A 50,121-nucleotide genomic window follows, 5' to 3' on the forward strand; every position below is an offset into this window, starting at 1 on the left:
CATCCACCGCAACCACCACCGCCGCAACCGCCACCACCACCGCAACCACCGCGGCCGAGCGGGCCCAGCTGGACTGGTTCACCAGCGCGATCCATGCCGTGCTCGGCCCGCGCAAGCAGACGATCAACGACATCACCGCCGCCGCGAAAACGCCGGTGCGGGAATTGGAAACGTCGCTGGTCGAACGCGGCTACCTCACCGGCGAGGAGGCCAAGCGCGACGCACGCGATGCCGGGATGCCGATCCTGATCGTCGGGGTGCTCGGCGTCGTCCGGTTCGTCGCCGGTGTGCTCGCGGGCAACCCGTCGGGCTTCCTGGTGCCCTGTCTGCTCGTCCTGGCATTCGCCGGGTGGTGGGTGATGACGCCGGAGCGGCTGACCCCACGCGGCGAGGCGGCCAGAGCACATGCGGTGGACGATAATTCGCACCTGCGTCCGTCGAACTCACCCGCGTATGCCACCTACGGCGTCGGCGCGGCCGCTGTGGCCGTCGCGGTATTCGGCGCCGCGGCCCTGACGGCGCTCGATCCGGGGCTGGCCCAAGCCGTCGAACCGCCTTCGGGTGGCGCCGATGGTGGCGGTGACGGCGGGGGCGACGGTGGCGGTGGCTGTAGCGGCTGTGGCGGTTGCGGTGGCTGCGGCGGCTGAGTTCATGAACGGTGTGCTGCCGGATCACGCGCTCGGGATCGGCTGGCGGTCGGAGATCTGCGGCCTGATCGACCAGCTCGACGGGCTGGATTTCTGTGAGGTGATCGCGGAATCGCTGCCCGCCTCGGCTGCTGTGCCGCCGGAGCTGGAGGCGTTGCGTGCGCGGGGGACGCGCGTTGTGCCGCACGGTGTCACGCTCTCACTGGGTGGTGTTGAGCCGGTGGACGACCGGCGGATCGCGCATCTGGCATTGTGCGCCGAGCGGGTCGGCGCACCGCTGGTGAGCGAGCATGTGGCATTCGTGCGGGCCGGCGGATTGGAGGCCGGCCACCTGCTGCCCGTTCCGCGTACCCGCGCGTCGCTGAAAGTGCTGACCCGCAACATCATCCGGACCCAGGACGGGCTGCCCGTACCGCTCGCGGTGGAGAACATCGCCGCCCTGTTCGATTGGCCCGACGACGAATTCACCGAATCGGAGTTCCTCACCGAACTGGTCGAACGCACCGGCGCATACCTGCTGATCGATATCGCCAACGTCTACGCCAACGCCCGCAACCGCGGCCGCGATCCGCTCACCGAGCTGCGTCGCCTGCCGGTGGACCGGCTCGCCTACTGTCATATCGCGGGCGGCACCGAATCCGGCGGCCACTACCACGACACCCACCAGCATCCGGTTCCCGCCGAAGTCCTCACGCTGGTTGCCGAGTTCACCATCGACTGTCCGGCCCCGCTGATGCTCGAACGGGACGGCAATTATCCGCCCGCCGAAGAGCTCCTGGACGAACTCGACGCCATCGCCAATGCCGCCGCCCGCGCGCCGATCACCGCCCGCGCCCGCGCCGCGCGGTCCGTTCGGGGGCGAGTGTGACCGCCGTGGTTCCCGGGAGCTACCGCCGCGGCTCGGGTGAGCAGCCCGAACCGGGACGCGAAACCACGCGCGGTGCGTCGCCCGAGGAACTCCGCGCCCTCGCCGAACGTCAAGCGGCGGTGGTCCGTGCCCTGGTGGCAGGTGAGGCCGCGCCGCCCGGATTCGACGACACCGCACTGCGTGCCGCCGAATCCGCCCTGCTGCGCAAACGTGCGGGCATCCTCGCCCGTCATAATCCACTGCTCGCCCACGCCGCAGGCCCGGATTTCGAGCAGACGTTCGCCGAGTGGGCGCGGGGACGCCCAAAGGTCTCCACCGAAGCGGATATCGCAGGGTTCGCCGCCCATCTCGGGTTCCGATTGCCCTCGAGGAGAGGACGGATCGGAGAGCGTTTGCGTGGCCTTCTGCGATTGCGGTTCTGACGATCGCGGCCTTCGAACACAGCCCTCCGGTCTGCTGGCCCGAAGTACTTCGCCTTCACCGGAATATCGCGATGTTCTCCGCCACCCACTGACGAAACGGCCGCGCAGGTGTTCCGGTGATGCGCTCGACGGTGTCACGCACCGCGAGCAGTTCCTCGTTCACATCGCCGCCGGTCACATCGAGCACCGCGTCGGCGGCGTCCTCGCCGAACACCTCGACCATCCCCGATCTCGCCTGCTCCCGGCTGATCTCCTCGACACGCACTTCCCGGCCGAGCGCGGCGGCGATTTCCGCGACTTGCCGACGCGGGCTGATCAGCTCCGGACCGGTCAATTCATACCTGCGGCCGCGATGCCGGGAATCGAGCAGTGCCGCGCGCGCCACCGCGGCGATATCAGCCGGATGAATCGTCGGCAGCCCCACATCGGCATACGGCACCTCGACAGGCTGATTCGCGTTGATCGCCGGCGCCCACATCGCCGTGTTCGAGGCGAATTGTGTCGGCCGCAGAAATGTCCACTGCATCCCGCCGGCCTCGACCAGTTTCTCCACCGCCGCATTCTCGGCCGCGGGCCCCAGATGCGGATGGGTGATCACAGTGATCGACGAAACCAGCACCACATGCTCGACCCCCGCCCGCCGAGCAGCCTCGACGATCTCCGCATCCGGTCCCATCCGGGACAGGAGGAACAGCGACCGCACCCCCTCGAGCGCCGGCGTCAACGAGTCGACGTCACCCAGGTCCCCCTCGACGACCTCCACCCCTTCGGGAACCCGCGCCCGGCCGGCATCGCGCGTCAACGCCCGCACCTGCGCCGTGCCCGCCAACTGCGTCAACAACGCACTGCCGATATTTCCCGTGGCTCCCGTTACGAGAATCATGTGGGTTCTCCTGCTCGCTCAGATCAACTGGGACCCACGCTAAAACCTCAACAACCATCGAGGTCAACCTGATCGACGCGCCTTGTCGGGTATGCGGGCCGGCAGCGCTACGCGCGAACTCGCAGCCGCCGTGAATACCCGGACCGCACTACTGCGGTCTCCGCGCCGAGCCGGAACCCCCCTCGGTCTCCGGAAGGGTTGTGCTCGCCCTACTGAGCGATGCGGGCGCCGAAATCGCAAGCCGCGCCACAGAGCGGCTCGCCGGAAGCCCGCGCGGGCATACTGATCCGGTGCCGGGTACGCGGGATTTCGATCTCGTCATGGCGGTGGTGCGCCGTGACGTCGAGGAAGTGCGGCGCGCGCACGAAGCCGGCGTCGATCTGGCGAGGGCTACGACTCCCGTTGGCGCGGTCCTCAATTGGGCCGCCGAGTGGGGCCGGACCGAGATCATCGCCTACCTGCTGGCGCAGGGTATCGAGGCCGAGCCGATGGCTCTGTCGATGGCCGCGTACAAAGGGCACGTCGAGGCAGTGCGCCTGCTACTCGAGCATGGCCTGAACCCGGATCTGCCGACCGAGTGGCCACCGTTGTGCGCGGCGGCGTACCGTGGCTCGCCCGAGTGCGTCCAAGCCCTCCTACGCGCCGGCGCGCGGGTCGATGCCCGTATGGGGCCGCAAGCGGGCGACCTGGCCGGCAAGACACCCCGGGAACTCGCCGAGGTCCATCGAACGGATGGCACCACGGAAATCCTCCGGCTACTCACCCGGTCCGACCCACCGGCCTAGCGGATTCGAGACCGAGTACGGCTGGTCACCGTCATCGCAGCGGGCATCTGGCTCAGCGAGATCCGGCCCGTGACAGGGCACGAACTGCTTCCAGGACGGCACGGCCGGCTTCCGCATCGCCCACGGCGATTCGTGCGCTTCCATCCGGGTACGCCTTGGCGGCGATACGCGCGCGGCGGAGGGCGGTCGCGACTCCGGGGCCGGGGAGGTAGAGGAAGTTGGCGTAGCTGGGGGGTACGGGTATGCCGGTGCGGCGCAGTGCTTCGCGGAGGGAATCGCGTTCCTCGGTGATGCGGGCGACGCGGACGGCGAGTTCTGGTTCGGCGGCGTAGGAGGCGGTGACGGCGGTGAGGGTGAGGGTGGGGGTGCCGAAGGGGAGTTGGAGGCGGCGGACGCGGGTGATCAGGTCGGGGTGGCCGAGGGCGTAGCCGATGCGCAGGCCCGCCAGGCCGTAGGCCTTGGAAAAGGTGCGCAGGATCAGCAGATTCGGGTGGCGGGAGAGGAGGGGAAGTGGATCGAGGCGCTCGGCGACGGGCAGGAATTCGGCGTACGCCTCGTCGAGGATGATCGGGATGTGGGTGGGGATGGTGCGGAGAAAGCGGCGTAGATCGCGTTGGGGGACAAGGGTTCCGGTCGGATTGTGCGGGCGGCACAGCACCACCAGCCGCGTCCGGGAAGTGACGGCGCGGGCGATGGCGGGCAGGTCTTGTTCGCCCGCGGGATCGAGGGGTAGGCCGATGACCTCCACCCCGGCCATCCCGGCCATGATCGGATAGCCGTCGAAGGTCGGCACGCCGAGCACCATGTCGGAGCCGGGTTCGGTGAGGGTCTGCAGGATCTGCATGGCGACGCCGGTGGCGCCGGAGCCGACCACCACCTGGTCCGGGCGCACACCGAGACGGCCGGCGATGACGGCCGGTAATCGCGTCGGCAGGAACTCGGGATACCTGTTGGCTTGCCCGATCTCGCGCTGGATCGCCCCGCGCACCGAAGGTAGTGGCGGGAACGGGTTTTCGCTCAAACTCAGGTCGAAACGGATGGGTGCGGGCGCGACCGCGAACCGACGCGACGGGCGGCTCCGATCGGCCAGGTGAACGCTCATCGCGCCGCACCCCACCGCACCGCGGCAGCGGCCGCGAAATCACCCGCGTGCGCGAACGCTGACATCAGAACCACCGAGCCATTGCGTAATCGCCCGGCCCGGTTCTCCACATCCAAGGTCACCGGAATGCCGGCGGCGAAGAGGTTTCCGCAGGTGTCGAACGTATCCGGGTGACGTTCGGCGGGCAGCTCCAGCGCATCGTGCCAGTTGCGCAGGAACAAGCGGTTCGGCTGATTGGTGACGAAGGTGTCGATATCGCGCCCCTGCACCCCGATCCGATCGCACACCGCCAGCGCCACCTCCGGCACCAGCCGATTACCGCGCGCGAACACCTTGGTGATCTTCGATTCGGTGAAACTCACGCAGCCCTGTCCCTCGCCCGGCTCCCAGTATTTGCGGTCGCCATTGGTGGAGAAGTCCATATCGCCGGCGAATTCGGGGTAGGTGCGGCATTCGATGTCGAGGATCGGGGCGCTGTCGTCGCGGACCAGCAGGCCGACGCCGCAGCCGTCGCCGGGAACGGGTGCCTGGGCGAGTTTGCGGATATCGGGCTGGGTGAATACCGGGCCCGCGCAGTTCTGGGTGGCGGCGATGAGGGCGGTTCTGGCGTCGGTGGTGCGCAGAATGGTCTGGGCCAGCGCCATCATGTGCACGAACGCCGCGCAGCCGCCGTTGTGCAGGTCGAAGACCCAGCCGGGCTTGGCGTTCAGTCGCCGTGCCACTTCGGGACCGCAACCCATCACGGGGTTGTCCGGCAGCTGTGTGTGGGTGATCAACACGTCTATGCCGGCCAGGAAATCCGCGCCGTGCCGGGCGATGAGCGGCGCCACCGCCTGCTCGACCATATCGACGGCAGTTTCGTCTCGTCCCACGTGGTAGCGCGTTTTCGGCGAACGGAACATGACGTTCTTCGCCATCCGATCCGACCGGGAGAACTGAGTGAAATATTCCGTGCCGACCGGTTCGCCGGGCAGATAGCTGGCTACGTCGACCAGGCTGACCTGCGGTTCACGCGTCGCTTCGGTCATCGGCTCATCCACTCCGGCTTGATCGGCAGGCCATTCGACGCCCGGTATTCGCAGATCGCCTTGAGGTTGTCCATCTCCAATTGGTGCCCGGCGGAGAACATCTCCCAGAAATCCCCCACCCACACCGGACGTTTCGGCGGCGCGGTGTCCGGATAGGGATTCTCGTCGTAGAACGGATGCTTGCAATTGACCCACAGCACAACCGATCCCGGCTTGTTCAACACGACCTGCGCGTCCACGACCCGCATCAGGTACACCATCCACAGGTGATCGCCCTGATCCCAGGCGCAGTGATAATCGACGGTCATGGCATGCGGATCGGTGACGGTGCGGGTGTAGATCTCGGTCGCATCGCCGAGCCGGTCGTAGGCCAGCCACAGGCCGGGTTCTTCGGTTTCGGTGAATCCGCGCAGGCTGTAGGTCCATTCCTCCAGCGATCTGGTGTCGGACAGGTATTCGAAGACCTCCCGTGGCGGCGCCGCGATGTAGGCCTGGACGGGGCAGAAGTCACCGTAGATCTGGTCGTGCGGATACACCGACCGCAGCATGTCCATGATGATCGGCGTGGTGGCCTCCTTATCGGAATTCTCGATCCGCAGAATTCCGGGAATCACGTCGTCCCCGATGTCGCTGAGGGCGGGCAGGGCACTTGTGGTCACGGTGTACTCCTCAGGAATGGCAGGAAGGGTGGGATTTCGTCGGGGTCGCAATCGATGGAGACGAAGGAGGGGCCCGGGCAGCCGAGGCATTCGGTGAGAGCGGCGGGCAACTGGTCCATCGTGTGCACCGCGCGCACCTGCAGCGTCGGGAACATGGCCGCCACCCCCTCGCCCAGGAGTGCGGGATGGAAACGGTTGAAGCTGTAGCGGTCCCGATACAGCAGCTGTTCGCGCGTGACGCACATGGCGTGGGCGTTGTTGTTGAACACGATGAAGGTGATCGGCAGCGCGTACTCGACGGCGGTGTGCAGCTCCAAGCCGTGCATGTAGAACGAGCCGTCCCCGGCGATCACCACGGAGCGGTGCCCGTCGGGCGAGCGGGCGAACGCCGATCCGATGCCCGCGCCGAACGCATACCCCATTCCGCCCATCCCGAGCGCGACGACGAACCGGCCGCTACGCGGCACCCGCAGTTGATGCACCACGGCCGCGCCGGTATTGCCCGCGTCGGCGAAGATGTCCGCGCCACCGGGCAGCGCGGCCTGGATGGCGTCGACGATCTGGCGGTAGTGCAGGCCCGGACCGTGTGATTCGGGCACCGGCATCGGCGTCAGGGTGCGGGCCGGGGCGACGCGGGTGACCGCGGTGGTGCGGACCGCGGTGGCTACCGGCGATGGCGCGGCGGTGCCGGTGGAATCGGCGAGCCCGGTATCGGCGTGCCCGTCGTGTCCGCCGCGTAGCCGCGTGAGGATCATCCGCAACGCGACCCCGACGTCGGTACAGGTCGCGTGGATCGCGGGCAGGTGCGGCATGGCCATTCCGATGCTGGCGATGGCGGTCCGGCCCAGCAGCTCGTCGAGCCCGGTGCGCGCGGTGATCGGCATCGGGGTGCCGACCAGCAGGCACAGTGTGGCCTCGTCCAGGGCATCGGCCAGCTCACGGTGCCCCATGGCGCCCGCGACACCGCAGAACGCCGGCGCGAAATTGTCGTAGGTGTCCTTGGCATCGGGCGCGACGCCGATCAGCGCGTCGAGTTCGTCCACCACCTCGGCCAGTGCCGTACGTGCATCGTCGCGCGCCACCTGGTCGCCCGCGATCACCACGATCTTGCCGAGCCTGCGTGCGGTTTCCAGCGTGGTCAGCACCCGCTCGAGTTCGTCGTCGTCGAGCCAGGTCGCGCGCGGATCGGGACGGAACGGGGCGATGGCGCCCATATCGGCCTGCTGGACATCCTTGGGCAGCAGCAACACCGACGGCCCTCCGCGCCGGGCGGCCCGCAGCGCCCGCGCCAGCCGTTCGGGCAGGTCGGCGGCGTGAGTGACGCGTGCGCAGTAGCGGCTGATCGAACTGAACAGCCGCACCGCGTCGATCGCGCCGGCCTGTCCGCTCGAATCCTGGAAGGCGCCGTGACCTTCCAGCGTGGTCGGCGGCTGCCCGATCAACGCCAGCACCGGTACCCGCGAGGCATACGATTCGGCGAGTCCGGCAACGAGATTCATCGCGCCGCCGCCGGAGGTCGCGGCCACCACGCCGAGCCCGCCGGTGCAGCGGGCATATCCGTCGGCCATGGTCGCCGCGGAGAATTCGTGCTTGGCGACCACGCCGGTCACCGCGCCGCCCGCATCGAAGATGGCGTCGTAGAGATCTTCGATATTGGCGCCGTCGACGCCGAAGATATGCCGCACATCGAGGTCCGGCATGGCGCGCACCAGATAGTCCACAACTCTGTCGGGCATCGCACCTCCTTCCAGCGCCGAGTGGGCGGTGCCGCGCGCCGCCTGGAAGGAGATACGGACCCGCTCACGTCCGGGTTCAGCCTGCTCGGCGCGGGTTTTCCGGAAGGTCTTGCGTGTACGTATACATCTACGTATAGTCACTGTCATGCCCAACAAGACGATCTACGTTGCCGATGACGATCTCCCCCTGTTCCAGCGGGCGCAGGAGCTCGTCGGCGGCAATCTGTCGGGGGCCGTGGTCACCGCGCTGCGCCGGTTCATCGAACTGGAGGAGGGCAGGCAGGAAGGGTACGACGAAATCGTGCTCCGAGTCGGCCACAACGGTGTCCGGCAGGTGCGATTCGAGGGCTCGCTGCTCGGTGAGCTGCGGGATATGAACGACACCCGCATCGAACACATTCGGGTCTTCCGTAGCCGCAAGGGCAAGTTCGTCCTGCATACCCAGCTGTCCAACTGGGATGAACTACCCGACGTGGCCATGAAGGACTGGACGAGTTGGAAGAGCTGGCGGCGTATGCTCGCCGGCCCCAGCGATACGGATTGGGGTGATTTCACTCTGGAGATCGTCGACACCCTCGCGGAATTGAAGGGCAAGATGCCCGACAAGCTCTTCCAGCGGGTCGCCGATATCGCCGACCGTCCGCCCATCGAAGAGCTGGACATCTGACGTGATCCCGCCCGGTCGGCGCCGTCGGCGTCGGCCGGCCAACTGAACACACTCACATCCGACACCTCCGCTCCCCAGGGGAGCGGTGCGGAGAACTCATGCTGTCATTCGCATTGTTTTATGAAAAATTCCAGGAAGGAAAGGCCATGTCCACAGGTGGACGCGCACCGGCGATCTGGGTCTCCGGACTCCGAAAGTCCTACGGCGACACGGTTGTTCTCGACGGCATCGATCTGAACGTGCCCGAGGGCACGATCTTCTCGTTGCTCGGCCCCAACGGGGCGGGCAAGACGACGACCGTGCAGATCCTCACCACCCTGATCGGCTCCGACGGCGGCGAAATCCAGGTGGGCGGCCACGATCTGGACACCGAACGCGACGCCGTGAAGGCGGCGATCGGCGTCACCGGCCAGTTCTCCGCGGTCGACGAACTGCTCACCGGCCGGGAGAACCTGATGCTGATGGCCGACCTGCATCACCTGCCCCGGCGCGTGGGCCGATCCCTCGCCGCCGACCTGCTCGAACGCTTCGACCTCATCGAGGCCGCGGACAAGCCGGCCGCCACCTACTCCGGCGGCATGACCAGACGCCTGGATCTGGCGATGACGCTGGTGGGCGACCCGCGCATCATCTTCCTCGACGAGCCGACCACCGGCCTCGACCCGCGCAGCAGGCGCTCGATGTGGGAGATCATCCGCGAACTCGTCGACAGCTACAGCGTTACCGTCTTCCTCACCACCCAGTACCTCGAGGAAGCCGATCAGCTCGCCGATCGCATCGCGGTACTCGACCGCGGCACCATCGTCGCCGAAGGCACCGCGGCGGAGCTGAAGCGGCTCGTGCCCGGCGGCCATATCCGGCTGCAATTCGCCGAACGCGGCGCCCTGGACGCGGCGACCACGGCCTTCGGTTCCAGCGCCCGCCCCATCGAGGACGAACTCACCCTCGCGGTGCCGAGCGACGGCGGAATCGGTTCGGTGCGCGCGGTGCTCGACCGGCTCGACGAGTTCCACATTCCCGCCGAGGGACTGTCGGTCCACACCCCCAACCTGGACGACGTCTTCCTCACCCTCACCGGAACCCCCGTCGCAGACAAGGAGCCCGTGCGATGACCACCGCGACCATGCAGGACCCGTCCCCGTCCGTCTTCGCCGATTCGCTGACCATGCTGCGGCGCAACCTGCTGCACGTGCGGCGCTATCCGAGCATGGCGTTCAGCATCCTGATCATGCCGACCGTGCTGCTGCTGGTGTTCAACTACGTCTTCGGCGGGGCGCTGGAAGCCGGGCTCGAACCCGGAACGAAGTACATCAACTATCTGGCGCCCGGCATGTTGCTGTTGCTGCCCGCGTATCTGACGGTGTCGGTGGCGGTCATGCTGGCCACCGACATCACCAAGGGCATCGTCAACCGGTTCCGGGTGATGGCGATCGCGCAGTCGGCCGTGCTCACCGGGCACGTGGTCGGCACGCTGATCCAGGGCACCCTCGCGATGGCCGGCATGCTCGGGGTGGCGATGCTGATGGGCTTCCGGCCCGACGCCACGCCGGTGGAGTGGGTGGCCGTCATCGGCCTGCTGATGCTGGTGGTGTTCGCCTTCACCTGGCTGGCCGTCGGGTTCGGGCTCGCCGCGCCGAACCCGGAAAGCGCGAGCAATATGCCCTTCCCGATCGTGATGATGCCGTTCCTCGGCAGCGGCCTCGTCCCCACCGACACCATGCCGACGGTGCTGCGCTGGTTCGCCGAATACCAGCCGTTCACCCCGATCACCGAAACCATCCGCGGCCTGCTGATGGGCACCGAGATCGGCGTCAACGGCGTCGTATCGCTGGCCTGGTGCGCGGGCATCGCCGGCGTCGGCTACCTCTGGTCGATGTCGCTGTTCAAGAAGCAGGCCCGCTGAGCCCCGCCCCTTCGATCCCCTGCTGCGGCGGGGGATCGTCGGCGTGTGCGGGTCAGTTGCGCTCCAGCTCGATGGGATGAGTCGCCAGCAGCGAGAGCGGCAGCGGCTGTCTGCGCAGGACGTGCGCCCACAGGTCGGTGCGGCGGGTGGTGATGGGATCACTCGGCAGCGCCGAGAGCACGATCCAGTCGTCCTGCTCCAGCTCGCCCTCGAGTTGACCGAAGGTCCAGCCCGCGTACCCGGCGAAGATGCGAACACCCTCCACCAGCGGGGCGATCTGGGTGGGATCGCTGTCCAGATCGATCAACACCACCCGGCCGTCGATGCGACGCAGACCCGCGACACCCTCGATGGACGCGCCCACGCGCAGGGTGCCGAGGCACAGCGCGGCATCGCGCTTGACCGGCCCGCCGACGAACAGGGTGCGCGGTGCGGCGGCCACTTCGGCCCACTGCGGCAGCACATCGTGCACGGCGGTATCGCTGGGACGGTTGATCACCACGCCGAGGCTGCCCGCGTCGTTGTGTTCGATGATGTAGATGACGGTGCGCCGGAAGGTGGGCTCCACCAGTTCCGTGGAGGACACCAGCAGGGTGCCCGCGCGAACCACCTGCTCGCCGCGATGAGAACTTCGCCTGCCGTGCTCACCGCCACCGCCGCGAGTTTTCCGATCATCCGGGTCTTCTGCGCGTGCCACACCGTCATCATCGCAGCTATCGCGCCGTCGCGCCGCTTGTCTTCGCGTTCCGTGTCGTGCCGGATGCGCGCGAGTCCGGTGACAAGATCAACATGGGCGTTGACCGGGCCGGACGGCGTCGTAGAGTCGGCGGCATGCAACCGCCCGAGGTCGTCCTCGAAAACAGCGATGCCGTGTACGACTACTACCGCGCCCATCAGCAGCGGCGGTTCCAGGCGCGTGCGGCATACGCCCTGCTCGGGCGCCGTTTCCGGCCGCGGATCAGCTATGCGGCCGGCGCCAGGGCGCGGATCGCGGAGCTGATCCGTTCCCGCAAACCGCTGCTGATCGCGATCAATCATCTGTCCCAGCTCGACCCCTACACCGTCGCCGCGGCCGCCTGGCGCAGCGAGCTGCGGCCCATCATCGGCCGGGTGCGGGTGCTGGCCAAGGACGAGCTGTTCCTGGAACGCGAGCAACGCCGCAAGATCGACATGATGGGCGGCATCCCGGTCTTCCGCGGCCGCGATCACGGTCTGCGCGCGGTGAACGCGGCCGGGCAGCGAATGATGGACGTCTGCGCCGAACGCATGCACGACGGCGATTGTCTCGCGGTCTTCCCGGAAGGCACCTGCAACGACATCGACCCGGCCAAGGTGCAGCCCATCGGCAGCGGTATCGGGCATATCGCCTTCCGCACGATGAAACTCGGCACCGATCCCGCACTGCTCAGCATCGGACTCAGCTACGGTCCGCGCCCCGATCCGGCGGTCGAGCCGACCAAAGAGGAAGCGAAGTCGGCCAGCTTCTACTTCGGGGTGCCGATCGTGGATCTGCCCGCCCGGCCCGCCGAGATCGCGCGGCTGGTGAAGACGGATCTTCAGCAGGCGCTGGACGGGGCCGTTTCGGCGTACTGAGTCGTATCGAGACGGCTGCACCGCGGCTGCGTTCGCGTCCGGGCGGCACCGGCCGCGGGGCGTTCGCGGCGGCCATCGACCGCGCCGGGGCGACCGGGGCGCGCGGCGAACCGTTCGCCTGCGCGAGCCGACTCCTACTGCGGAAGTCCGAGCCGTCCGCGCGCCCAGTGCGGGACCATCGGCAAGTATTCCGGGCGGGTCTCCACGAAATGGCGCACCATCGGGCACATCGGCAGCGCGCCGAGATGATCGGCGCGGGTCTGGTTCAGCGCGGTCTCGACGAGCATGCGGCCGTAGCCCTGGCCCTCGTACTGGGAGTAGATCTCGGTGTGCACGAAAGCCCGTTCGGCATTGGTGTCCTGGTACTCCGCGTACCCGGCGATCGCGCCGTCGACGTAGATCTCGAAGCGTTCCAGTGCGGTGTTGTTGCGGACCTCTGTCGACATGGCTCGAAGCTACTCCACCGGCGCGCCGTGGACACATCGCAACGCGTCGCCGTATCGGTGGCCGGGGCCCGTCGTCCGGCGCCGGGGTGCGGCGGGCGGCGCGGCGGTGGACAATCTCAGGATGGAGCCGGTGCCGACCGTCGTACTCGCCCCGGACAAGTTCAAGGGGTCGCTGTCGGCTGCCGCGGTGGCATCGGCGCTGGCCACGGGCATCGCGCGGGCGCGGCCGGATGCGCGGGTGGTGCGCGCGCCGGTGGCCGACGGCGGGGACGGGACGGTCGACGCGTTCGTCTCGGCCGGGTGGACGCGAGTCACCATGCCTGCGCCGGGGCCGACCGGCGAAACGGTGGAAGCCTCCTACGCGGTGCGTGGCGATACCGCGGTGATCGAACTCGCCGCGGTGGTCGGCCTGGCACGGCTTCCCGATGGGCTACCGGACCCGTTGAAGGCCAGCACTTTCGGGCTCGGCGTCGTCATCGCGCACGCGCTATCGGTGGGCGCCGAGCGGATCGTGCTCGGGCTCGGCGGCAGCGCGTCCACCGACGGTGGGGCGGGCATGCTGACGGCGCTGGGGGCGCGCGTCTATGGGCCGGACGGACACGAAGTGCCAAGGGGCGGTGCGGCTTTGCGTGATGCGAAGCGGTTGGATCTGCGGGGTCTGCATCCGGGCCTGGCGGACGTGCAGTTCATCGTCGCCGGCGATGTGAACAATCCGCTGCTCGGGCCGTCGGGCGCGGTCGCGGTGTATGCCGCGCAGAAGGGTGCCGGGCCAGCGGAGCAGGCGGTTCTCGAAGCGGCACTACAGAATTGGGCCATGCTGGTCGGCGCGGCACATGCCGACCGGCCGGGCGCGGGCGCGGCGGGCGGGACCGGCTTCGGCGCCATGGCCGTGCTCGGGGCGGACATGCGCAGTGGGATAGCGGTGGTGCTCGAACTGCTCGATTTCGCGGCCGTGCTGGAATCGGCGACGCTGGTCGTCACCGGCGAAGGCTGCCTCGACCGGCAGACCTTGCACGGGAAGGCGCCGATGGGTGTGTGCGCCGCCGCGCGAACCGCGGGCGTCCCCGTCATCGCCGTCGCCGGACGGATCGACCTCGGCCCGGACGAGCTCGCCGCGGCCGGCTTCGACGCCGGCTATGCCCTGGCCGACATGGAACCCGATGCGAGCCGCTCGATGGCCGAGGCCGCGGTGCTGCTCGAACAGCTCGGCGGCCGGATCGCCGACGAGCGGTTGGGTGAGCCGAAGCCGTCATAGCCGCGTCGATCCGACAGCCGGCCATCACGTCGATCAGCTCAGGGCGACCATCAGACACAACGCTTGGCACGCGATCGCGAGCAACGGCCAAACGAACAGCGGCAGCCTCCGTGACGCCGGCCCGCGCCGCGCGAATGCCCGATTCGCGAACGCGACGACGACGTTCACGACCAGTGCGACACCCGGGATCACCACAACCGCGAGCAACAACACACCGCTCGCGGTCTCGCTTTCTCGTTCCGCTTCGGCACACGTATCGGGCTGCCCGGTGCAGGACGGCGAGGAGAACGTTCCGGCCATGGCGACGTGCCAGAAGAACCAGAACGCGCTGATCAGCGCCAGCGCGAAGACGACGGCCCACAGGACGAGGCAGGCGATCACGTCCACCACTCGGCGATCTCGGTAGCCGTGCGGTACGGGTACCGCGAACCCGGTCGGTTCCGGCGGCATCGGCGCGAAGTGCTCGCTCATCGGTACGCCGTCGCGGTCGAAGCCGGGGGCCGGAAGCGTCAGCTCGCCGACATCAGCTTCGTGACCAGCTCACCGCGATGCCGGTCGCCCCACTCCTCCAGCGGCCGTAGCGCTGCCGCGAGTTCGGCGCCGAGCGGGGTGAGCGAGTATTCGACGCGGGGCGGGATCTCGGGGTAGATCTCCCGGTGCACGACGCCGGAGGTCTCCAGATGGCGCAGGTTCTCGGTGAGCACCTTCTCGCTGACGCCGCCGAGCAGGCGCCGGATCTCGCCGAAACGGCGTGGGCCGTCGCCGAGCACCCACATCAGGTGCAGCCGCCACTTCCCGCCGACGACGTCGATCGCCACGCTCATACCGCACGCATCGTGATCCGCGTCACTGCCGACCGTCACTGGATCCTCCTGACCTCGATACGGACCTCGACGTAAGCAACCGTACCTGCATGTGCGGTCTTGTCGCGCCTACCTGCGCAGATGAACCATGAGTACCGGCGCCGACAGCAACCGTATCGACTTTCGAAGGATCAGCACATGTCTCAGCAGAGCAGCACCGCCTCGGTTTCGGTCATCGGTCTCGGGCCGATGGGGCAGGCCATGGTGCGGGCGTTCTTGAAGGCGGGCACCGAGGTCACGGTGTGGAACCGTAGCAGCGCCAAGGTCGACGCCATGGTCGAGCTGGGTGCCAAGCGCGCGAACACCGTCGCCGAGGCACTCGAGGCCAACGAGGTGACCGTGGTGAGCTTGACCCACTACGACGCCATGTACGACGTGCTCGGTCAGGCCACCGACCATCTCGCGGGCAAGGTGATCGCGAACCTGTCCTCGGATTCGCCCGAGAAGGCGCGCAAGGGTGCGCAGTGGGTGCGTTCGCACGGCGCCGAATTCCTCTCCGGCGGTGTCATGTCGGCCGGCGACAATATCGAGCACCCGGCCTCGTACATCTTCTACAGCGGCCCGCGCGAGGTGTTCGACGCGCACGCCGAGCTGCTGCGCCCGCTCAGCCCGCCGGAGTACCTCGGCACCGACGACGGTCTCGCGCAGGTCTTCTACCAGGCGCTGCTCATCGTCTTCCATCCCTGGATGCTCGCCTACGATCAGGCGTTGGCCGTGATCGCCCGCTCCGGCCAGGACATCGACCAGTTCCTGCCCTTCGCCCAGCGTGCCGCCGGCGCCTACCCCTTCTTCATGGAGGAGTACGCCAAGGCGGCCAAGGAAGGTGGCTGGGGCGATCTGTCGGCGTTCAAGATGATGGACGCCGGTGCGCAGCACATCATCGATGCCAGCGAGGAGGTCGGCGTCGACGCGACCATCTCGCATACCGCCCAGGGCATCTGGCGCAAGGCGATCGTGGCAACGGAGGAAGCCGGGAAGCCGGTGTCGGTGTTCGAGCTGTTCGGCGGGGCGAAGTCCTGAGCAGGTCGCCCGCCCGTTGCCAGTGGCGTTCGGGCGGGCGAGGGTATGCTGGCATACCATGAAGCGGACGACGGTGAAACTGCCCGACGAACTCGACGAGCGTATGCGACACGAGGCGCAACGACGCGGAATCACGGTTTCCGAGTTGACTCGTGCGGCAGTCGCGCAGTTTCTCTCCATGCCCCCCGAAGGCCGGCGACAGTTCGGTGCAGCAGGCGCCGGACGAAGCGGGCAGTCGGATGTATCGAGCCGGATCGATGAGATCCTGAGCGCGGAGTGGGGCCGATAAGCGCCTTGGTCGTCGACGCGGGCCCGTTGTATGCCTACGTCGACGCCGACGACGCCCACCACGAAGCGTCCTTGGACCTGCTGCAAACCCATCGCGGCCCGCTCGTCGTGCCGACGCTGGTCATCACCGAGGCGGTGTACCTGATCAGCACCAGACTCGGCACTGAGGCCGAGGTGCGTTTCCTCGGAGATCTGGCACAGGGCCTGTTCGCGGTCGAACCCGTCCACGCCGTCGACTGGCTTCGGATCGCCGAACTGGTTGCCAAGTACCGCGACCTTCCACTTGGTACGGCCGACGCCTCGGTTATCGCCGCGGCGGAGCGTCGGAATCTGACGCAGATAGCCACCACGGATCGGCGCCATTTCACCGTCGTACGCCCTCGCCATGCCGCAGGGTTCACTCTGGTTCCGTAGTCCGCGGCGTGAATCAGGCCGATTCCGAGTCCGACCCGAGTCTGGGGAAGGGGGTGGTGGAGAAGACGACCTCCACCGCCACCTCGAAATACTGTGCGATCCGCAAGGCCAGATGCAGGCTCGGGCTGTACTCGCCGCGCTCCAGATATCCGATGGTCTGGTAGTGCACGCCGAGCGCTTCCGCGAGCTCGCGCCGGGAGATGCCGCGCTCGGCGCGCAGCATCGCGATCCGGTTGTAGATGACCTCAGTAGGCACGCTGCAACGCCTTCTCCCGCCGTTCGGCCATGGCCGCGCCGGACTCCCGGCGGGCCATCCGGCGCATCACCGCCGGCGCGATCACCAGCGCGGCCACCGACCAGATGCCGAGTACCGCAGCGGTTTCCAGATGGCGCCAGGAACCGTCGAGCTCGACCACCCGAGCACTATCGGGCAGCATCGCCGAGCGCATACCGAGACCGAGCCAATACATCGGAAATACCTGTCCCACCACTTGCAACCAGCCGGGCAACCCGGTGATCGGATAGAAGATGCCGGAGATGGCGACCAGGCCCATCAGCGGCATGGTGAAGAAGAACAGGCCACGAGGATCGTCGAAGAGCGAGCCGAGGATCGCGCCGAGTGCGGATATCGCGAGCAGACCGAGGGCCAGCACCCACGCCAACGTGAGCCACGACGTGACGCTGTCGAGCGACACACCTCCCACGATCACCGTTCCCACGCCCAGCAGGATAGCCACCTGCGCGAGCACCGAACCGGCGTTGGCGCCGAGCTTGCCGATGAGATAGCCGATCATGCCGTTCGGCGTGGCCTTGGCGCGCAACAGCGTGCCGTCCTCCCGGTCCAGCACCAGGTACTGGGCGATGCCGTACAAGCCGTTGAAGGCGACCACCGCGCCGATCACCCCGGGCAACGCCAATGCGCCCATTCTCAGGTCGGTGTCCTGGAAGGTGCTGTTGCGCATGAAGAACAGCGCGGTGAGCAGCAGGATCGGGGTGAGCAGGATCCCGCCGAGATCCTCGCCATGGGTGAACAGCATCCGCAGTTCGATGCCGGCCCGGCGGAATCCGGCCCGGATCGCGACGGTAGTCGGGTTCATCGCACGACCTCCTCGATGGCGTGGATCTCGGCATCGCCGGTGCCGCTCTCGTAGTGGCGGACCAGCGACATGTAGGTCTCCTCGAGTGAGGCGCGGCGCACCTCCAGTTCGCCGATGTCCGCGCCGAATTGCTGGAACAGCTCGTAGACGAACTTGGTCGACTCGGTGGTGGTGTGCACGAAACGCTGGCCGTCTCTGGTCCAGCGCACCTCGGCCTCGACCGACACCCGGCGCGAGAGTTCGTCGGCCGAGCCGTCGGCGATGATCCGGCCACCGGCCAGGATCAGGATGCGGTCGGCCAATTTCTCGGCCTCGTCCAGATCGTGGGTGGTGAGCAGGATGGTGGTCTGCTGCTCGTCGGCCAAACGGTGGATCAGATCGTGGAATTCGCGCCTGGCTTCCGGATCGAATCCGGCGGTCGGCTCGTCGAGGAACAGCACCTCGGGCTTGCCGACCACGCCGATCGCGACGTCGAGCCTGCGGCGTTGCCCGCCGGACAGGGTGGAGATCTTGGCGCCGGCATGTTCGGTGAGGCCGACCAGCTCGATGAGTTCATCGGTGTCCCAGGGCTTTCGGACGCCATCGGTGCTATAGGGGCCGTAGAACGTGCCCAGATAGGACAGCAGTTCGCGGAGACGCCATTTCTTGTGGTCGCGCCACGATTGCAGCACCACCCCTATCCGGGCCCGCCAGGCCTCGTCGCCGTGCGCCGGATTCGCGCCGAGCACGTCGACCCTGCCCGCCGAGGGCACCCGGAATCCCTCGAGAATTTCGATGGTGGTGGTCTTGCCCGCCCCGTTGGGGCCGAGCATGACCAGCACTTCGCCGTGTCGCGCCCGGAATGAAACGCCATCGAGGACGTCCTTGGATCCGTAGCGCATGCGCAGCTGCTCCACGTCGAGCACCACGCCGTCACCCACAGTCATGGTTTCCCTCCCTGTCGTGGGTTGGTGATGGTTTGTAGCATACGTACTATATTTCGACGTGGCAATGCTCGCTGCTCGACCGTTGACATGCAGCTGTTTGGTTGCCTATTCTGGCTTGGGCAGCCAAACGGCTGCATATCACGAGAGAACGGCGATGGACGAGGTATTCAAAGCGCTGGCCGACCCCAGCCGCAGGCGACTGCTCGACAGCCTCCAGGCTCGCAATGGCCAGAGCCTGCGGGAGCTGTGCGCCGGACTGGACATGGCTCGCCAATCGGTGAGCAAACACCTGGCGGTGCTCGAGGCCGCCAACTTGGTCACCACCCGGCGCAGTGGCCGCGAAAAGCTGCACTACCTGAACGCCGAACCCATCAACGCCATCGCCGACCGCTGGATCAACCGCTACCACCGCGCGCGGGTCACCGCCCTCGCCGACCTGAAATCCGCATTGGAGACCAGTCCGATGAGTGACACCGAATTCGTTTACACCACCTACATCAAGACCACGCCGGAAAAGCTCTGGCAGGCCCTCACCGATCCGGCATTCACCAGCCGCTACTGGGGCGCCACCTTCGACACCGATTGGCGGCAGGGCTCGGAAATGGTGTGGAAGCAGGGTGGCTGGGTCGGCAAGGACCCTGAGCAAGTGGTGGTGGAGGTTGAGCCGTACCGCCGACTGTCGTACACCTGGCACACCATCGACGCGGCCTTCGCCGCAGAGTTCGGAATGAACTCTGATGAGCTGGCGGAGTGGGCGGCCGAGCCGCGCTCGAAGGTCACTTTTGAGATCGAGCCTCAGGGGGAGACGGTGAAGTTGACCGTCGTCCACGATGGCTTCGCGCCGGGAAGTCGAGTGCTGGAGGGGGTTCGGGGCGGCTGGCCGAGCATCTTGTCCAGCCTGAAGAGTCTCCTGGAGACCGGGCAAGCCCTGCCTGAGCCAGAGCGGTCTGAGGCGGAGTAACGACGGCCTTGTATCGGCTGCTGGTGGAGGGTGCGCTGGACCAGCCAAAAAGGTATCAGGCCAGCGCTCCGCTGAGATGGGGTCCGCGATGCTTGAGCAGGACCCTGCGCAGGATATGCCGTGTGTCGGAGTGCAATCGGGTGGCAAGCCCCGGCGGGGCGCGGGCAGTCTCATCGACGGCGCGCGTCGCGGTCCTGTGTGGGGAACCCTCGGTAACACCTGGGGGCTCGCGAGATATGTCATGGGGGCCCGGCCTTTCTGGTCGGGCGTACCCTCCGACCAGAAGGCGCCAGATGACCCTTCCGAAGAACGTAATTAGTTTGATGTGGTCGAACCTTGTTCTGTCCGAGCTCAACGAGGACGGTGGTATCGAAAGGCAGTTCGACTACGTTATCGTTCCCGATGCCGAAGCGGACGATGCCGAGTCAAAGTTCGCGGCGAGTTCGCCTGCGAGCCAGGCGCTTCTTGGGCATGTTGTTGGAGACATCGTGGAAACTGAGATCGATGGCAGGGAACTGCGGGTGCGGGTACAAGCGGTGGGTAACGGCTGACGTCTACGCCTCCAACCGAGGGTTGAAAGGGTGGGCGCATGTCAGACTCACCCCCGTATAGCGGCTGATTGGCGATCGAACCAATGAGGATCTGACTAGTGGTCGTGGGAACTCGAGCCCAGCGAGGCCGATCGTCGCGCCGTCGGTCACGTTTGCTCGATATCCGATACGTGACTGGCGCGCTCGCGTTACCGTGGCGCTGTCGTCGTTGGCTGGCTCACGTGGGACTATAGGTTCATAGCGCCTGAGTTGGAGGAAGGGAGGTCTTAACATGTCGTTCCCGTCAGACATCACTTCAGCTCTGTCTGGGGCCACGCTGAGTCAGCTGCGATCATGGCGTGCTGGCGCGTCGCCGCTGCTTGCACCCGAGTATGGCGTGAAGCCCAAGGCGCTGTACTCCTTCCGGGATGTTGTCGCACTGCGGACTGTCGTACGACTGCGTAGCCAGGTGTCATTGCAGAAGGTGCGTAAGGCGTTCCGTTCGATGAAGGACATGGATCTGACTGAGCACCCGTCGAGGTACACCCTGGTCGCCGACAGTAGTTCGGTATTCCTGGTCGACAACGAAGGTGCGACAGATTTGGTAAAGAATCCCAAGCAGCGCGTCCTAATCGACCTGTACGACGTGTTCGCTCCTTTTACGAATTTCAGGGATGAAGAAGTCGTTGACTTTCTTCACCCCCGTAAGAGTCTGGAAGTACGTGAAGCGCGAGTTGGCGGTTGGCCAACTATTGCCGATACCCGCGTTCCATTTGATACAGTTGCTCTTTTGGTAGCCGACGGTGATGTGCCGCCTGAGGATGTGGAGATGTATTTTCCAGGCGTCGATCAAAATGCAGTGGCCGACGCGGTTAGTTTCCATGATCAGATCGCGAGGATTGGCCGCAGCGCGTGAACTTCTTTCTCGATGAGAATATTAATCAGCAGTTGACCCGTCACCTTGGTTCAATTTTCTCGCGCGGCCATCGGTTTCTTGGGGTTAGGGACCTAAACTCGCAGGGCGTTGACGATAACGATCTGTTCAAGATGGTCGCCGGTGCTGGGGTGGACGCGTTCATTACCAGTGATCTGAATCAAATCAAGCGACAACACGAGCGCGCCGCGTGCCGGGAAGCTGGGTTGCATTGGATAGGTGTGCATCAGGCACACGCAAAGGGCTATCACGTACTTGCTGCACCCGCAGCTGCCCTGATTCATTCGCTTCCGTTTATCCTCGATCGACTGGAGCAGTCGACGCAGCCGCAACTCTTTCTATTGAAGAAGACGGAACGGAACTACACCCGAGTTTTTGATCGCTGTAGCGACTTGTAGTTGGATTCCGATTCTTCGGGGTAGTCTTCGTCGACTACCAACTCGGGGGGACGAACCGGACTGGATTCGGTTCTTCACCGACCGGCAGCTATCCGCAGAGTTCATGTACGCCGCTCACGACGCTGGACAGACACGGGAGGTTCAGCAATGGGCGCCGGCGGTGCTGGCCGATTCGGTCGGCATGGAACGTCGTCATGTGCTGGTGGCGTCGACGCTGGCGGACTCGTTCGTGCCTGACGTGCGCGATGGCTCGGACGGCGCACCGGTCGATGTCGAACAGGCGTGCCGAGTACTCGGGGACATCATGGTCGCGGCCCGTGGGCTGACCAGTGCCCGGGGGATCGAGGCGATCAATGCCGTTCGACGAAAGCTCGCGCCCTACGCTGAAATGGCCGTAGTCAAGGAAATCGAACACGAGTTTCGATCGACCGTCGCATTGATTGGGTAGGGCAGGCATGTCATCGAGAGCACGCGGCACTCAGCCAAGCGTGTGGTTTGCGGGGCTTGGACATGGCGGGCGCCGAACTGATCCATCATTCGAGTAACGCCGTGTACGTACTTCCTCGGCATTCGGCTGTCGCTCGCGTCAGTGCCGACGAAGCAGATCTCGATCGGCACACCCGGACCTATGAGATAGCTCGGTGGTTGACTGCACAAGGCTTCGGTGCGACTGCTCCCCTGCGGGATGTGAAGCCCGTGCATGCGAGGGGCTACACGGTTGGCTTCTGGCAGTTCTACCCGCAGGCAGCCGAGCTTGATGAGCCGACCTCACGAGACCTGGGCAGGTTACTGCGCACACTGCACGACCTTCCAGCGCCGACGATCGATCTGCATCGGTGGGTTCCACTCGAATCGCTACACGCAGCGCTGCACGACGACGAGAACCAGGCGGCGATCACGGCAGAAGAACGGGACTGGCTGGTTCAGCGGGTCGAGGAAATCCGCAAAGAGCTGAGTGAACTGGACTGGCCATTGGGGACCGGATTGATACACGGGGATGCATGGGCGGGAAACTTGCTGTGGGGCAGCAGCGCAAGTCCACCTGAGCCACTGCTGGGTGATTGGGACTAGGTGAGTATCGGGCCACGTGAAGTAGATCTGATACCTACCTGGCATGCCACCGTGCGTTATGGCCGAGATGAATCGTGAATCTCGGACTTCGTCGCTGAGTACGGTTACGACCTCCGCGAATGGGCGGGCTACCCAGTTCTGCTCGATATGCGTGACCTTGTACAAGTGAGCGGACCGCTCCGCCGAGCAGCCGCATCGCCCGAACATGCCTCGAGGTTGCGACAACGGATCGACGACATCCGCTCAGGAAACCGAACAACGTCGTGGAGTCAGTACCGGCGAGGCGGTAGCTAACTCGTGCAGCTCTGCTGGACACGGACAGGGCACACGATTCCGGGGTGCCAGGCGTGGTTGGCGCTGAACCCGTCACCGCGGACTCGGTCCATGAGCCCCCTGCTCCGCAACGGCGGAACCCACCCGTTGCAGGTAGCTGATGTCGCCGGCCAAGCCGCTGGGGGACGGGCGCGTCGAACTGGTTGCGACATTGATTGCCATTCCACCGATTACGCCGAGAATCCAGGCCTCACCGGGAAAGAGCTTCTGCCCGGCATACGCGGCACCGAGCGCGATCGACACCGTCACCGTCCGCCGCGCCCAACTGAAGCCAGCGCTGCGACCGGCCTGCTCCAGATCGGCCAACGCCTGCTCGACTTCCCGCCGCACCGCGTGCAGCACGTCGCGCGGATCCTCGTAGTCACCATGCAATCCGGACACGAGGCGGTCGATAGCTATCATCAGGCGACGCCGTTCGTCGCTGTACCGCTCACGGAAATCGATCAGATCTCCTGTGCTGATATCCCCGGCGGGAACCGGTAGCAGCCTGCCGATCTCGACATCCAAGCACGGTCCTGTGCGGTGGTGACGGCCGCGTGGGCCCTGCCGCAAGAGTTCACGTGGCCCGTAATTTTCGGCCTCGGGTGTCGGATGGTGGAATGTGATGGGGGAGTGCGCGAAACGATGCGCTGCAAGACTGTCGGTGTAGGGGTACATGCGATCGATGTGGTGGTAGCCGTCGCTGACGTCACGGTAGTCGGCGTCTCGATACGCCGCCGCGATATCTCGCGCCGCGACACTGACAAGGCACAACTGAGTCGCGGCAGATACCGAGAACCCCAATCCGTCGGCCGGTCGGGCCAAACCCCGGCGGCACAACTCCGAAATGAGTTCGGGCGCGAACTTTCCGCTGTGCAGGTAGGTGTCCGGTCCCGCGTCAGGGACCAGGTCGGCTGCGGGAATTCTGTTCATGAGGCGAGACAGCGCCCAGAGTGCCGGCGCCACTCCACCGGTGAACCTCGGCCAGTGGTTGGCGGGTAGTCGCAGGTACAGGCCCGCGTCGTGAACCTGGTGCATCCGCGGGCTGAGAAAGTCCTCCAACGGCCCGGGCGGTGTGAGGGTGACGAGGCGGTCCCAATACAGCAACGCCTGATAGATCACCGCCTGTGGGGCGTTGATCTTCGGGTAATAGAACAGGTCGGGCACGGTTGCCTCCGGGATGATATGGCCGGTATCGGTGGGAGTTGTGGGCTGGTTCATTGCGCGCGGCGCGGCAGGCTCTCCGGGAGGGTCCATCCGCGCCAGTGCGCGAGCAGGCACAGGCCCGCGCCGACGGTGGTCGCGCAGATCATGCCCGCGGTGGTCTGGCCTGCGGCGGCGAGGGCGACCATGACGATGCTCGCCGCCAGCGCGGCGGTGGCGTAGAGGGTGTTGCCGCCGAAGATGCGTGGGGTGCGGCGCAGCACGATGTCGCGGACCATGCCGCCGCCGACCGCGGTGATGGTGCCCAGCAGGATGGCTGGCAACCAGCCCAGGCCGACGGCCAGGGTCTTCTGGGCGCCGGTGGCGGCCCAGCAGCCGAGGGCGGCTGCGTCGACGAAGAGGAAAGTGCGGTCCCAGATTTTGCCCTCGATGAGCAGGACGAACGCGATCAACGCCCCGGCGAGTGCGGTCACCAGGTAGGCGTAGTTGGTGAGCGCGATGGGGGTGCCGCGCTGGAGCAGGGTGTCGCGGATCAGGCCGCCGCCGAGCCCGGACAGGATCGCCAGGGTCACGAACCCGATCGGATCGAACCGTTCGGCTCTGGCCAGTACTCCGCCCAGCACCGCGTTCGCGAGTACGCCGCTCAGGTCGAGCACGAAAAACAGATCGGTGAGATCAGCCGCCGCCACTCGACCATCGTCCATCAGCGCAGCCGAATGCGGCCGCAGCGCCACAGATAGAGAGCACTGCTCTTGACTTGTGTCGCCGCGCGTGAGACTGTTGTTCTCAACAGAGAGCGGCGCTCACAAAGGAGATGGACATGACCGGCACGAACGCGGCGACCCGATACATCGGCCCGGCACGAGGCGAGGCGACGATGAATCGGTTCATGAACACCCTGCCCAAGCTGGGCATCAGCATCATGGGCTCGCGACTGCTGGCCGTGCGCGGCCGCAAGAGCGGGCAGTGGCGCACCACGCTGGTCAACGTCATGGACATCGACGGCGCGCGCTACCTGGTCGCGCCGCGCGGACACACTCAGTGGGTGCGGAATCTGCGCGCCGCCGGAGAGGGCGAGCTGCGGCTCGGTCGCAAGGTGGAGGCGTTCACCGCGCACGAGATCGACGACGCCGACAAGGTGCCGCTGCTGCGCGCCTACCTGAAGCGCTGGGGCTGGGAGGTGGGCCGGTTCTTCGAGGGCGTCACCAAGGATGCGACCGATGCGGAGCTGGCCGCGATCGCGCCGGGGTTCCCGGTATTCCGCATCGCTTGATCGGCGCCGCCACTCGATCGGCGGTCGATCAGTGGCCGCTCGGTCGGCGCCGCACCAGGAATTCGATCGCCGCCGCGTATCCGAACACGCCCATCCCGGCGATCACCGCGGTGGCGATGGGCGAGATGAAGGAGTGGTGGCGGAACTCCTCGCGGGCGTGCACATTGCTGACGTGCACCTCAACGATCGGCACCTCCGGAATCACGAGCGCGTCGCGTAGGGCGACCGAGGTATGGGTGAGCCCGCCGGGATTGATGACGATGCCCGAGACCGTCCCGCGGGCCTCGTGGATCCGATCGATCAGGGCGCCCTCGGAATTCGACTGGAACGCCTTCACCTCGCGGCCGAGCCCGGCCGCCGTGCGCGTGCACAATTCCACGACGTCGGCGAGGGTCTCGGAGCCGTAGATCTCCGGCTGGCGTACGCCGAGCATGTTCAGATTGGGACCGTTGAGCACCAGGATCGGCAGGCTCGGCGCGGCGGTGTCGGACATGCCGGCAACCTTACCGATTCACCCGGTGCGTACCTGCGCGATTGGTCGCGGATCGGATCGGGTATCTAATGTGAAACGCCGAGTTCGGTGGTATCTGCACGCGGCGTCGGCTCGGTCGGTACGGTAGCTGCGCCGGTTGTCTTCGGGCCATCGGACGACGTTGGTGATCGGCTTCGGAGACGGGAGGGTTCGGGCACAATTGACACCGTTGTGTACGGGTTGCTCTCCCGGCTCGGGGGGCGCCGCAAACAGGGATTTTTCAGGTACGGTGGTCTTGTTACTGGAGTGACAAGAGTGAAGAGTGGGCGACATGGATGTGTGGGGATCCCGCCGCTTTCGCTTCCGGGGCGCACTGGCCCTCACGGGGGTGGCGGCTCTGGTATTCGCGATGGGATCGTGTGGTCTGGGTGAGCAGCCGAACGAAGCCGAGGCTGTCGTCGAACGGTTCACCGAGCTGCTCGACGAGCACGACTACGCGGCCGCCGCGGAGCTGACGTCCTACCCCACCGCGGCCTCGGCAACCTTGAAGCAAATGTTCGAGGGCCTGGAATCCGGCGAAGTCGATTACGAGAAAACCCAATTCATCGAGCTCGACCCCGCCTCCGGTCTGTTCAGCATGGACGTCGACTGGAGCTTCGGCGAAAAGAAGAACTGGTCCTACAGCATCGAAGGTTCGGTCCGTAAGCTCGCCATCGGCTGGCGCATCTCCTGGGACCCCGCGATCGTGATGCCGCAGCTGAGCCACACCCGCGAGGTCAAGCTGGTGCGCACCACTCCGAAACCGCCACCGCGCGTGGTCGATATCGTCGGCGAACCGCTGATGGCCGAGCAGAACATCAACGTGATCAAACTGGATCCTGCGCTCATGCCCGATCCGGTCGCCTCGACGAATGCGCTCGCCGACGCCATCGAACCGGTCGCCTCGCTGATCACCGGGCCGTATCTGATGCAGCAGCTGGCCTCCTCCGGGGGCAAGCCGATCGTCGCGGTCAGCCTGCGCGACGGCGATTTCAACATCCTCGAACCGCGGATGGCGCCCATTCCCGGTGTGGTGATGGAGAAGCAGCCGCGGGTGATCTCCGTCGACCGGCGGGTGCGTTCCCCGATGCTGGACGGGCTGGCCGAGGTCTGGGAGGACAGCCAGCAGGCGCATTCCGGTTGGGCCGTCCAATTGTTCGAGAAGGACGGCCGATTCATCACCCAGCTGGCCGGTGAACAGGGCCCCGCAGGGCCCGATATCGCCGCGACCATGGACCAGAAATTGCAGCGTGCTGCCTTGGATGCCGTGGTCAGCGTGGCGAGCCCGGCGTCGCTGGTGGCGATCCAGCCCTCCACCGGTGCGGTGGTCGCGGTCGCCCAGAACGGCTATGCCAGCGAGCACGGGCCGGTGGCGTTCACCGGCCTGTACCCGATCGGCGCGAACATCGAGCTGTTCCGCAATATCGTGGCCGTCGAAAAAGGTAAGGCGCCGGCCGACGTCTCGGTGCAGGAGGCCGCGGAGGCGGCCGCCAAACTCGGCATCGGCGTCGATTTCCGGGTACCGGGTCTGGACGAGGTCACCGGACGGCTGGCCATCTCCGGACGCAGCGCCGAGCAGGTCCGGCAGGGCGCGGGCGCCGATGCGGTCCTGGCCAGCCCCTTCGGTATGGCCATCGCCGCCGCGACCATCGCGCGCGGCTCGGTGCCGCCGCCCATGATCGAGCGTGGACGGCCCAGCGAAACCGATGCTCAGCTGGAACCGCTGCCTGCCCCGGTCACCGATCGGCTGCGCACCATGATGCGCGACGGCATGAACGATCCGAGGATGGAAGAGCTTCGGATGTACGGCGGGGTCACCGGCTTCGTCGCCGAAGCGGGCGAAGACGGCTGGTTGATCGCCACGATGGGGGATCTGGCCTTCGCGGTCCACATCGACAATATCGATGGCGGCGACGCAGCGGTGCGGATGGCGGCCCGGATGTTCCGCTCGTTCACCAAGCCCGAGCCCTGAACCGCTCTCGTATCAGAACACCGGAGCCTGGAACCCGATCAGTTGATCGCGTTCCAGGCGGCTCGCCAGCCGAGCAGGAACAACGCCAGCACGGCCGAGGCCACCAGCACGAAGCTGAACGCGGTGCCCTGGCCGCTGATCGAACGCAGCACCATGCCGCCGGCGAGGGTGCCGAGCCAGACCAGCACCCCGGTGGGCCAGAGCGAACTGCCATCGAAACGGGCGCCCTCGCCGTACATCCGGCCGGCCGCGATCACCGCCACCGCCCAGCCGACCGCCAACCCGATCGCGAACGGCCAGACCGTCCGCAACAATCCGGCGAGCACCGCCTCGTCGTGACTTTGCCGTCCGATCGCGCAGAACAGCACCACCAGCAGGGCATCGACCACCAACGGCAGGAAAATCCTCACCCGGCCAGCTTAGTGTTCGTTTCAATCAATCCCCGGCCACGCCACGGCTACACGGTGCGGCGCTGCTCGAATTCCTTTTCGTATTCCACCTCGTCGGCCTGTTTGGTGCGGAAACCGAACGCGAAAACGATCCAGCCGATGATCGCCACCAGAATGAAACTCACCAGCCGGTAGACGAATGCCGCCGCCACCGCCTGCGCGGCAGGCAATCCCGCGGCGGCGGTGAGACCGTAGATCAAGGTCGCGTCCACATAGACGATGCCGCCGGGCGCGAACGGAATCGAACCGACGGCTTTACCCGCGGCGAAAGCGATCAGCAGGCCTGCCCATTTCGGGTCGCCGCCGATGGCGTAACAGGCGGCGCCGAGACAGGCGACGTCGGCGATGCGGTGCACCACCGCCCATCCGGCCACCCAGGCACCGTCACGGGTACCGAGGTCGACCGATTCCAGCTGCGCCAGCATGTCGGTGACTTTGGACATTCCATGGTCGGGCGGCTGTTTGCGCACCCGATTCACCAGCGCGAGCACTCGGCGCACGACGGTTTCGAGCGCACCGGGATTGCTGGAGATGTAATTGCCCGCCCACACCAGGGCGACAATGGCCAGCACGGTGACGATCAGTTTCACCGGCCCCACCCGATTGCCGACCAGCAGTGCACCGCCGACGCCGAGCAACGCCAGGCCCGCCGCGGCGACCACACCGGAGAACACCAGCTGCCAGGAGGCGACCACCGGACTCGCACCCCAGCGCCGGGTCTGCCGGTAGGTGAACGCGGTGGAGAAAACCTGGCCGGCGGGCAGCGTCACCGACATCGCCGTCGCGCCATAGACGACGGCTACCGATTTGCGTTGACTGACCCGCACACCACCGGCGCCGAGCAACTGTTTCTGCACGCGACCGAATCCGCTCATCGACATCGCCTGGAATGCGATGCACAGCGCTACCCAGCCCCAATGGATTTCGGTGAGAGTGCGCCACGATTCGTGCAGACGCGGCCAGAGATAGATGGCCTCGCCGATCAATAATGCGAGCAACGCCACACCGGCGACCCATTTCAGCCACCGGAAATTGCGCCGAACCGGCGCGGCAGCAGCCGCAGGCGAGACAGAATCGCCTGCTGGAGCGCCGTTGGCCGTCACGCGGTCAGCCTAACGAACGCACCTGTTCTTCGTCTGCATCGTCGGTGGCCTCGGCGCCGTTCTTGGGCCAGGCCAATCTGGTTTTTCTGCGCCGTCCACGCAGCTGTACCTCGTCGCCGGTCACCCAAAACTCTTGCTCGCTTTCATCGGCGAAATACAGCGCGGAGCCGGATGCGAGCACCCGCCCGGGTTGGTCTTTGGCCAGCTCGGTCAGCCGCGAGGCCTCGTTGACCGGATCTCCGATGACGGTGTATTCGAATCGATTGGCCGCACCGATATTTCCCGCGACGGCCAATCCGGCCGAAACGCCGATACCGATATCCAGGCCGTGCACCTCACGCAGGGCCTCACGCAATTCCCTGGCCGCGGCCAGGGCGGCGGCGGGTGCGTCCGGCCGGTCCAATGGCGCGCCGAAGATCGCCAGGGCCGCGTCACCGACGAACTTGTTGACGAAGCCGTGGTGGCGATCGATGACGTCGACCACCACCCGGAAGAACTCGTTGAGCAGGCTCACCACCTCGGTGGGCGGGCGCTCGGCGGCGGTGGCGGTCGAGCCGACCATGTCCACGAACAGCACCGCGACGAACCTGGTCTCACCGCCGAGTTCGGTGCCGTAGTCCAGCGCGCGCTGGGCCACCTCGGCGCCGACGTGCTGGCCGAACAGCTCCTGGAGCTGCTGACGTTTGGCGGCCTCCTCCATCATCCGGTTGAAGCCCACCTGCAACAGCCCGATCTCGCTGCCGTCGAACACCTCGACCTGCACATCCCGCGCGCCGGCCTGCACCCGGTCGATGGCCTGGCTGAGCTGGCGCACCGGGTCGGAGATGCTGGAGGCGGTGAGCATCGACAACGCCAGCGCCTGCATGATCACCACACCGCACAGCAGCAGAATCGACACCGCCAGCGACTGCGCCGAGAATTTGATGTCGGAGGAGATCTGGGTGACGCACAGCAGCACGATCGCGATGGTCGGCGCGAAGGTGCCCATGCCCCAGGTCATGGCCATGCGGGTACCGACACCGGGGGTCAAGGTGTGGTCGAAGGTGCCGGCGGTGAGTGCTTCGGCGGCCACCGGGCGCAGGATGCGTTCACCGAGCATGTAGGTGAAGCCGAAGACGATGGTCGCGGCCATACATTCGGTGACGATCACCGCACCGGCGAGTTCGGGCGTGTCGACGATGATCAGCGAGGCCAGCACCGCGCCACCGACGATCCACAGCGCCAGGTGCAGGATCGACTGCCGCAGCGGCGCGTGCAGCGCGGCCATCTGCTCTTGCCTGCTCGGCGGGCCTCCGCGCACCTGCCACCGCATCACCGGCCGCAGCATCCACGCCGAGGCGACCACGCTGAGCAGGCCGCCGATCACGAAGACCAGCGCCGGGATCAGCAGGCCCACCTGGCGCGGTCCGGCGGCCTCACCTTCGGGTATGGGCAATCCGTACTGGATGAACGCCCAGACCAGCACCGCGCCGAAGGCATTGGCCAACAGCATCGACGTCAGGTACAGCGGCCAGCGCGTATGCATGGTCTGTTTGACCGCTTCCAAGGGCGCTGACACGATCACCAATCTAGCGTTTCGAACATCTATCCTCTGCGTGGCGGTGTTGCGCCGATAAGCTCTCCAGGGTGACCGAGCCGAAGTCAGGTTCCGCGGGATCGACGCCGAAGACGGCGGCACAGCGGGAGGGGAGAGCGTCGGCGGCGGCCGACGCGGTGCATCCGATCGTGCGGGTGAGCGCGGAGTGGGCGTGGCGATTGCTCGTCATCTTCGCGCTGGTCGCCGTGCTGGCCATGGTCGTGCAGCGGCTGGCGACGGTGGTGATTCCGCTGGCCATCGCGTTGTTGGCGGCCGCGCTGCTGGCGCCGCTGGTGGACTGGATGCAACGGCTGGGGATAGCGCGCTCGGTCGGCGTGTTCGTGGTGCTGGTCGGTTCGCTCGGGCTGGTCGCCGGGATTCTCACCTTCGTGGTCGAGCAGTTCGTCGAGGGCGTGCCCCAGCTGACCGATCAGTTCACCAACAGCATCAAAGAGGTGCAGGACTGGCTGATCAACGGGCCGATCCACCTCAGTGAAGATCAGATCCGCAGCGCGGGCGACACCGCGGTCAAGGCCATCCAGTCCAATCAGGACGAGCTCACCAGCGGGGCGCTCACCACCGCGACGGTGATCGGCCACATCCTTACCGGCACCTTCCTCACCCTGTTCATCCTCATCTTCTTCCTCTACAGCGGCGATCAGATCTGGCATTTCATCACCAGGATCGTGCCGACGCCGCATCGGCAGCGGGTGCGGACGGCCGGCGAGCTCGGCTTCGGATCGCTGGTCGGGTTCGTGCGTGCGACGGTGGCGGTGGCCGCTGTCGACGCCATCGGTATCGGCGCCGGGCTCGCCATCCTCGGGGTGCCACTGGCGTTGCCGTTGGCTTCACTGGTGTTCGTCGGCGCCTTCATCCCGATCATCGGCGCGTTCCTGGCCGGGTTCGTGGCGGTGTTCATCGCCCTGGTCACCAAGGGCCTGGTGACGGCGCTGATCGTGCTCGGCATCATCATCGCGGTGATGCAGCTCGAGGGGCATGTGTTGCAGCCACTGTTGCTGGGGCGGGCGGTGAGCATCCATCCGCTGGCGGTGGTGCTGGCCATCACCGCGGGCGTGGTGCTCGGCGGGATCGCCGGCGGTCTGCTCGCGGTGCCGTTCGTCGCGGTGATGAACACCGCGATCCGATCGTTGCTGGCCGAGGATCCGGAGGAGCTGTTCGAGGAGCTGCGCACCGACGAGGACGGCAGGTTGTATTCGGCGGAGCCGGATGTGCCCGAGCCGGGGCGCTTCGATGTCGGGGCCATCCTGGCCGAGGCGCAGCGCAAACTCGGCGGGAAATCCGGTGGGGACAAACCGGGCCGCACCGACGACACCGGGACCCGCGATGACGCCACCCCGGACGACTGAACCGAGCTCCGCAGACACCGCCACCGCCCCGCTGTGGCGGGCGGCGCAGGCCTTCCGGCTGGTGACGCTGCTGTACGCGGTGGGCCAGCAGATCGCCTCGGTGCCCTACTACCAGAACCAGCGGTTGAGCTGGGTGCTGATCGCGAGCATGGCGGTGTGGTCGGGCGTCTCGGCGATCATGTTGTCGCAGTGGCATTTCCCCGACGCCCTCCGGCTGCGCGGCTGGGTGGTGTTCGGCGACCATGCGGTGGTGATCGCGCTGATGGCCTCGACCCGGCTGGTCGCCGATTACGACTGGTATCACGGCCACCAGACCCTGCCGACCACGCTGTGGGCGACCAATGCCGTGATCTCGGCGGCGATCCTGCGCGGGCCGGTGTTCGGCGTGTGTTCGGGCATGCTCATCGCCGCCGCCAGCATCACCGTGCGCGACCAGTGGGGTCAGGATGTGTGGACCGATGCGACCGCGCCGGTGCTGGTATCGGTGGGGCTGGCGCTCGGACTCGCCGCCAACACCGCGCGTACCGCGCAACGTCAGCTCGAGCGGGCGGTTCGGCTGAACGCGGCGACCGAAGAACGCGAACGGCTCGCCCGTCAGGTACACGACGGCGTGCTGCAGGTGCTCAGCTACATCACACGTCGCGGTACCGAAATCGGCGGACCCACCGCGGAACTCGCGCAGCGGGCCGGTGAACAGGAAGTGGCGCTGCGGGTGCTGATCTCCGAGCAGGGTGCACGTGCCGACGAGGGCGGGGCGGAGGTCGATCTGCGGCCGCTGCTCACCGAACACGCCACGCCGGACGTCTTCGTGTCCACGCCAGGTGATCCGGTACCGGTGCGGCGCTGGGTCGCCACCGAGATCGCGGCCGCGGTCGCGACCGCGCTGTCGAATGTCGGTCTGCACGCCGGGCCGGACGCGAAAGCCTATGTGCTGCTGGAAGACACCGGCGACGAGGTGATCGTCAGCGTCCGCGACGACGGCGTCGGCATCGCACCCGGCCGGCTGGCCGAGGCCGAACAGGAGGGGCGGATGGGCGTGTCACGCTCTATCGTCGGCCGGATCGGAGCACTCGGCGGGACGGCGGAACTGCTGACCGAAGAGACCGGCGGCGTCGGCTTCGGCACCGAATGGGAATTCCGGGTGCCACGTGGCCGATCGAGAGGGAGGTAGCCGATGAGCGAGGACGCGATCACCGTGATGGTGGTGGACGACCACCCGATGTGGCGCGACGGCGTCTCCCGTGACCTGACCGAATCCGGGTTCCAGGTCGTGGCCACCGCGGACGGTGTGGGCGCGGCGACCAGACGCGCCGCCGCCGTGCGACCCGATGTGGTGCTGATGGATATGCAACTACCCGACGGCAATGGCGCGCAGGCCACCGCCGAGGTGCTGCGGGTCTCGCCGGACAGCCGGGTGCTGGTGCTGTCGGCGTCGGCCGAACGCGACGATGTGCTGGACGCGATCAAGGCGGGCGCCACCGGCTATCTGGTCAAGAGCGCGTCGTCGGCGGAACTGCGCGATGCCGTGCGCGCCACCGCCGCCGGTCAAGCGGTGTTCACACCCGGACTCGCCGGGCTGGTGCTCGGTGAGTACCGCCGCATCGCCACCGCGCCCGCCGACCCGGCCACGCCGCCGCGGCCCGCGCTCACCGAACGCGAAACCGAGGTGCTGCGGATGGTGGCGAAAGGGTTGTCGGCCAAGCAGATCGCGTCCAGGCTCGGATTGTCGCACCGCACCGTGGAGAACCATGTGCAGGCGACCCTGCGGAAGCTGCAGTTGGCGAACAGGGTCGAGTTGACCAGGTATGCCATCGAGCAAGGGCTCGAGTAGGGCGTCGCGCTCGGCCTATCGGGGTCGGTGTCGGGAGTTCGCCCAGCTGATCGTTGCGGTCGTATCGTTGCCGGTCGGCAGTTCGGTGCTGTGTCGTGCGGCGGGTCGCCAACGCTGTGGGCGGCGATCGTACGACTTCCGGAGGATGCCGGGGGTGCCGGAATCGGGGATCGCCCCGATGCCGGAACGGGCGGTTTCTCGGTAACCTCGGACCCATGGGCGGCCCCGATTCGGTTTCATCAGGTATCGGCTCCGGCGGGCCGGTAGGCGATCGTGACCTGCGGGTCTCCGATGCCGAACGGGAACACGTCGGCGAGCTGCTGCAACGTGCCGTCGGGCTGGGAATGCTGTCGCTGGGCGAGTTCACCGAGCGGATGGATACGGCGCTGGCCGCCAAGACCCGCGGCGAGCTGAACTCCGTGCTCATCGATCTGCCCGGCGTCCGACTGGTCGGGCAGCCCGCAGCACCGTCCACCGCCTTTGTGAACGCGCCACGGCCGCTGACAGGGCCGTCGACGCCGCACCTCGCGCCCATGCCGCAGCATCCTGGCAACGTCATCCGCGGCAGGCTCGCCACACTCAGCCGGCGCGGCCCCTGGCAGGTAGCGCCTGTGCTGCACACCAATAACGTGCTCTCCTCGGTCACTCTGGATTTCACCGAGGCGATCATGTCCACCCAGGTGGTGGAACTGCACGTCGACGACTACGCCACCGGCCTGACCCTGATCGTGCCCAGCGAGGCCACCGTCGACCTCAACGGCCTCGATCTGGTGGGTTCCAGCGCCAACAACAAGGTCCGCACCGGCCCACCCATCGGCCGCCTGCACCTGATCGTGCACGGCCGCACCCGCTTCGGCTCCGTCACCGCCAAGCACCCGTTCATGTCGAACTGGCGCAAGCTCATGGGGTTCTGAGGGCCCGCCGCGCTCCTGAACAGCCCCGCGCACGGCCTGAATGCGATTGCCGGCGCGGTGCTCGGCCCTGCGAACGAGGCGGGCGGAGACAGCGTCCTATGACGTAGACCTACCGCCGGCCGGGGCCACGCGGCTGATGCTGCGGGACGCCTGGGACAGTCGAACGCGACAGCTGGCCGGTCCGTAGCCCCGGTGGGTCGGCCATCGAACGCCCGCAGTGCCTTTACCAGCGGATTCGCGTAGATATTCGTCTGTTGCCGGGTGTTTCTACTCATGTGTTCCATGCCTGTCGAACTCAGCATTGGAAGCATGAGTACAGCTATTGATCCGGTGCTGATCTCGCGGTTGTCGGGAGAGTTCGAGGCGCTCGGCGATCAGATGTGGGCGTTGGGGCGTGACCTGGAACTGCTGCGGTGTCAGGTCGCGTCGGAGCGGGCGGACAGTGCGGCCGGGGAGCCCGCCACCGGCTCATCCGTGCCTGACGCCGGGCTCTCCGCAAAGCACCCGGTGGCCGGCACGCCACAGCCGGGTGTCGGCCGGCGGCAGTCGGGTGCCGGTCAGGTGTCGCCGGGTGTCGTGGAGCCGTCGGCGGGCGTCGGGCGCGCACGGTCGACCGCCGATGAGGCAGGATCGGACGCCGTCGAACATGCCCGGCCGGGCGTTGACCAGGCGCGATCGGGTGACGTCGAGCCGTCGGCGGGCGTCGAGGGCGCTAGGCCGGGCGTTGCCGAGACACAGTCGGGCGTTGCCGAGACACAGTCCGGCGTAGACGAGGCGCGGGCGGGCGTCGAGGAGGCGGAGGCGGGCGCTGGCCGGGAACGGTCGAATGCCGACCGGCCGTCATCTGGCCGCGACCACGCTCAGCCGGGCGCCGACCGGACGCCTACTGCTTCGGGTACTTCACAACCGGCGACCGAGCCATCGCGCGCGCCCGGGTCGCCGGGTGCGCCCGTACCCCCGGACGCGCCCGCGGTCCCCGGACCGGGCGCCTCCCAGCCGCAGGCGGGCTCCGCGGCGCACCAGGGTGCGGTGCCGGGGCGCGGCACCTTTGCGACTCCCGGCCCTTATGGGCCGCAGGCGGGCGGGTTTCCGCCACCGGCCGGGCGTTTCGCGCAGCCGGGTTGGGCGCCGCGTGGCACCGGGATTCCGTATGGGGTTCCGCCGGGAGGGCGGGGCTGGGGCGTGCCGGCGGGGCAGGCGTGGCGTCCTCCGCAGGCGCCGAAGCGGACGCCGTGGTGGCAGCAGGAGGGCGTGATCAGCCGGGTGCTTGCGGTGGCCGGGGTCGGAGTGACCCTCATCGGGGTGGTGATGCTGCTGGTGCTGGCGGCGCAGGCCGGGTTCTTCGGGCCGGTGCCCCGGGTGGCGGCCGGAGTGGCGTTCTCGGCGGCGCTGGTGGGGGCTGGGGTGCGGGTGTACGCGCGCAGTGGCGGGCAGGTCGGCGGAATCGCCTTGGCGGCCACCGGTATTGCGGGCGGCTATCTGAATGTGGTCGGGGTGACCACGGTGTACGAGTGGTTGCCGCCGGTGGTGGGGCTGGCACTGGCGTCGGCTGTCGCGGCGGGCGGGGTGTGGCTGGCGGTGCGGTGGAATTCGCAGACTCTCGCGGTGCTTGTGGTGGCCGGCGCGGCGGTGTTGTCGCCAGTGCTGACCGTGGAACTGGCCTTGCTCGGATTCCTGATCGTGTTGCAAGCCGCGTGTGTGCCGGTGCAATTGGCGCGCAACTGGCCGATTCTGCACGTCATCCGGACCGCGCCCGCGGTGCTGGCCACGCTGGCCGCGATCGCCGTCGCCACCTTCGACAACCCGGAGCGGGCCCGGCTGTACTGGCTGCTCACGGCGGCGGTCGCGATCGCCGCCGTCGGGTTGGTCGGCACCGTACTCGCGGTGCGCGAGCGCTCCGGCGACATCACCGCGACGGTCACCCTCGCCATCGCGGCGATTCCGCTGCTGGCAGCGCCGGTGATGTTCGAACGCCGCACCTCGGTGTTCGCTGCCGCGGTGTTCGCCGCGGTACTGCTCGGTCTGGCGGCAACCGCGATTGCGCCGAATCAGCGGCTGCGCCGGTTCATTCCGCCGCATACCGCGATCGCTGCGGCCGTCGCCGGATCGTTCGCTCTGCTCGAGGCGTGCCTGGGGGTGACCGATGTGCAGACCCTGCCGGTCGCGCTGTTGCTGGTCGCGCTCGGCTTCCTCGCCGTGGCCGGGCAACTGCGGAACCCGGTGGCCGCCGGAATCGGTGTGATGTTCGCGGCGCTCGGTGCGCTGGTCTTCCTGGACAGCGCCTCCCCGGAAACCCTTGCCGTGCAACGTTTCGCCGAACAGCAGCTGGACAGCGCGACGCTACTGGCGGCCCTGCTCGCCCTAGCCGTCGTGCCGGCGGGCGTGTGGGCGGTGCGCAGACTGCCCGGTATCGGCGGTGATATCGCCGACGTGGTCCTCTGGGTCGCCGCGAGCCTGTGCGGGCTGTACGCGGTGACGGTGGCGACGGTGTCGATCGGTGTGGCCTCCGGCGCGTCCGACGGCTTCCTCATCGGCCACAGCGCCGCCACCATCGCCTGGATGGTCGCCGCCACCGCCGCGCTGCTGTACGGCCTGCGCAAACTGGCGGGCTCGCCTGCGGTGGCCAAGCTGGCCCTCGGCTCCGGCCTGCTGGTCACCGCTGCCGCCCTGGCCAAACTGTTCCTGTTCGACCTTGCCACGCTCGACGGCCTGGTGCGGGTGGCCGCCTTCCTCATCGTCGGGGTGCTGCTCCTGCTGGCAGGCACCCGCTACGCTCGCGCCTTCGCCGACGCGAGCAGCGAGAACCCGCCGACGTCGTAGGGCAGGTAGACGGGAGCCCGGCAGCCGCACGGCCGCGGGTCTGCGACTACTCGCTCTCGCGCCGCCGCAGCAGCTCGTTCACGCTGACCGTGCGCCCATCACCGGAATGGTGCCGCCCCTGGTCCGGCGGCGGAGTGCGGCGACGGGAGGAGCGGAGTTCCGCCATCCAGTTCTCGATGCTGCTACGGCTGTCGTCGCCGGGTTCGGCTTCGGCCGCCTGCGTCGAATCCGATGGCTGCGCAGGCACTTCCGTCGTCTCGGACTCATCGGGCGCCGGTGCCGGACCCGCGGAAGCACCCGGCGTGGAGACACGGGGCAGCAGCGGACGCGGTGTCGCATGCGGTTGCGGTGCGGGCGCGGATTCGCCCTCCGGCGCGGAACCGGGCAGCGGAGGCAGCCGGTCGGGTGCGGGCTGTCCGGGTGCCGGCACCCGGTAGAACGCGGTTGCCGTCGCGTCCCCCGGCGCCTGCTCCGCGCGATGGGAGGGCGCGGGGTCGGCCTGCCTGCCGGTCGGTTCGGCAGTTCCGTTGGACGTGGCGCGACCCTGTTCGGCACCGAACGGATCGTGGTGCGGCCGAGCGGATTCCGTCGCGGCGGGAGTCTCGCCGAATGGCGCGAACGGCTGCTCGGGCGGATGTGGACGCGGCCGAGTCGGATCGGCGGGGCCGAAGTGCCCGCCGAAAGCGGATGGGCCCGCAGCGGATTCGGGCGAATGGTTCGGGCCCGCATCGGCGGACCGGCCCGGCGCCGGTTCCGGGGAGCTCGGCGTGCCCGAACCTCCGATGACACCGGATTCCGACACCGAAGCGACGTCACCGGCTGCCCCGGGGGCAACCCCGCGCGGCGGCCGGACGCGCTCGGACCCGCGCGGCTGCGGGGAATCCGGCGCCAACCGCAAGGTCGAACCGCCGGCCTCGCCCGCATCGGACTCCGGCTCCGGCGGCGTCGCGTGCGCCGCCCGCGGCCTGGTCGGATCCGGCGGCACCGGCATCGGAATGTGCTGGGTCGACGACGCGCCCCGCGGCCGGTTCGGATCCGGCGGAAGGGCATCCAGGCGCTGGGTCGGCGCCTCGGCCTCGATCTCCTCCACCGTGCGCGGACGCCGCGGCGTCTTACGCTGCTGGCTTTCCGGCATGGCGGGCATCTGCATGGTCACCGGGTCGGTGATCGGCGTGGTCTTCACCAGGTCGACGACCTCGCCGCGGGTGGGCCGTTCGTCGTCGAGGATCGGTTCACCGAGCCCGATCTTCTGCTGAATGCGCTTCATCCAGGCCGGTGCCCACCAGCAGTCGTCGCCGAGCAGCTTCATGGTGGCAGGCACCAGCAGCATGCGCAGGATGGTGGCGTCGATGAACAGCGCCGCGATCATGCCGTAGGCGATGTACTGCATCATCACCAGATCGGAGAACGCGAACGCGCCGGTCACCACCAGCAGGATCAACGCGGCCGCGGTGATGATGCGGCCGGTGTGCGCGGTGCCGATGCGCACCGCCTCGGTGGTGGAGGCGCCCTGTGCGCGCGCTTCCACCATGCGAGATATCAGGAACACCTCGTAGTCGGTGGACAAGCCGTAGACCACGGCGATGATCAGCACCAGCACCGGCGACATGATCGGCTGCGGCGTGAAATTCAGCAGATCGGCGCCGTGGCCGTCGACGAAGATCCAGGTCAGGATGCCGAGCGTGGAGCCGAGGCCGAGCGCGCTCATCAATGCCGCCTTGATCGGCAGCACCAGTGAGCCGAAGGTCAAGAACATCAGCACCGTGGTCACGAACAGCACCAACGCGATCATCAGCGGCATGCGATCGATCAGCGCATCGATACTGTCCATGGTGAACGCGGGTTGCCCGCCGACCAGCAGCCGGACGTCGTCGGGAACCTCCATCGCCCGCAGGTATTCGATGGTCGGCCGGTAGTCCTCGGAGTCGATCAGCGTCGCCGTGGTCCGGTAGACGTCGGTGCGCTCGGTGGAGCGCGACGGCACCTCGAACTTGCCCGCCAGGCCCGGCGCCTCGCTGGCCTGCTTCCAGACCTTGCCGACCGAAGTGCTGTTGTCGGAGACCATGATCAGCTGCACCGGATCGGATTTGCGCAGCGGGAAGATCTCGTCGAAGTTCTGCTGCGCCATCCGGGTGGGGTTGTCCGGCGGCAGATACCGCTCGTTGATGCCGCCGAACTGCAGGTTCTTCACCGGGATGATCAGCAGCAGCAACAGGATGGTGATCGGGATGGCGATCTTGAGCGGATGCTTCATCACCCAGCGGGTGGAGCGACCCCAGAAACCGTTCTCGACTTCCTCGGCGGTCTTGGTCTTGCGGAACCACTTGAGCCCGAACTTGTCCACCCGCGGCCCGAGAATGCCGAGCATGGCGGGCAACAGCGTGATCGAGGTGAGTGCGGCCAGCGAAACCGTGGCGATGGTGCCGTAGGCCACCGATTTCAGGAAGCCCTGCGGGAACAGCAGCATGCCGCCGAGGCTGGCGATGATCATGGTCGCGGAGAACACCACGGTGCGCCCGGCCGTCATCACCGAACGCCGGACCGCGGCCGGGGTGTCGTAACCCTCGGCGAGTTCTTCCCGGAACCGGCTGACGATGAACAGGCCGTAGTCGATCGCGAGACCGAGGCCGATCATCGACACGACGTTGGAGACGAAGGAGTTGACGTCGGTGAAGTTCGTCAACGCCATCACGATGCCGTTGGCGCCGATCACCGTCAGACCGCCGACGATCAACGGCAGCGAGGCGGCCACCACGCCGCCGAAGATGAAGAACAGCAGGATCGCCACGGCCGGAATGGCCAGGACCTCCATGCGTTTGGAGTCGCTGGCGATGGTGTCGTTGAGGGTGCCCGCCACCGCCTGCAGGCCGGCGACCTGCACGTCGACGCCGTCGATATAGAAGGCGTCCTTCACCGCACGGAAGTTGCGCACCATATCGGTGTCGTTGTCGCCGACGATGGCGATGGAGGCGAAGGTGTGTTTACCGTCTTTGGAGCCGAACAGACTCGGTTGCGCCGGACCGGTTTCGGTGGCCCAGTAGGCGCCGTTGACCTTGGCGATCTGCTCGGGATGTTCGCGCGGCAGCCGGTTCAGGCTGTCGATGATCTTGCTGCTGAACTCCGGGTCCTGGATGGTTGTGCCCTCGGGCGCGGTGTACAGCACGATCACGTCGCTGGTGTGATCGCGGCCGTAGGCCGAGTCGGAAATCCGCGCCGCCTCGGCCGATTCCGAGGTGGGGTCGTCCCATCCGCTGTTGCTCAAATGGTCGCCGAGCCCGAGACCGTAGCCGCCGAGAGCCAGCAATGCGGCCACGACGACGCCGATGACGGCGAAACGTAGTCGGTAGACCAGATCGCCCCAGCGGGTGAACACTAAGCGACTCCTTGTGCGGGGCGAGAGGTGAGCAGCGCCGACAGCGGCCGGAACGGCTGCAGCCAGGCACCCTCGTCGGGCAGCGAGTCGAGGCTAACCCGTGGCAGCGGTTCACGGAACACGCCGGGAATGTCCTCGAGATCGACGAACTCGAGGGTATCGGATGTGACCGCCCAGCTCGCGTGCTCGCGGAAGCCGAGTACCTGAACGGGCACGCCGTCGGCGGCGATCTGTTCGAGCGGCTCACGGAAGGCCTGCCCGTCGGCCGAGGCGACCATGATGCCGGCCAGCCCTGCACCGCGGCGGCGCATCGCGATATGGGCGAGCATATCGGCGTCGACATCGGAATCTTCGTCGATCTTGGGTTTGGCGAAGACGGCGTAACCGACGTTGCGCAGCGCCTCCACCCACGGCCGCACCACATCCGCGGTGCCCGGCGCGATATTGGTGAACACCGTCGCCTCGGGTTCCACCCGCTGTCCGGCGCCGACCGACAGTTCCGCGGTGCGCGAGAGCAGCCAGCGGCCGAGGGCGTCGAAACGCGGACGGTAGGCGGCGGTGGGCCTGCCGCCGAGGATGGCGCCGAGACCCATGTCCAGATTGGGGGCGTCCCAGACCAACAGCACTCGGCGGATATCGGCGGTGTCGGCGCCGCGCACCTCGCCGGCAACCTCGTCCGCGGCCGCTGCCATCTCACTGACGCTCATCATTCGATCTTCCCCCATATGAACTCGGTGATGGCGCTACCGGCGCGATGGGCCTTGCCCTCGAACTTGGTGACCGGGCGTTCGAAACCGATCGGCGCGCTGTCGCGATGCTCGGCGCTGACCCCGCCGGTGGTCTCGTTCAAGCCGGTCAGCAGGGGTTCGGCGGCGCCGACCTCGGCGATGTGCTCGGCGTAACCCGCGTGATCGGTCGCGACGTGCAGCACACCGCCCGGCTTCAACCGATTGGCGATGAGCGCGAGCGTGGCGGGCTGCAACAGCCTGCGCTTGTGATGGCGGGCCTTGGGCCATGGATCGGGGAAGAACACGCGCACGCCGGTCAGCGACTCTTCGGCAATCATGTTCTCCAGCACATCAACGGCATCGCCGCGCAGCAGCCGGATGTTTCCGATCTGCTCGCGTTCGATGGCCTGCACCAGCTGGGCCAGGCCCGGCTGGTAGACCTCGATGCCGATCAGATTCAGGTGCGGTTCGGCCTGCGCCATCGCGGCGGTCGCGGTGCCGGTGCCACAGCCGATCTCGATGACCAGCGGGGCCGAGCGGCCGAACCAGGCGTCGGCATCCAGCGGTTCGTCGGCCACGTCGCGACCGATCAGCGGCCAGGTGCGATCCCAGGATTTCTGCTGGTTGGGAGTGAGAGCACCGCGGCGGGACCGGAAACTGGTCACCCGTGGATACAGGCGGGACCCGGTCTTCGACCGCCGGCCTGCCTCAGCCGGAGCCGATGCTGTGGACGGTGGGACCGGAACTGACTCGTCTGTATGGTTCGCGGCGTCGTTCACACCTCCATTGTCCAGCATCGGGTGTTCTACGGCGCAGGCGACCGCGTGGTTATCGGGTCGCGCGCCCGGTAAACCCGCGTTGACCGGCTCGGGCGGGCCGGGCCGAATCGGCCGGGCCCGGCTCAACCGCCTGCGGCCATCGGCCCGGATTCAGGCCGCTTTCGCCTGTGCGACCTCGGTCACCGGCGGCTGCGGCGCGCGCAGCGGACGCCCGAACGCGACCAGCACCGCTGTGCGCGCCATTTCCAGCAGCCCGCGCACACCCACCGGCGAGGCCAGCACCGACCAGACCGTGGCGTCGCGCGCCTCGGTGACGGGCTTGCCCGCCAGCCGCGCGTCGAGCCAGTCCAGGGTGATCGGGGTGGCCAGCGGCAGCAGCGAGAAATGCTCGCTGAGCCGGTCGCGCACATAGGTGACGTCGGCGCCGCCCTTGCGGTAGCGGTGCACCTGGCCGTCGATGCCGTCCATGTGGATCACCTGGTCGTGCACCGGCTGCACCACCAGCACCGGGCATTTCGGCGCCGTGTTGCCCAGCCGCAGATCGTCGAGCATGGCCTGCATCTCCGGCGCGGCCAGGATCTCGTCGAGCGGACGCGGCAGGTAGTCGTCCATCTTCTTGTTGGCGAGGCCGAGCACGGCCGCGAGCGTGGTCGAGCGTTCGGCGCGGGCGACCAGCTTGTGGCCGTCCGGGGTGAGTTCGTTCTGGATGATCGCGCCGAGCGCCGGATATATCCGGCGCAATGCCGCGATCACGATGGCGGGCAGGCCCGCGAAGTAGCCGCCGTTGAGCCGTTGGAAAACCTGACCGGGATCGCCCACCGGGGCGCCGAGCACCGCACCGGCGATATCGAGTTCGGGTGCGTAGGTCGGCGCCATCTCCACCAGCCAGGAACTGGCCATACCGCCCCCGGAATAGCCCCACGCCGCGATTCGGGTGTCCGGGCCGAGGCCGAGCGGCGCGAAGGCGAGGGCGGCGCGGATGCCGTCGAGGGCGCGGTAGCCGGGTTCGCGGGGCGCGCCGAAATTGCCGCGCGGCCCCTCGTGGTCGGCGATGCTGACCGCCCAGCCGCGCCGCAGCGCGTTCGCCACCAGCAGCCATTCCAGCTGGGTGATCGATCCGAGCGCATGTGCGCCACGGCGCAGGGCATAGGACGGCGAACACCGTTCCGAGACCGCGTCCATTGCGGACTGAAAGGCCAGCAACGGGCGGGATTCGGCCGGTTCGGCGCCGTGTGGCAACAGCACGGTGGTGACCGCGGCCTCGGGAGTGCCGTGCAGATCGCAGCTGCGGTAGAGCAGCTGCCAGGCCGAAACCTTTTGCGGCACCACGCCGAACAGCGCCACCTCGACCTCGCGGCTGCGCAGAATGGTGCCCGCGGGCTGGTCGGCGAATCCGGGCGGCGGGCGGTGGAACGGGTCACGGCTCGGCAGCAGCGCCGGCTTGTCCGCGGCACCGATGGTCGTCGTGGGGGCGGCCTGCGGCCGCTTCGCCCTGTCGCGAGTCATCGCAACCTCCTCGTCGAGGCCCGATGCACGATCTCGGGCGCTTCCAGCGGCGTCTCGCCGCCGCGCGGTCCGGCGCCGCGCGTGTGCCGCCCGCTCGTCGTGAACGAAAAGTCAAGCTACGCACCGACTGTGGTGCCGACCGTCCGGTCAGGGTAAGTTACCCGGCATTCGCCGGGCCAGCCCCCGGCGGATCGTACGGCACAGTGTGGCCGAGCCCATTACGCTTCCTGCCATGGGTGGTCCGACCGTTTTCATCACTGGCGCTGCCGCGGGCATCGGCCGCGCCACGGCGCTGCTTTTCGCTGCCCAGGGCTATCGCGTCGGCGCCTACGACGTCGACGAGGTCGGGCTGACGCGGCTCGCGGCCGATATCGGCCAAGCGGGCGGCAGCGTGCGCACCGGACTCCTCGATGTGACAGACACCACAGCATGGTCCGAGCGGCTCGCCGAGTTCTGGGACGACGCCGGACGACTGGACATCCTGATCAACAACGCAGGCATTCTGCGCGCCGGGCCGTTCGAATCGATCGACCTCGCCCAGCATCAGACCATCGTCGATGTGAATCTCGGCGGCGTCATCAACGGCACCCACCTGGCGTTCCGCTATCTGCGCGACACTCCGGGCGCCCAGGTGGTGAACCTCTGCTCGGCTTCGGCGATCTACGGCCAGCCCGAACTCGCCAGCTACGGCGCCACCAAATCCGCGGTCAAAAGCCTGACCGAGGCGCTGGATCTGGAATGGGCACACCACGACATCCGGGTGATCGCGATCTGGCCGCTGTTCGTGGCCACCGCGATGGTCGAGGGCGTCACCACCAAATCCACTCGCTCCCTCGGCGTGCGGCTGACCGCCGACGACGTCGCCGCAGGCATCTGGTCGGCCACCAGGAAGCAGGGCAGGCTGCCGCGGGTGCACTACGAGATCGGCGCGCAGGCGAAACTGCTCGCCACCGCGGCGAAATACGCACCCAATTGGGCGGTGCGCACGGTGAACAAATACGTCAGCGGTTCGTGAACCGGCCCGCACCGGCCCCGGCCCCGACTTCTGAGACAATGCCCGCAGAACTCGACAGGGGGGTGCGCACCGATGCCGAACGCCGCCGGACCGGATGGAACCATGCTCGACCGACGTGAGCGCACGCGTGAGCGCGATCAACTCGACGAACTGCTCGACGCCCTGCGCCAAGGCCAGGGCAACGACCCGCAGATCGGCTACCACGCCGGGCTCGCGGTGGAGCGCTGGCGGATGCCGCCGCGCATCCAGGTCACCGGCCGGGCGCACACCGGCCGCACTACCGTGCTGCACGCGCTGGCGCTGATGTCGGCGGTGGAGACCGGCCCGGTGGATGAACCCGGCCTGCCGGATCCGGTGCTCGACGGCGACATCATCGTCTACGTGCTCGCCGCCGCGCCAGGCCCGGCCGATGCGCGCATCATCGGCTCGCTGCCGCCGGACCGGACCATCGTCGTGCTCAACAAGGCCGACGCGGTCGGCGCTCGATGGGCCGATGCCGTCCTCGCCGCCGAACAGTACGGCCGCGAGCTCGGCCGCCAGGTGTTGCCCGTTGTCGCCTCGCTCGCGGTGCGCACCAGGGCCGGCGCCGTCACCGAGGCCGATCTGGCGACGCTGCGCAGGCATGCGGGCAATACCGATCCGGCCTTCACGCTCTCGCCGGACCTGTTCACCGCGCCCAGTGCCGGCCCCGACGTCGCCGAGCGGACCCAGTTGTTGCAGCGCTGGGATCTGTACGGCGTCAACTGCGCGCTCACCGTGGTCCGGCATCAGCCGGAGATCACCGGCCAGGCGCTGTTGCAGATCTTGCACGCCGCCAGCGCCGTCGATCCACTGCACAAGCTGCTGCACCGCCGCTACGAGCAGGTCTCGGCCCAGCGCGGCGGCGAGCTGCTCGACGAACTCACCCGGCTGGCCGCGCGCGCCGTCCCCGGTGACGGCGGCCGCGCACGTGACGTCCTCGAGGACTACCTCTACGGCGACGATGCCCTGTGGACCGGTCTGTGTGCGGGCCTTGCCCATCCGTCGGTCGCGCATCTGGCCGCCGGCTATCCCTCGCCCGCGCCCGCCGACGCCGACGACGCCCTCGACCGGGCCGCGCGCTGGCGTTCGCTGGTCTCCAGCGATATGCCGCCGGCGGCCCGCCGCGCCGCGGTGCGGGTGCACAACGGCTACGTCCGGCTATGGGAGCGAATGAGCAGTGCCGGTCTCTGATCCCCCGGAACACCCCTCGCGCACCGATTCCGCCGCGTCGATCGCCGCGTTGCCCGCGGCGCTGGAAGCGGTGGTGCAGCGATGGAATCCGCAGGGGATGGCGTTGCTGCGTGCCGTCAGCGGCAACGGCAACGCCTCCGGTGTGGTGCTGATCGGGCCCGATGACGCCAACACCACACTGCTCAGGACCGAACTGGCCCGCTTCGAACCGCATGTCGATCTGACCGATCCGGTCGCCGACGCCCGCGCCGCTGTCGAGACCACCTCACCGTCGGGTGACGCGCCCGCCGCGGTGGCGCTGATCCTGCTCGACGCGGGCACCACCCTCGGCGCCGGCGTCCTCGACATGGTGCGCGGGCTCCGCGCCGGCGGCACCAGGGTGCTGCTGGCCATGAACGGCATCCACGCTCATCAGGATTGGCGCGCGGTGCGCGAACGCGATCTGGCGCTGCTGGCGGGCGAGGGCATCACCGATATCGATATCGTCCCGGTCTCGGCCCGCCTCGCGGTGGCCGCGCGCTCCTCCGGCGATACCGCCCTGCTGGATCGTTCCGGGCTGGCCGCGCTGCACGCGGAGCTCACCGCGGCCACCCTCGGCGCCGCCGGCGACGGCGCGGACCGGCTGGCCGCCGTGCGCACCAGGGTGCTCACCGACACCAGGGCCCGCATCGTCGAACAGGTCGCCGCGCTGCGCGCGGGTACCGCGGCGATGCGGTTGCGGGAAGAACGTGCCACCTTGCTCGCCGGCCGCGACGGCGGCAGGGCCGCGGCCATGTCCAACCTGCGCAGCCAGCTGCACCTGGCCCGGCTGGATCTGATGACCGAGGTGGGCGCCAGGGTGCGGGCCCTGCACACCGCGGCGCGGGCCGAACTCGACCGGCTCGGCCGCTCCGATATCGGCGACTATCCGGACCGGCTGCAACAGGCGGTGACCGAACTGGCCGCCGCCGTCGACGTCGATATCGAGCACCGGCTCGCGGAACTGGCCTCGCGCGTCGGCGGCCCCGATCCGGGCCCGGCGCGTCGCGATCTGCCGCCGCGAGTGGGCCCGGATCCCGAGCCGCGGCAGCGGGGTGTCGAAGATCACCTCATGATCGCGCTCGGCGCGTCGGCCGGTGTCGGCCTCGGCCGACTGGTGGTCTCGCCGTTCAGTCTGGTGCCCGCGCTGGATGTGGCGAGCGTTCCGGTGACGCTGCTGCTCGGCGCAGGCGTGGCCGCCTGGGTGGTGCGAGCGCGCGGCCAGCTCGCCGATCGCAATCACCTCCGGCAGTGGGTCGCCGATGCCCTCGTGAATGTAAAAGCCCAGCTCGAGCAGCGGGTCGGCACGGCAATGGTGGAGGCCGAATCGCAGTTGTCGGAGCGGGTGGTGCGGGCGAGCACCGAACGCATGGTGGAGGTGGACCGTAAGGCCGCCGAGCTGGAGGCCCGGCTGCGCCGCTACATCGCCGAACAACCCGGTCAGCTCGCGGCCTGTGAACGCGATATCGAGAGCATCGATCACTGGATGGCGTCGGCCGGACGTGGGACGAATGATCGGCAATGATCGGGGGTACCTATGAGGAACCCGATTCCGTACGGTTCGTCATATCGCGTTAACCTCTAGACAGGAACCTGGGCGTCCGCTTCGCCCTGTGCGCTGTCCAGCCGGCCGGCGCGATCGACGGGCTGTAGCGGGTGCCATCCAGCCAATGGTGGCGCTCGGTGGTTCGGGGCTGGTCACGCGCCGATTGGGCCAGGATCGAAACACCGCAGAACCGCCCATCTCAGGAGAGTTTTCATGACCTCAGCGACCATTCCTGGTCTTCGTGGATCCGACGGCAAAGCGCCGACCGAACACAGCGAACTGCTCACCTGGGTACAGGAAGTCGCCGAGCTGACTCAGCCTGATCGGGTGGTCTGGGCCGACGGTTCCGACGCCGAATGGGACCGTCTGACCACCCAGCTGGTCGAGGCGGGCACGTTCAAGAAGCTCGACGAGAAGAAGAAGCCCAACTCCTTCCTCGCGCTGTCCGACCCCTCCGACGTCGCGCGCGTGGAATCGCGCACCTACATCTGTTCCAAGACCGAGGCCGACGCGGGCCCGACCAACAACTGGGTCGACCCCACCGAGATGCGCGCCACCATGACCGAGCTGTACCGCGGCTCGATGAAGGGCCGCACCATGTACGTGGTGCCGTTCTGCATGGGCCCGCTCGGTGCCGAGGACCCCAAGCTGGGTGTGGAGATCACCGACTCGGAGTACGTGGTCGTCTCCATGCGGGTGATGACCCGGATGGGTGCCGCCGCGCTGGAGAAGCTCGGTACCGACCGCCCGTTCGTCAAGGCGCTGCACAGCGTCGGCGCGCCGCTGGCCGAGGGCCAGCAAGACGTGCCGTGGCCGTGCAACGACACCAAATACATCACCCACTTCCCCGAGGACCGCGAGATCTGGTCCTACGGCTCCGGCTACGGCGGCAACGCACTGCTCGGCAAGAAGTGCTACTCGCTGCGCATCGCCTCGGCGATGGCGCACGACGAGGGCTGGCTGGCCGAGCACATGCTGATCCTCAAGCTGATCTCCCCGGAGAACAAGGCCTACTACATCGCCGCCGCGTTCCCCAGCGCCTGCGGTAAGACCAACCTCGCGATGATCCAGCCGACCATCCCCGGCTGGCGCGCGGAGACCCTCGGCGACGACATCGCCTGGATGCGTTTCGGCAAGGACGGCCGCCTCTACGCGGTGAACCCGGAGTTCGGTTTCTTCGGCGTCGCGCCCGGCACCAACCACAGCTCCAACCCCAACGCCATGGCCACCATGGACGCGGGCAACACCGTCTACACCAACGTCGCGCTGACCGACGACAACGACGTGTGGTGGGAAGGCCTGGAGGGCGAGCCCGATCACCTGATCGACTGGAAGGGCAACGACTGGTACCTGCGGGAGACCGAAACCCTCGCCGCCCACCCGAACTCGCGCTACTGCACCCCGATGTCGCAGTGCCCGATCCTGGCGCCCGAATGGGACGACCCGCAGGGTGTGCCGATCTCGGCGATCCTGTTCGGCGGCCGCCGCAAGACCACCGTCCCGCTGGTGACCGAGTCCTTCGACTGGCAGCACGGCGTTTTCATGGGCGCCACCCTGTCCTCGGAGCAGACCGCCGCCGCCGAGGGCAAGGTCGGCACCGTGCGCCGCGACCCGATGGCCATGCTGCCGTTCATGGGCTACCACGTCGGTGACTACCTGAACCACTGGATCAACGTCGGCAAGAACGCCGACGCGGCCAAGCTGCCGAAGATCTTCTACGTCAACTGGTTCCGTCGCGGCGACGACGGCCGCTTCCTGTGGCCCGGATTCGGCGAGAACTCCCGTGTGCTGGAGTGGATCGTCAACCGGATCGAGGGCAAGGCCGAGGCCGAGGGCACCGCGATCGGCAACGTCCCGACCGCCGCCCAGATGGATCTGGAGGGCCTCGACGTCGATCCCGCCGACGTCGACGAGGCGCTGAAGGTCGACGCCGAGGAGTGGAAGAAGGAGATCCCGCTCATCGAAGAGTGGTTCGAATTCATCGGCGACAAGCTGCCGTCCGGTGTCCGCGACGAGTTCGAGGCCCTCAAGCAGCGCCTGGGCTGAAACTTGCGGCGCCGCCTGCGGCGTCGCGTATTCACGGCTCCCGGATGTCTCGCGTCCGCGCCACCGCTGCTTGCCTTCGGCGTACGCAGCGGCGGCGCAGACGCGAGACG

At 67.6% G+C, this 50,121-nt stretch carries 51 protein-coding genes; 29 read left to right on the plus strand and 22 right to left on the minus strand.

The window, feature by feature from the left end:
• The 3 genes from GV790_RS17725 to GV790_RS30575 all read left to right on the plus strand — a co-directional run.
• Positions 1-647: TIGR04222 domain-containing membrane protein (locus GV790_RS17725; protein ID WP_163814447.1), on the plus strand; the 647-nt coding region annotated here is incomplete at its 5' end.
• Positions 648-651: 4 nt separating this feature from the next.
• Entirely contained in the window at positions 652-1,515 is an 864-nt protein-coding gene (locus GV790_RS17730; RefSeq protein WP_175585935.1) for a DUF692 domain-containing protein, read from the plus strand.
• 5 nt (positions 1,516-1,520) lie between these two features.
• The gene (locus tag GV790_RS30575) at positions 1,521-1,937 is read left to right on the plus strand and encodes a hypothetical protein (RefSeq protein WP_175585933.1); all 417 of its coding nucleotides are present in this window, start codon (positions 1,521-1,523) and stop codon (positions 1,935-1,937) included.
• 55 nt (positions 1,938-1,992) lie between these two features.
• Here GV790_RS30575 and GV790_RS17740 read toward each other — a convergent pair whose 3' ends face one another.
• A complete protein-coding gene (locus GV790_RS17740; RefSeq protein WP_163814448.1) occupies positions 1,993-2,820 on the minus strand; it encodes an NAD(P)H-binding protein in 828 nt (275 codons plus the stop codon).
• Between the two features lie 200 nt (positions 2,821-3,020).
• Between GV790_RS17740 and GV790_RS17745 the strand changes: the two genes are divergently transcribed.
• Positions 3,021-3,605, plus strand: coding sequence for an ankyrin repeat domain-containing protein (locus GV790_RS17745; RefSeq protein WP_163814449.1), 585 nt, complete (start codon positions 3,021-3,023; stop codon positions 3,603-3,605).
• A 52-nt stretch (positions 3,606-3,657) separates the two neighbouring features.
• Here GV790_RS17745 and GV790_RS17750 read toward each other — a convergent pair whose 3' ends face one another.
• From GV790_RS17750 to GV790_RS17765, 4 genes are read right to left on the minus strand one after another with little or no spacing between them, the layout of a single operon-like run.
• A complete protein-coding gene (locus GV790_RS17750; protein ID WP_163814450.1) occupies positions 3,658-4,707 on the minus strand; it encodes a pyridoxal phosphate-dependent aminotransferase in 1,050 nt (349 codons plus the stop codon).
• Entirely contained in the window at positions 4,704-5,735 is a 1,032-nt protein-coding gene (locus tag GV790_RS17755) for a 3-oxoacyl-ACP synthase III family protein (RefSeq protein WP_163814451.1), read from the minus strand. Before GV790_RS17755 ends, GV790_RS17750 begins: the two co-directional genes overlap by 4 nt.
• Entirely contained in the window at positions 5,732-6,394 is a 663-nt protein-coding gene (locus GV790_RS17760) for an SRPBCC family protein (RefSeq protein WP_163814452.1), read from the minus strand. Before GV790_RS17760 ends, GV790_RS17755 begins: the two co-directional genes overlap by 4 nt.
• Positions 6,391-8,130, minus strand: coding sequence for a thiamine pyrophosphate-binding protein (locus GV790_RS17765; protein ID WP_163814453.1), 1,740 nt, complete (start codon positions 8,128-8,130; stop codon positions 6,391-6,393). The genes GV790_RS17760 and GV790_RS17765 overlap by 4 nt, the downstream gene beginning before the upstream one ends.
• A 145-nt stretch (positions 8,131-8,275) precedes the next feature.
• Here GV790_RS17765 and GV790_RS17770 point away from each other — a divergent pair, with 145 nt between their 5' ends.
• The 3 genes from GV790_RS17770 (at position 8,276) to GV790_RS17780 (ending at position 10,700) form a co-directional block, all read left to right on the plus strand.
• Positions 8,276-8,797 (plus strand): EXLDI protein, encoded by a 522-nt coding sequence (locus tag GV790_RS17770; RefSeq protein ID WP_163814454.1) that lies wholly within the window; start codon positions 8,276-8,278, stop codon positions 8,795-8,797.
• Positions 8,798-8,943: 146 nt separating this feature from the next.
• Entirely contained in the window at positions 8,944-9,909 is a 966-nt protein-coding gene (locus GV790_RS17775; RefSeq protein ID WP_163814455.1) for an ATP-binding cassette domain-containing protein, read from the plus strand.
• A complete protein-coding gene (locus GV790_RS17780) occupies positions 9,906-10,700 on the plus strand; it encodes an ABC transporter permease (protein WP_163814456.1) in 795 nt (264 codons plus the stop codon). The genes GV790_RS17775 and GV790_RS17780 overlap by 4 nt, the downstream gene beginning before the upstream one ends.
• A 52-nt stretch (positions 10,701-10,752) precedes the next feature.
• Here GV790_RS17780 and GV790_RS17785 read toward each other — a convergent pair whose 3' ends face one another.
• Complete coding sequence (locus GV790_RS17785; protein ID WP_163814457.1) at positions 10,753-11,397, minus strand: YqgE/AlgH family protein; 645 nt, start codon at positions 11,395-11,397, stop codon at positions 10,753-10,755.
• Positions 11,398-11,531: 134 nt separating this feature from the next.
• Here GV790_RS17785 and GV790_RS17790 point away from each other — a divergent pair, with 134 nt between their 5' ends.
• On the plus strand, positions 11,532-12,293 hold the full coding sequence (locus GV790_RS17790; protein WP_163814458.1) for a lysophospholipid acyltransferase family protein: 762 nt from the start codon (positions 11,532-11,534) through the stop codon (positions 12,291-12,293).
• A gap of 134 nt (positions 12,294-12,427) precedes the next feature.
• Here the strand turns inward: GV790_RS17790 and GV790_RS17795 are convergent, their stop codons facing one another.
• Positions 12,428-12,739, minus strand: coding sequence for a GNAT family N-acetyltransferase (locus GV790_RS17795; protein ID WP_130918239.1), 312 nt, complete (start codon positions 12,737-12,739; stop codon positions 12,428-12,430).
• Positions 12,740-12,860: 121 nt separating this feature from the next.
• Here GV790_RS17795 and GV790_RS17800 point away from each other — a divergent pair, with 121 nt between their 5' ends.
• A complete protein-coding gene (locus GV790_RS17800) occupies positions 12,861-13,994 on the plus strand; it encodes a glycerate kinase (protein ID WP_163814459.1) in 1,134 nt (377 codons plus the stop codon).
• Positions 13,995-14,027: 33 nt separating this feature from the next.
• Here the strand turns inward: GV790_RS17800 and GV790_RS17805 are convergent, their stop codons facing one another.
• A complete protein-coding gene (locus GV790_RS17805; protein WP_218586431.1) occupies positions 14,028-14,384 on the minus strand; it encodes a hypothetical protein in 357 nt (118 codons plus the stop codon).
• Between the two features lie 119 nt (positions 14,385-14,503).
• Positions 14,504-14,818: a winged helix-turn-helix transcriptional regulator gene (locus GV790_RS17810; protein ID WP_163814519.1), complete on the minus strand. Its 315-nt coding sequence runs from the start codon at positions 14,816-14,818 to the stop codon at positions 14,504-14,506.
• Between the two features lie 120 nt (positions 14,819-14,938).
• On the opposite strand from GV790_RS17810, the gene GV790_RS17815 reads away from it, so the two are divergent.
• The 3 genes from GV790_RS17815 to GV790_RS17825 are packed head-to-tail and all read left to right on the plus strand — an operon-like array spanning position 14,939 to position 16,579.
• Positions 14,939-15,877, plus strand: coding sequence for an NAD(P)-dependent oxidoreductase (locus GV790_RS17815; protein ID WP_163814461.1), 939 nt, complete (start codon positions 14,939-14,941; stop codon positions 15,875-15,877).
• Between the two features lie 58 nt (positions 15,878-15,935).
• Positions 15,936-16,166: a ribbon-helix-helix domain-containing protein gene (locus GV790_RS17820; RefSeq protein ID WP_163814462.1), complete on the plus strand. Its 231-nt coding sequence runs from the start codon at positions 15,936-15,938 to the stop codon at positions 16,164-16,166.
• A gap of 5 nt (positions 16,167-16,171) precedes the next feature.
• The gene (locus GV790_RS17825) at positions 16,172-16,579 is read left to right on the plus strand and encodes a type II toxin-antitoxin system VapC family toxin (protein ID WP_178128073.1); all 408 of its coding nucleotides are present in this window, start codon (positions 16,172-16,174) and stop codon (positions 16,577-16,579) included.
• 13 nt (positions 16,580-16,592) lie between these two features.
• Here GV790_RS17825 and GV790_RS17830 read toward each other — a convergent pair whose 3' ends face one another.
• The 3 genes from GV790_RS17830 to GV790_RS17840 are packed head-to-tail and all read right to left on the minus strand — an operon-like array spanning position 16,593 to position 18,602.
• The gene (locus tag GV790_RS17830) at positions 16,593-16,835 is read right to left on the minus strand and encodes a helix-turn-helix transcriptional regulator (protein ID WP_163814463.1); all 243 of its coding nucleotides are present in this window, start codon (positions 16,833-16,835) and stop codon (positions 16,593-16,595) included.
• Positions 16,825-17,676: an ABC transporter permease gene (locus tag GV790_RS17835; RefSeq protein WP_163814464.1), complete on the minus strand. Its 852-nt coding sequence runs from the start codon at positions 17,674-17,676 to the stop codon at positions 16,825-16,827. The genes GV790_RS17830 and GV790_RS17835 overlap by 11 nt, the downstream gene beginning before the upstream one ends.
• Positions 17,673-18,602 (minus strand): ABC transporter ATP-binding protein, encoded by a 930-nt coding sequence (locus GV790_RS17840; RefSeq protein WP_163814465.1) that lies wholly within the window; start codon positions 18,600-18,602, stop codon positions 17,673-17,675. Before GV790_RS17840 ends, GV790_RS17835 begins: the two co-directional genes overlap by 4 nt.
• 154 nt (positions 18,603-18,756) lie before the next feature.
• On the opposite strand from GV790_RS17840, the gene GV790_RS17845 reads away from it, so the two are divergent.
• The 6 genes from GV790_RS17845 (at position 18,757) to GV790_RS17870 (ending at position 22,496) form a co-directional block, all read left to right on the plus strand.
• On the plus strand, positions 18,757-19,563 hold the full coding sequence (locus GV790_RS17845; protein ID WP_163814466.1) for an ArsR/SmtB family transcription factor: 807 nt from the start codon (positions 18,757-18,759) through the stop codon (positions 19,561-19,563).
• Positions 19,564-19,856: 293 nt separating this feature from the next.
• Positions 19,857-20,114 (plus strand): GreA/GreB family elongation factor, encoded by a 258-nt coding sequence (locus tag GV790_RS17850; RefSeq protein WP_163814467.1) that lies wholly within the window; start codon positions 19,857-19,859, stop codon positions 20,112-20,114.
• 271 nt (positions 20,115-20,385) lie between these two features.
• Positions 20,386-21,009 (plus strand): DUF433 domain-containing protein, encoded by a 624-nt coding sequence (locus GV790_RS17855; protein ID WP_163814468.1) that lies wholly within the window; start codon positions 20,386-20,388, stop codon positions 21,007-21,009.
• Complete coding sequence (locus tag GV790_RS17860) at positions 21,006-21,425, plus strand: PIN-like domain-containing protein (RefSeq protein WP_163814469.1); 420 nt, start codon at positions 21,006-21,008, stop codon at positions 21,423-21,425. The genes GV790_RS17855 and GV790_RS17860 overlap by 4 nt, the downstream gene beginning before the upstream one ends.
• A gap of 103 nt (positions 21,426-21,528) precedes the next feature.
• A complete protein-coding gene (locus GV790_RS17865; RefSeq protein ID WP_163814470.1) occupies positions 21,529-21,873 on the plus strand; it encodes a hypothetical protein in 345 nt (114 codons plus the stop codon).
• Positions 21,874-21,935: 62 nt separating this feature from the next.
• On the plus strand, positions 21,936-22,496 hold the full coding sequence (locus tag GV790_RS17870; protein ID WP_256673374.1) for a phosphotransferase: 561 nt from the start codon (positions 21,936-21,938) through the stop codon (positions 22,494-22,496).
• Positions 22,497-22,862: 366 nt separating this feature from the next.
• Here GV790_RS17870 and GV790_RS30765 read toward each other — a convergent pair whose 3' ends face one another.
• Positions 22,863-23,336, minus strand: coding sequence for a hypothetical protein (locus tag GV790_RS30765; protein WP_218586432.1), 474 nt, complete (start codon positions 23,334-23,336; stop codon positions 22,863-22,865).
• Positions 23,337-24,025: 689 nt separating this feature from the next.
• On the minus strand, positions 24,026-24,676 hold the full coding sequence (locus tag GV790_RS17880; protein ID WP_178128074.1) for a trimeric intracellular cation channel family protein: 651 nt from the start codon (positions 24,674-24,676) through the stop codon (positions 24,026-24,028).
• A 116-nt stretch (positions 24,677-24,792) separates the two neighbouring features.
• On the opposite strand from GV790_RS17880, the gene GV790_RS17885 reads away from it, so the two are divergent.
• Positions 24,793-25,245 (plus strand): nitroreductase family deazaflavin-dependent oxidoreductase, encoded by a 453-nt coding sequence (locus GV790_RS17885; RefSeq protein WP_163814473.1) that lies wholly within the window; start codon positions 24,793-24,795, stop codon positions 25,243-25,245.
• Positions 25,246-25,273: 28 nt separating this feature from the next.
• On the opposite strand, the gene aroQ is transcribed toward GV790_RS17885, so the two are convergent.
• Entirely contained in the window at positions 25,274-25,738 is a 465-nt protein-coding gene (gene aroQ, locus GV790_RS17890) for a type II 3-dehydroquinate dehydratase (protein ID WP_163814474.1), read from the minus strand.
• 310 nt (positions 25,739-26,048) lie between these two features.
• On the opposite strand from aroQ, the gene GV790_RS17895 reads away from it, so the two are divergent.
• On the plus strand, positions 26,049-27,728 hold the full coding sequence (locus GV790_RS17895) for an NTF2-like N-terminal transpeptidase domain-containing protein (RefSeq protein ID WP_178128075.1): 1,680 nt from the start codon (positions 26,049-26,051) through the stop codon (positions 27,726-27,728).
• A 38-nt stretch (positions 27,729-27,766) separates the two neighbouring features.
• On the opposite strand, the gene GV790_RS17900 is transcribed toward GV790_RS17895, so the two are convergent.
• Genes GV790_RS17900 through GV790_RS17910 form a run of 3 tightly spaced genes read right to left on the minus strand, consistent with a single transcriptional unit; the run spans position 27,767 to position 30,805 of the window.
• On the minus strand, positions 27,767-28,138 hold the full coding sequence (locus GV790_RS17900) for a DUF3054 domain-containing protein (protein WP_163814476.1): 372 nt from the start codon (positions 28,136-28,138) through the stop codon (positions 27,767-27,769).
• Between the two features lie 47 nt (positions 28,139-28,185).
• On the minus strand, positions 28,186-29,280 hold the full coding sequence (locus GV790_RS17905; protein WP_163814477.1) for a lysylphosphatidylglycerol synthase transmembrane domain-containing protein: 1,095 nt from the start codon (positions 29,278-29,280) through the stop codon (positions 28,186-28,188).
• A gap of 4 nt (positions 29,281-29,284) precedes the next feature.
• A complete protein-coding gene (locus GV790_RS17910; RefSeq protein ID WP_175585936.1) occupies positions 29,285-30,805 on the minus strand; it encodes an adenylate/guanylate cyclase domain-containing protein in 1,521 nt (506 codons plus the stop codon).
• A gap of 188 nt (positions 30,806-30,993) precedes the next feature.
• Between GV790_RS17910 and GV790_RS17915 the strand changes: the two genes are divergently transcribed.
• The 5 genes from GV790_RS17915 to GV790_RS17935 all read left to right on the plus strand — a co-directional run bounded on the left by GV790_RS17915 (position 30,994) and on the right by GV790_RS17935 (position 37,788).
• Positions 30,994-32,223, plus strand: coding sequence for an AI-2E family transporter (locus GV790_RS17915; RefSeq protein ID WP_163814523.1), 1,230 nt, complete (start codon positions 30,994-30,996; stop codon positions 32,221-32,223).
• Positions 32,201-33,394 (plus strand): MacS family sensor histidine kinase, encoded by a 1,194-nt coding sequence (macS, locus tag GV790_RS17920; protein ID WP_178128076.1) that lies wholly within the window; start codon positions 32,201-32,203, stop codon positions 33,392-33,394. The genes GV790_RS17915 and macS overlap by 23 nt, the downstream gene beginning before the upstream one ends.
• A 3-nt stretch (positions 33,395-33,397) precedes the next feature.
• Entirely contained in the window at positions 33,398-34,054 is a 657-nt protein-coding gene (locus tag GV790_RS17925) for a response regulator (protein ID WP_163814478.1), read from the plus strand.
• Positions 34,055-34,269: 215 nt separating this feature from the next.
• Positions 34,270-34,968, plus strand: coding sequence for a DUF1707 SHOCT-like domain-containing protein (locus GV790_RS17930; protein WP_163814479.1), 699 nt, complete (start codon positions 34,270-34,272; stop codon positions 34,966-34,968).
• 309 nt (positions 34,969-35,277) lie between these two features.
• A complete protein-coding gene (locus tag GV790_RS17935) occupies positions 35,278-37,788 on the plus strand; it encodes a DUF2339 domain-containing protein (RefSeq protein ID WP_256673371.1) in 2,511 nt (836 codons plus the stop codon).
• Between the two features lie 46 nt (positions 37,789-37,834).
• Here GV790_RS17935 and GV790_RS17940 read toward each other — a convergent pair whose 3' ends face one another.
• The 4 genes from GV790_RS17940 to GV790_RS17955 all read right to left on the minus strand — a co-directional run bounded on the left by GV790_RS17940 (position 37,835) and on the right by GV790_RS17955 (position 44,174).
• Entirely contained in the window at positions 37,835-41,161 is a 3,327-nt protein-coding gene (locus GV790_RS17940) for an MMPL family transporter (RefSeq protein WP_163814480.1), read from the minus strand.
• Positions 41,161-41,868, minus strand: coding sequence for an NYN domain-containing protein (locus GV790_RS17945; RefSeq protein ID WP_036541350.1), 708 nt, complete (start codon positions 41,866-41,868; stop codon positions 41,161-41,163). The genes GV790_RS17940 and GV790_RS17945 overlap by 1 nt, the downstream gene beginning before the upstream one ends.
• Positions 41,868-42,686: a tRNA (guanosine(46)-N7)-methyltransferase TrmB gene (gene trmB / locus GV790_RS17950; protein WP_163814481.1), complete on the minus strand. Its 819-nt coding sequence runs from the start codon at positions 42,684-42,686 to the stop codon at positions 41,868-41,870. The genes GV790_RS17945 and trmB overlap by 1 nt, the downstream gene beginning before the upstream one ends.
• Before the next feature lie 132 nt (positions 42,687-42,818).
• Positions 42,819-44,174 carry a lipase family protein gene (locus tag GV790_RS17955; protein WP_163814482.1) on the minus strand — a complete coding sequence of 452 codons (1,356 nt, stop codon included), beginning with the start codon at positions 44,172-44,174 and terminating at the stop codon, positions 42,819-42,821.
• 232 nt (positions 44,175-44,406) lie between these two features.
• Between GV790_RS17955 and GV790_RS17960 the strand changes: the two genes are divergently transcribed.
• From GV790_RS17960 to GV790_RS17975, 4 genes are all read left to right on the plus strand, one after another.
• Positions 44,407-45,189: an SDR family oxidoreductase gene (locus tag GV790_RS17960; protein ID WP_163814483.1), complete on the plus strand. Its 783-nt coding sequence runs from the start codon at positions 44,407-44,409 to the stop codon at positions 45,187-45,189.
• Between the two features lie 102 nt (positions 45,190-45,291).
• Positions 45,292-46,401 carry a hypothetical protein gene (locus GV790_RS17965; protein ID WP_163814484.1) on the plus strand — a complete coding sequence of 370 codons (1,110 nt, stop codon included), beginning with the start codon at positions 45,292-45,294 and terminating at the stop codon, positions 46,399-46,401.
• Positions 46,388-47,944, plus strand: coding sequence for a hypothetical protein (locus tag GV790_RS17970; protein ID WP_163814485.1), 1,557 nt, complete (start codon positions 46,388-46,390; stop codon positions 47,942-47,944). Before GV790_RS17965 ends, GV790_RS17970 begins: the two co-directional genes overlap by 14 nt.
• Positions 47,945-48,178: 234 nt before the next feature.
• Positions 48,179-50,011, plus strand: coding sequence for a phosphoenolpyruvate carboxykinase (GTP) (locus GV790_RS17975; protein WP_163814486.1), 1,833 nt, complete (start codon positions 48,179-48,181; stop codon positions 50,009-50,011).
• The last annotated feature ends 110 nt before the right edge of the window (positions 50,012-50,121 follow it).

Origin of the sequence: Nocardia cyriacigeorgica, from assembly GCF_010858045.1 — a bacterium.
Taxonomy (GTDB): Bacteria; Actinomycetota; Actinomycetes; order Mycobacteriales; family Mycobacteriaceae; genus Nocardia; species Nocardia cyriacigeorgica_E.

Bases quoted from the DNA above. Each gene is read 5' to 3' on its own strand.
- GV790_RS17730 (WP_175585935.1), top strand. From the start codon at position 652: ATGAACGGTGTGCTGCCGGATCACGCGCTCGGGATCGGCTGGCGGTCG.
- GV790_RS17740 (WP_163814448.1), bottom strand. From the start codon at position 2,820: ATGATTCTCGTAACGGGAGCCACGGGAAATATCGGCAGTGCGTTGTTG.
- GV790_RS17750 (WP_163814450.1), bottom strand. From the start codon at position 4,707: ATGAGCGTTCACCTGGCCGATCGGAGCCGCCCGTCGCGTCGGTTCGCG.
- GV790_RS17755 (WP_163814451.1), bottom strand. From the start codon at position 5,735: ATGACCGAAGCGACGCGTGAACCGCAGGTCAGCCTGGTCGACGTAGCC.
- GV790_RS17765 (WP_163814453.1), bottom strand. From the start codon at position 8,130: ATGCCCGACAGAGTTGTGGACTATCTGGTGCGCGCCATGCCGGACCTC.
- GV790_RS17770 (WP_163814454.1), top strand. From the start codon at position 8,276: ATGCCCAACAAGACGATCTACGTTGCCGATGACGATCTCCCCCTGTTC.
- GV790_RS17775 (WP_163814455.1), top strand. From the start codon at position 8,944: ATGTCCACAGGTGGACGCGCACCGGCGATCTGGGTCTCCGGACTCCGA.
- GV790_RS17780 (WP_163814456.1), top strand. From the start codon at position 9,906: ATGACCACCGCGACCATGCAGGACCCGTCCCCGTCCGTCTTCGCCGAT.
- GV790_RS17790 (WP_163814458.1), top strand. From the start codon at position 11,532: ATGCAACCGCCCGAGGTCGTCCTCGAAAACAGCGATGCCGTGTACGAC.
- GV790_RS17795 (WP_130918239.1), bottom strand. From the start codon at position 12,739: ATGTCGACAGAGGTCCGCAACAACACCGCACTGGAACGCTTCGAGATC.
- GV790_RS17800 (WP_163814459.1), top strand. From the start codon at position 12,861: ATGGAGCCGGTGCCGACCGTCGTACTCGCCCCGGACAAGTTCAAGGGG.
- GV790_RS17810 (WP_163814519.1), bottom strand. From the start codon at position 14,818: ATGAGCGTGGCGATCGACGTCGTCGGCGGGAAGTGGCGGCTGCACCTG.
- GV790_RS17815 (WP_163814461.1), top strand. From the start codon at position 14,939: ATGAACCATGAGTACCGGCGCCGACAGCAACCGTATCGACTTTCGAAG.
- GV790_RS17820 (WP_163814462.1), top strand. From the start codon at position 15,936: ATGAAGCGGACGACGGTGAAACTGCCCGACGAACTCGACGAGCGTATG.
- GV790_RS17835 (WP_163814464.1), bottom strand. From the start codon at position 17,676: ATGAACCCGACTACCGTCGCGATCCGGGCCGGATTCCGCCGGGCCGGC.
- GV790_RS17840 (WP_163814465.1), bottom strand. From the start codon at position 18,602: ATGACTGTGGGTGACGGCGTGGTGCTCGACGTGGAGCAGCTGCGCATG.
- GV790_RS17845 (WP_163814466.1), top strand. From the start codon at position 18,757: ATGGACGAGGTATTCAAAGCGCTGGCCGACCCCAGCCGCAGGCGACTG.
- GV790_RS17850 (WP_163814467.1), top strand. From the start codon at position 19,857: ATGACCCTTCCGAAGAACGTAATTAGTTTGATGTGGTCGAACCTTGTT.
- GV790_RS17855 (WP_163814468.1), top strand. From the start codon at position 20,386: ATGTCGTTCCCGTCAGACATCACTTCAGCTCTGTCTGGGGCCACGCTG.
- GV790_RS17865 (WP_163814470.1), top strand. From the start codon at position 21,529: ATGTACGCCGCTCACGACGCTGGACAGACACGGGAGGTTCAGCAATGG.
- GV790_RS17870 (WP_256673374.1), top strand. From the start codon at position 21,936: ATGGCGGGCGCCGAACTGATCCATCATTCGAGTAACGCCGTGTACGTA.
- GV790_RS17880 (WP_178128074.1), bottom strand. From the start codon at position 24,676: ATGGACGATGGTCGAGTGGCGGCGGCTGATCTCACCGATCTGTTTTTC.
- GV790_RS17885 (WP_163814473.1), top strand. From the start codon at position 24,793: ATGACCGGCACGAACGCGGCGACCCGATACATCGGCCCGGCACGAGGC.
- aroQ (WP_163814474.1), bottom strand. From the start codon at position 25,738: ATGTCCGACACCGCCGCGCCGAGCCTGCCGATCCTGGTGCTCAACGGT.
- GV790_RS17895 (WP_178128075.1), top strand. From the start codon at position 26,049: ATGGATGTGTGGGGATCCCGCCGCTTTCGCTTCCGGGGCGCACTGGCC.
- GV790_RS17910 (WP_175585936.1), bottom strand. From the start codon at position 30,805: ATGCATACGCGCTGGCCGCTGTACCTGACGTCGATGCTGTTGGCCAAT.
- macS (WP_178128076.1), top strand. From the start codon at position 32,201: ATGACGCCACCCCGGACGACTGAACCGAGCTCCGCAGACACCGCCACC.
- GV790_RS17925 (WP_163814478.1), top strand. From the start codon at position 33,398: ATGAGCGAGGACGCGATCACCGTGATGGTGGTGGACGACCACCCGATG.
- GV790_RS17930 (WP_163814479.1), top strand. From the start codon at position 34,270: ATGGGCGGCCCCGATTCGGTTTCATCAGGTATCGGCTCCGGCGGGCCG.
- GV790_RS17935 (WP_256673371.1), top strand. From the start codon at position 35,278: ATGAGTACAGCTATTGATCCGGTGCTGATCTCGCGGTTGTCGGGAGAG.
- GV790_RS17945 (WP_036541350.1), bottom strand. From the start codon at position 41,868: ATGAGCGTCAGTGAGATGGCAGCGGCCGCGGACGAGGTTGCCGGCGAG.
- trmB (WP_163814481.1), bottom strand. From the start codon at position 42,686: ATGCTGGACAATGGAGGTGTGAACGACGCCGCGAACCATACAGACGAG.
- GV790_RS17955 (WP_163814482.1), bottom strand. From the start codon at position 44,174: ATGACTCGCGACAGGGCGAAGCGGCCGCAGGCCGCCCCCACGACGACC.
- GV790_RS17960 (WP_163814483.1), top strand. From the start codon at position 44,407: ATGGGTGGTCCGACCGTTTTCATCACTGGCGCTGCCGCGGGCATCGGC.
- GV790_RS17965 (WP_163814484.1), top strand. From the start codon at position 45,292: ATGCTCGACCGACGTGAGCGCACGCGTGAGCGCGATCAACTCGACGAA.
- GV790_RS17975 (WP_163814486.1), top strand. From the start codon at position 48,179: ATGACCTCAGCGACCATTCCTGGTCTTCGTGGATCCGACGGCAAAGCG.